Source organism: Longicatena caecimuris (genome assembly GCF_004341945.1).
Lineage (GTDB): Bacteria > Bacillota_I > Bacilli_A > Erysipelotrichales > Erysipelotrichaceae > Longicatena > Longicatena caecimuris.
In genome coordinates, this window is record NZ_SMBP01000017.1 from 1 (window position 1) to 57,671 (window position 57,671).

Sequence of the window (57,671 nt, forward strand, 5' to 3'; positions counted from 1 at the left end):
ATATGAAACTTGCAAGTCGCTCTTGGGTTCGTCGATAACTACGCCCCGAGGGATTTTCACCCTAGATATGTGGCATGCCCGCCACACATGAAAAATAGGATACTAAGTGATATCCTATTTTTTATATGTAATTTTTGTTGTGGGTAAAATATATATCTTGGTAATACGTTGCTTTTCTTTATAATAGTAATAAAGCAATAACAGCATGCCGCAAACCGTACCAAGAAACATAAGATAAGTTTTCTGTGCAATACCATAAACAACGCTAAATAGTATAAAAAATATAACAAATACATGCTGTTTCAAAGTAACTTCCCATGCCGCACAAGCTCTCCAGTAATGTACTGTATGCGTGTTTCTTCTATGAAAGATAAATTGCATTCCTATATCCAACAAGGATAAATATCGATTTGCTAAGAGTTCACCTTGTGTTACATGATAACCATTCAGCAACTTTTTTAATACCATTTCTCTTTGTAGTTTCCTTAACAGTAACCGCTCTCCCATCAATAACAAGATGCCATAAACAATCACACAGGTACCAATTATACCGTAAGCATATTGCACAAGAAGAGCTGACCATTCACCTAGATTGTATATACAAATAAGAAGAAACAAAGGCATGCAAGTTTTCCATACATTTATGATTGCCACACCACCTGCGATACATAAAAAGCCATTACTGGTAACATAACAGCTGATATGAAAGCCTAAAAAATAAAGGAAGGCAATACTAAACAGAATCAAGAAAAATGTCTTAGACAGGGTACCGGTGAAAAGATAAAAGATTATGAGAGAAGGAAGCAAGCATACGCATTGCAGGAAAAGCAGCATCAGCTCTTTTTGCAAGATACGTTTTCTAACAATCTTTCTGCAAGGCAAGATACTTTCCCATGTACTAATCGTTTCTTCTTGATAAGCAATATCATATAACAAATAAATACAGAGAAATGACGGCAATATGGCAATAGACAAACGCATGGCTGTTTGTGACAATAAAGTAGGCATGATCGGTAGCAGCTGTGCGATTCCCATGGATGTGCCGGTTTCGGTATAAATAAGCTGTTTATAAGCAATGCTTACAATGATGATGAAGATTAAATATTTCCATTTTGATGTACGTAATAATCTTGTTAATTCCAACATCATCATAAGTAATTCTCCAACGTGCGCTGATAATACGCTGTAATTTCTTTTTGATCTTTGGTATCTATTTGTATTTGTCCATCCACTAAGTGAATCAAACGTGTAATAAGGGAACGTGTCGCCTCTAAGGTATGTGATGTTATAACAAAAAGGCGTTCTTTACTTTGTTGCTTGATTAAGTCGATAGCTGCTGCACTACTTTGCGCATCTATAGCAACAAAGGGTTCATCCATAAAAATGATCGGTGCCTTGCTTAATAAGATAATGGCAATTGCTACTTTTTGTTTTTGCCCTGAGCTGCATTTCATTAAACGCTGTTCTAAATAATCAATATGCAAAGCATTTAACACTTCCATTACCGCATCCATCTTGAATGATATATCCTCACCGTTATAACAGCGGTAAAAATAACGCAAATTTTCCTTTACGGTAAGTTGTGGGAAAAGTGGACTTTCGAAAGGTAAATAAGCAATTGGCATGGTTCTTTCCAACGTTCCGCGATATGGAATCAAAAAGCCACAGAGAACATTTAATAATGTACTTTTTCCACTACCATTCGTTCCTGCTAATAAAATACATCCGTTTTTTTCTTCAATTGTAATATTGATATCCTGTAGGGTATCCTCTTCATCGTAAGCAAAATATAAGTGATTTGTTTGTATACTACTTGTCATAAAAAATTCTCCTTGCGAAAAGGATACGTCACTTTGCAAGGAATGTCAACTCATACTGAATAAATCGTAAATCACCCACAAAAAAAGCAGATGTTTTAGCCATAATATCCGCTAATCTCACATCCACCTTTTTGAAATATCTGTTTTTCAATAATTTTATGATGATGATAAATAATCACTTTCGCAATACTATTTAAGCTCTCTTTTACCGTCTTACACATGATTCCACTTACAGGTGCTTTCAAGGAATAAACATCACGATACAGCAAATGAATATCCAATTCATAAGAACCTTGTTTCATATGAAGAAAGGCATGAACACCTTCTTTTTTACGCATCATTTCCATATGGGTAACTTTCGCACCCAAATAGGTCGCAAAACGCTTCTGTTTTCCTTGCAACATCAAGACACAAATGATTCCTTGGAATTCTAACTGTTTTATAGGAATATCTGCAATGGATAGAAAAAAACAACTTTCCTTTTTCCTGCAGGAATTTGATTGATACCAAAGATAACGTTTCGGAAAGGACGTTCCCCTATCCTTTTCTATATAGCCAATACCCTTAGCATCAAACGCTTTCCCCTGAATTAAAAGCTTTCCGTCACAGCGATGATGCAGACTGATGATTGCATGCGTGCATTCCATCTCCATATAAGAAAATGGTCCCATGATGGTTGGCATGTAGATATTGCCATGCAGATGATGCTGTTGGTGGAACTGAACATCCATGTGCAGTTGTTTCTCTTCATCATGAAAGTGAAGATAATGGCGAGTAAATTCATTTTCTTTAAACTTTATTTTATGCTCTTCAATATGAATATCTTCATCAGGAAATACTAGATAATCGGAGATATTGCGATACGTATCTAAAACTTGAATAAAGCCATTTCGTATTCCCTTCTCATAATGAATGCCGACAATGACACCTACGCTGACTTCAGATGTCTGAATTTTATAATACCAGCCTTCGAAATATGGTTTTTTACCATTTGTTTCATGATAGGCAAATTCCTGTTCCAATGTTTCTTTTCGCAAAATGCATACACCTCTATAGCAGTATATGCATATTTCTTAGCTTCTATGTGTATATATGAAAAAAACTCTGATTTGTTAACTCATCAGAGTCTTTATCGTTTATGGTTAAACAAATGTCAATCCTTGATTGCCGTTATAATTTTAAAAACATATAGTTACTTCCCTTATTCCTTTGCTTTTTGTACTTTCAATTTCTTACCTTTAATCGTACCTTGCTGTAAAGCTTTTAACACCTGCTTACCTTTCCCATTTAAAATATCCACATAAGATTGATTATCTTGAATCTGAATCACTCCAATATCCTCAGCACTTACCCCCTGAATCTCACAAATTGCCCCAACGATGTCTCCTGCACGAATCTTTTTTGTCTTACCGCCATTCAGATACAACTTCATAGTATCTTTATGCACTTCTTTTCCCTTATCTTCTCGTAAGGCAAATGGTTTTGTCAAAGGCTCGATAGTTTCTTTCGTAACATCTTGATTACTGATTTCACCTCGTTTGCGTATTTCTAAAGGGTACCCCAAATATTCTTCAAGTTCAGCTTTGCGCTCTCCATCATATTCATTGATAAAAGTTATGGCAACACCACTGGCACTTTGGCGACCGGTTCTTCCGATACGATGCAAATAGGTCTCTTTTTGATTCGGCATATCATAATTGATAATATGGGAAATATCCAGTACATCAATACCTCTGGCCGCTACATCCGTTGCGACAAGAATGCGAATCTTTCCTTTTTTAAAATCGCGAATATTCCCTATACGATCCTCCTGCAACATACCGCCATGAAGCTTATCCACACACATATCCAATGCATAAAGTTCATCACAAATGGTCTTAACACCCTCTTGCGTACGAGCAAAAATGATACAAGATGCTGGTTGTTCCTTGCATAACAGTTGTTTAAGAAATGACAACTTTTGTTTCTCTTTCACTTCATATGCATAGTGTGTGATTGCCGCGTTTACTGTGGTTTCTTCCGATAACGTAATCAGCTTTGGCTCTTTCATAAACCCTTCCGCCAGTTCTTGTATCGGTTGCGGCATCGTTGCGGAAAATAGACAAGTTATTTTATTCCCTGGGAAATAGTTAAATATGCTTTGAACACTTTCTATAAAACCCATATTCAACATTTCATCCGCTTCATCAATTATGACATAGCGTATATGACCAGTCTTCAAAGTTTCTCTTTCTAAATGATCCAATATTCTACCCGGTGTTCCCACCACTACATGTGCACGCTGTTTCAAATCCTGTATTTGAAACTTATAAGGTTGTTTCCCAAAGATGGCAACCGTTTTGATACGACGATAAGCACCAATATTATCAAAGTCCTCTTTGATCTGCAGCGCCAATTCTCTTGTTGGCGTCAGGATAATTGCCTGCGGTTCCCTTTCCTCCCATATCAGCTCTTGCACGATAGGAATGGCAAAGGAAGCTGTCTTTCCACTACCTGTTCGTGAACGGACAATGACATCTCTTCCTTTTAAGATTTCCGGTATCACCTGTTCCTGTATCGGTAATACTTGTTCATAATGTAGTTTTTCTAATGCTTTTAAGATATCTGTATGTAATGCGAATTCTTTAAATTGCATAATTTCACCTTTTTCTTTCTTTTCTCATTATACAGGAATACGCAATGAAAAGAAAAGGGAATCTAACAAAAGTGTAAGTCATTCGTAAGCTGAATCCAACGACAGTTACGAAATAATGAGATAAACTTTAGATGTAAGATACATTAGGAGGAAAACCATTATGAGAAAAGCTTTAAACATTATCGGAACTGCACTATGTGTAGTATTCTTCGGCTACAGCGAAGAGAAATTGTGTAAGTAAGATAACCTTCCCTATGAATACAAAAAAAGAATACGAGTTCCCTGCATCACCAACAGTTGTCGTATTCTTTCCTTCTTACTTCTATAGAATCTATTTCATCCTTATTTCGCAAAAGCTTTTTTACGCACTAGCAGGTAGCAAATAAGATGTGCACTGATGGTAAGCATCCAAGAAATAGGATAGGACACATATAAAGAAAACTGCGTATGCTCTACCTGAAAGATGGTAAAGATCCAAATGATTCGGAATAGACAAGCCCCAGCTAACGATACCAACATCGGCATGATTGAATATCCTATTCCTCGTAAACTTCCCACAAAAACATCCATAATACCACATAAGAAATAACTGGCACTTACCACGCTCAATCGTGCTATTCCATATTGTATGACTTCTTCACTGGAAGAATAGATACTTAATAATGGATGTCCCAGTAAAAATGCTCCTATTCCCATAAACAAACCGACAAAGGTAACAATGCCTAAACATTGCAACAGAATCTTATCAATACGGTGGTATTGCTTAGCCCCATAATTCTGACTGGTAAAGCTAAGTGATGTCTGATATACGGCATTCATGGAAGTATACACAAAGCCTTCGATATTGCTGGCAGCAGTGTTTCCTGCCATAACCACAGAGCCAAATGAGTTAATAGAAGATTGTATCAGCACATTGGAGATATTAAAGATAACTCCCTGTAAGCCGGCAGGAAGTCCTACCCGTAACATACCAAACAGCTTATCTTTATGGAAAGATAATTCCTTTAGCCGTAAATGCAAAACACCTTCTGATTTTTCTAAGCTTAGTAATATTAAACCAGCAGATATTGCCTGTGCAATAATTGTCGCAAGCGCAACACCGGCAACTCCCATATGTAAAACGATGACAAAAAACAAATTAAAAATAACATTAACGACACCAGCAACTGTTAAGAAATAAAGCGGACGTTTGGTATCCCCTAAAGCTCGTAATAAAGCAGCTCCGAAATTATATACCATAAACGCCGGCATACCGATAAAGTAGATACGCATGTATAGCACAGAAAGCGATAAGACATCTTGTGGCGTTCCCATCATTTCCAGCAGAGGTCGTGCTAATAAAACTCCTGCTATGATCATAATCACACCACCCACAATAGCCGTTACCATTGCTGTATGGACCGTTTCTGATGCATTCTTATAATCTTGCGCGCCATAATAGCGGCCTAGTAAAACATTCGCTCCAACGGAAACACCAATAAACAGGTTGACTAACAGGTTAATCAGCGAACTGGTAGAACCAACCGCTGCTAAAGCATGGCTTCCGGTAAATCTTCCCACGACGATAATATCGGCTGCATTAAAGAGCAGTTGTAAAATACCTGATAAAATTAGTGGTATTGCGAAAACAATCAGTCGTGAGAAGAGTGGGCCATGACACATATCAATTTCATAACTTCTTCTCAATTCATTCATCCCTTTTCTAAATTCTTCATTATTATAGCAAGTTATCTTTCGCTTGAACATAGTAGAATTTCTGAATTTTTTGTAATTTAAAAGCGTACAGAAAGGAATGCGGGAGATTATAAATAAATATGGAAGAACATTGAGGAGAAATTATAAAAAAATTGCCGCTCTGTGAACTTGTTATGGAAAATCGTTTAATAAAACCCCTTTGTATAAATTCTTCCGTTGTTATCTAAACCCAATAGTTGAAAATTCTCTTACCTGCCTGTATAATCCTAATAGATGTAAAGGAGAATATATATATGTTAAAAGTTTATGTTGCCGGTTCCTTGTTTAATGAGGCAGAAGTCGCACAGCGTAAAAAAGAAGGGGAAATCTTAAGAGCAACTTTTCCACAGTTGGATATCTTTAATCCGATTGACCAACCATTTAATGAGAATAAGCAGTCGCTTCCAACACCTGAAGAAATTTATGATGGTGACACAAAAGCTGTCGAAGACTGTGATATCTTTATTGCAGATCTAACAAATGAAGATGCTGGTGTTATGGTAGAATTAGGAATTGCCATAAAATCACATACAAAAATCATCATTGGGATTAACAGTGATATCCGTTTGCAGTCAGCGAATCGCTATGATATCCCTACTTACGGCATGAATCATTATGTTCTTGGGGCAATTTTGAAGCATGGCTATTTTGTGAGAAGTTTTGATGAAGCTGTCGAAACCTTAAAAACGGCACTTGAGAATATTATATAGATTATGGTTTTCCAATCATAAAATTGTTTCTAAATGATAATTTTTCTTTAGCTGTAAAGCTATTGATTGATCATCGTCTTTTATGCTTTTATGTTTTTTTCTTTATTAATAGGCGAGATGTTCCTTCACTTTTCTAAACTGTTATGAAATTCATATGCATCCTAGCATTTACAAGTTTTGTGATGAAAACGATAGTATTGTAAAGCAACTTGCTTATTACTTAATTTTTGAGATTAATTTTAGACCAAAAGCCGTTTTTCTACTAACGGTTTTTTTTGCCTGTGTCCATTTACTTTTTCGTTATCAACATAAAGCTTTACATTGCTTCATATACCTTCTAAGCTTCAGCTTATACTCCATTTTGATATTCTTACAGTTTATAAATAGAAGTTCATTACGTTCCAATAATATAGACGTTTTAATTTGCCGTTTCTTGACCTTATCTTTCCATTGCTGAAAGTTTTGTTAATACAACGAAATTTGTTTTCACCTCATGCTTGTTTCTCGTCCAACAAGACGAAATTTGTTTTCATCTCACGCTTGTTTTTCGTCCAGCAAGACGGAATTTGTTATTCCTCAGAGCTTGTTTTACTCGGCACATAAGTTTTTTTAATATACTTCTGTTCCCATATTTCATCGTGATAAGAACCATATTCTATTATCTTACAATCATTATAAAGATCATCTGCAATTTCCATTATCACATTTACAAGTTCAAGATTTCTTATATACTTCTGAGGAATGCTTTTGTAACCAAGATAAGCACCCATGATATTACCAGTTACTGAACCGGTTGAGTCACTGTCACCGCTGTGGTTGACCGATGCAATTATCGCTTTATCAAAATCATCAGAATATTTTAGCGAACAATAAATCGCAATTGCAAGTGTTTCCTCAGCTACCCAACCCTGTCCAAGTTCTCTTATAGCTTCTAAATCATCTAAATTCTTATTTGCCAATGCAACTGCTCTATCTATCAACAAAATTAGATCTTTCAGATGTGTCTTGTCGGCAAATAAACGCAACAGAGCCTTCTTTGTATCCATCACTGCTTCCAGCAGAGAAATGTCCTCATTATGAGAAATCAAGTGAAGGATGTGCACCAAAGCAGCTGCAGGAATATAGCCAAGTTCGTGTCCATGCGTTAAAGCTGCTGTTTCTGCCCCAATCATAGCAATCTCATCACTTGTATACTTCTTTCCATCAAAATATAGCCCAATAGGAGCAACACGCATAATTCCTCCACTACCCTTACTCTGATTTATTGGTTCATCTATTGTTCCATTTGCTCCATTTTCAATCGCTGATATACAAGTGTTTCCAGGAGCACGGCGATTAAATAATTCCGCCACATTAACAAGCCACGAATAGGATAAATGTTCTTTTAACGGATAACATTCCAACTGTGTTTTAAGCCAATCCTTATAACAGGAAGCAATATAACTCGGATAAGCTTGCATGATTCCACGAGTCATACCTCTTGTTGTCCCAAGTAATAAACCATTAGCGGTAAAAAGTGTCATTTGTGTGTCATCAGAAATATGAGCAATACCATTTATAAGGTCATATTCTGTAATACCGTTTTCACCGTATTTTTTAAATATAAAATCTTCCTGATAGAACTCGACAGCATAGCCTAACGCGTCTCCGGATGCACCACCAACAAGGCAGCCTCTGTATTTATCTATATTCTTCATTTTGCTAAGCCCCTTTCTGACATATCATCACTTCATTGTTTTGTTTATAAAGATATGAATTCATCCATCCTCTTATTAACCTTTTTGATAATCACACAAGTAAGATAAACGTCTGAACTTACATCGTGTACCTTCCTATTTTTATGCTGTGATATGTAAAGGATGGTGTTTTATTATCAATATGTCCATAGTCATCCATAAAACAAATATGTAAACAAATTTTTATTATACTCACGATTATGTAAAACTACCACATATCATCTGCTAAAGTAGACCATTGCAATTGAAAGTGAAAACCATTTTGGGTAGTATTTCCATTCAAATCCTCTTCATTAATCGCACAGAATGGTTTTGTTTCTTTTCCATATGTTAAATACACTTCAAGCAGGCTTTGATCAGTAACAGTATTAAAAGGAACCTCTGTATAAATATATACTGTCTTTTCTTCATTTGGTTGTATAATACCATCTTTAGCATTTCCTTCAACATGATAATTTGATACTGGATAATAGTTCTCATCCACCATAAAAACAGAGCCCTCTTTACAATTCAAAAAATTTTTTATATTAATACTGGAATTACTTTGATTGTTCACTTTCGCAATTACACCTAATAATTCGCCATCGTTACTAGGGAAAAGATTTTTACCATTTTCTATTCTGAGATGTCCCCCATGTTCAGTTGCTGTAATATTTATGGTAACATCTTTCATTATTTCAATATTTTTTGCTGTGCTAACTTTTTGAAAAGTAATATAATTTCCCAATTCATTTTTATTTCCCTCAGAGTTATCATTAGCGCAACCTCCAGTAAAACATAAAATAAATGCACAAATCGAAATTAGAATACGCTTTTTCATATATATCCGCCTTTCATGTACCTGTGTTATCCACGTTTCAGATACTCCAAAACCACACCCTATATTAAATAGTGATAGTTTCTATAAATTAATTTTCTTCATCGATAACATCACCAAACTTCTTTATATTCAGCCCTGTATCAAGAACAATTGCTTTCTCCCCGACTCCAAATTCAATAAGTAAATCACCATTCCATTTCATTGTTATCAAAGGCTGCATACCACATTCTAAGTAATGATTAAATAGATTGTTTACTTTCATCCTTTGTATAATTTTAGGCTTAATTACATGAATAAAATGATCTCTTGACATTGCTTTCCAATGAAAAATTTTTTTGAAATCTTCATAACATTTTTGACATATCGTCGCATGCGGTTCATCAAGCAGACTATAACCTGCATGCCACGTATCCGGTAAATCACTTATCTCATCGGTACAAAAATCACAATGGTCATGATCATTTAATTGACTTTTTTCTGAATAATTACGCCAATACAATGTTTTACCGTTCAGATATGATTCTTGTCCTTGCAATCTCCAATCATCTTCAAGTAATTGGTTGTTTATGCTTTGCTTCAAATGTTCCATAAAGACCACTTCCCATTCTTACCACTACTACTTTATAATCTCAATGATTTAAGATAATCTACTCCAGGTTAAATATTGAACAAAGCTTTCTATAGCATCCTAATGTCAAAGTTAAAATTATGCATTTCAAGCTGAGAAATAACGCCAGTTCCATTTCCCATTATAACTCCTCTAGGTGAAATACCCTCATCCATATCTGGCAATTCAATCACCTTATGAAAAAATTTTAAAATCTTTGACTGTACCAGTCTATCATTTATATTTTTTGATAAAAGATAGAGCATAAGTTTTGAATAAACATAACACGAATCTGTATCATCACCATGATATTTTAACACTAATTGATGATACTCAGATAATAATTCAGGAAAATAATCAAGAAAAAACATATTAAGATCACAATAATCAATTGGTGGAGTATCTATATACCTATATATTTGGTAATCATTCATTTGGAAAACATTTTCAGAATACATTATATGCATATTCTTTACATATTTTTGTACAAACTCTATTTCTACCCTAGTTCTTGTTAGCAAACTATTATGAAAATATTTGATAATGGATTCTGTTCTCCAATTTCTAAAGATTACCACGCAGAATCTTAGCCATGGTCGCCGGCGCGTTTTCCATCATTGCCTATCAATGGATCATGGGAAGGAAAAAAATAAAAAACAATGCGCAAGATATTCTTTGCGATATGATCCATCATATCAAGGAACAAATACAGCTCACTTTATCAGATGATATGCCCAATGACAACTTGAATCATATGCATCATAAGCTCCATGCTTTAAGTAAGATTATTTATGATCGCCGTAAAAAGGTACTTTGCGTATCGGATGCAAGTTTTTCTTTGATTGATGCAGGCCGTGGCTTAGAGCATTTGAATGTATTGATACAGGAATTGGATACACCTTTACATGATCATGAGCGACTTCTCTTACAACAGATTGATACACAGCTTTCTTCATTTGATGCCTTTATTCAAGGAAGTATCACTGAACTACCAAAGCTGGATGTTTGTGATTTTGATGATGACAAAAAGAATCACCTGTTTTATCACATTCTATTATATATTCGTGATCGCTTATTGCATATGAGTGATCCAGGCAGTCAAAAGCATTGGCAAAGATCCTCGCTTTCCTTAAAAAACAGGCTGATCACTGCCTGCAATTTTAGTTCTGTGCGTTTTGTTTATGCTTTGCGTATTGCTCTTGTATTATCTTTGGCAACGCTGTTTGTACTATGGTTTTCATTACCACATGGGAAATGGCTTCTATTTACACTGGCTTCTGTTTCTCTTCCTTATGCTGATGATGTACCTGTCAAAATGAAGAAGCGTATCTTGGCAACCTTGCTAGGCGATCTTGCCTCCGTTCTCATATACAGTTTGTTTGCTTCACCAATCAGCCGCATGGCTGCGATGATGTTATCCGGTTACGCTTCTTTCTATTTTCATGACTATGCCGCAACCTTCACCTGTTCTACAATCGGTGCGCTTGGCGGTGCTGTATTTATGTCAGCCTTTGGTTTTCAAGCAAACTTCGATATGTTTATAATTCGATTAGGTTATATACTTGCCGGTGCAATACTTGCCTATATTGCTAACTGTATTATCTTCCCTTACACTCGTTTACAGGCAACCAAAGCACTTTGGCGTCGATATGAAGATGTCACTAATCTGTTAATTAGCATTTCAAAAGAAAAAGAACCTGATAGCTGTATCATCCAGGCGCATATGCTGGAAGAAAAACTATCAAAAAATGCAGCTTTAGAAAATTGGGAAAATTTCCCTGAATATATGCGACAATGCCGCATAAAGGTATATCAGGCGCATCGTACACATATCGTTGATCGTAAAGATGCAGCTATCTTTAGACCGGAATTTTTAGTGTGATGCTTTAAAAGAAGCCGAATATTATCGCTATCATATAGTAAGAAGTGTATTGGCAACACGAATCTGGTTTTCTCGTATCAAATTTAATCCTATGCAGGATATAGCAAAGATAGCGGTTTTTCAATGATGAAATAGAAAAAGAGTATGTAACCACCTAATGGATAAGATTACACACTCTTCATCATTTTATAATTTACAGTACTAAGCTTTCCATAGCATTCACAGTCATGTTTTGTTTAAACGCAATGGGTTCACCACCTGGGTTCTGTGTAACAATCAGCATAACACTTACATCAAAACCTTTTACCTTCAAAGTGTCGAAATCAACATCAACAATTGGTTGACCCATTTTTATTTTCTCCCCTTGTTTCGCTAATACTGTGAATCCTTCACCATTTAATTCAACCGTATCAATACCGATATGTATCAATAATCCCATACCATTTTTCATCTTCACGGCATATGCATGTCCTGTTGGATACATCACTTCTAAAACACCATCAGCTGGAGATAACAGTGTATCTTTTCCTTTTAATGGTTCTAAAGCGATTGTTTGCCCCATCATCTGCTGTGCAAAAACATCATCTTGCACCGTTTCGATTGGAAACAATTTACCGTTCAATGGTGAAACGATTTCTTTACTCTCTTTTTCTTCCCTTTTCTTTCTGAAAAACATATTGATTCCTCACTTTTCATATCTTATATATCTTGACATAAGTAATTATATTAAGAATTCATTTAAATTTAAAGTTATTTTTTAATCGCTTAAATCTTCTCCATTGCTTTGGATAACTTTTTTGAACCAATAAAAACTATCCTTTTTATATCTTTTCAAAGTACCTTTACCACGATCATCCATATCGACATAAATAAAACCGTAACGTTTTTTCATTTCTCCCGTAGATGCAGAAACAATATCAATGCATCCCCACATTGTATAGGCAAGAATATCTACACCATCTTCCACCGCTTTTGCCATTGCCTGAATATGCTGTCTTAAGTAATCAATACGATAGCTATCATGAACGGTATCGTTTTCAAGCTTGTCATTAGCGCCTAAACCATTTTCCACTACCATCAAAGGCACTTTATAACGATTATATGTTTCATTTAGGTAATAGCGAAGTCCTTCCGGATCAATTTGCCAGCCCCATTCGGAAGCCTTTAAATATGGATTTTTGGCAGTTGAGAAAATACTTTTGTTTTTCTCTAAAATTTCTTTATCCGCAGTACCGCAGCCGGACATATAATAAGAGAATGCATAATAATCTACCACACCTTCTTTAAGGATAGCATCATCCTCAGGCAATGTATGAATAGTTGCCTGTAAATCTTTTAAGTAAGACTTAGTAAAAGGTGCATATTCACCTCTAACCATGACATCACCACAATAATAGTTGGTTCTTTGTTGCACTTCCCACGCCTTCATGACATCTTCCGGTTTGCAAGTGTATGGATAAACGACATTGCTGGCAATCATACAACCAAATTTAAAATTCGGGTTTATCTTGCGCCCTTCAATTACCGTTTTTGCAGAAGCGATAAATTGATGATGCATGCCATTTACAATAAGATTTGCATCATTAGGTGTGATTTTATCTCCTTTGCCAAAGAATAGTTTTTCTTCTTTTGGCATCATACCTAGTGACATGGTAACACCGCCACCCATCAAAGGTGTGTTGATTTCATTAAAGGTTAACCAATAGGTTACCAAATCTTTATATTCCTCCATAATCGTTTTGGTATATGTAACAAAGCAATCAATCGTTCTTCGATCTTCCCATCCATTCCACTTCTTTGTTAAATGATAAGGAAATTCATAATGTGACATTGTAACTAACGGTTCAATACCATACTTTCTACATAGTTCTAAAACTGAGCGGTAATGATCTAAACCTTTTTGATTAGGCTTTTGATCATCTCCATTTGGAAAAATACGTGTCCAATTGATAGACAAACGATACATCTTAAATCCCATCTCTGCAAAGAGTTTTATATCTTCTTCATATTGATTATAATGATTAACTGCAAAATGAGATGGATAAATCGATCCTTCTTCTATTTCTTTTGTAAATCTTCGTGGGGAATCAACTTTACCGACCGTAAAATGATCGGCACAGGATTCTCCTTTACCATCCTGTTTCCACGCACCTTCACATTGGTTTGATGCCGTAGCCCCTCCCCAATAAAAATCTTCTCTAAATACACTCTTTTTCATATAAGTCTCCTTTACTTCACATCAAAGCCTAATTCTTTTAGCTTAACATCATAAGCCTCCATATTTTCACCAAAGGTTAAATATACACGATGACGGTATGGTATTTTTCCTTCATACCATGTACCAAAAATTTGTGACTGCCCATGCTTTTCCACACGTGGTTTTGGTGTAAATCCTTTGCATCCCCATTTCCCTTCGAAATGAAATTCTTTTCCACAGAATCTAAAGATTGCATCTTTAAATACACATGTACCATCATTAACATATGGTAAATGCTCCCATTCTGCTTCCATTGTGACATGATCGGTTAAAATCGGCTCTTCTCCATCAATATAATAGTAAGCAAAAATCTTTCCTGAAAATTCAAGACTTATCAGCGCCTGTTCTCTGCGTCCATCTTCACGAATTCCCATCATATTCATATAAACATAGCCGAAGTTGTTCGTTATGCCATCAAAGCCATTGATTTCTGTCGGAATAAATAGGCGATCATGTTCACCTAATCCAAAGATTGGTTTACCTTCATATACTCCACTAACCGTAGCAGGACGTATAATCGTTGCGACATGATTGTACATAGATTGATGTTCAAAAATCGTCTTAGGCCATCCTTCTCCTTTTATGGAAAATACATTTCCTTCCTTTGCGGTAAAATAATCTTCATTAAACTTTAACTGTGAGAATGGTTCTTTTGATTCAAAGCCATACATGCCATCCTCAAATTCGTGATATTCACTTATTTTTGTTCCTGCTTGCGCAATTTCTTCTTCATGATATACCCCTTTTTGTACATCAAGGTATGTATCACCTAATTCTACGATATCGCCAAAGCGATATTGATTTTTAATCATATCCGTATGGCGAATATAAAGCATTGGTTTTTGAGTAACATCTCCATTTGGAAATACCATAGCGATAATATCCGCCAAAGATAAGATAGAATGCCCATCATAATCGTTATCGAATACTTCCGGTCTTTTAGTTGCTAAGTCTTTGTTGTTTACATCTTTTATAGTTGCATATAAAGGCTGATCCTTGTGATTTATAAATTCTACTTTTGTCATTTTCTACACCTCATTTATTGTTCATCAAATTTTGCAAAAAAGTTTACACCTAAAGCCGCCATCAAACAGCAACCCAATGCAATAATGGTTCCTGCCACAACATTAAATGTTGATCCAACACTGAAATACGGTACTACGGATAAAATGTTAACAGATGCCATCAATGCACATTTAATATTAAATACAGCTAGCAGTAATCCTCCGATAGCGTTGCATATAACCAATACCAGGATGGATGTTTTAGATTTTAAACAAACTCCATAGAGCGATGGTTCGGTAATACCCGCTACAAAGCCAGATACAAAATATCCCATCGGAATATCTTTATTCTTTTTGAATTTAAACGCTGCGCCCAATGCCATACCATAAATAATAAAGGAAGTAATTACTCCAGCCGGTAAAACAAATGCTTCAAAACCAATTGGAGCAGCAGCTGTAACAGCCGCAACATAGGTAGTCACATGCAATCCAAATAAAATCATAAACGGATTTAATGCCGTATAGATCGTTAAAGCAATAATTCGAATTGGTGCTGCTGCGTTTGCACAATACATAAAGAAATCACTCAACAACTGACTCAAATAAGAACCTAATGGTGCACAGAATACAAACATCACAATAGCCATGATCATGACATTTAGTATTGGTACGATTAATGAAGCTATCATGGTCGGTGTATATTTTGTGAGGAACTTATTTACATATTTAAAGATCCATACACCAATCAGTACCGGTAAAAACTGTTGTGAATAATTGGATACAGGAACATTGATACCAAAGAAACTAATAGACTCTCTCACACCGACAAGAGCCATAAAACTCGGTGTAATAATCATTGCCCCTAAGAAGATACCCCACATAGGATTTACCTTTAACTGCTTTGCCGCTGTATAGCCAATATACAGTGGGAAGAAATAGAATAATGCTTCAAAAAAGAAGTTACAGGTAATAAAGAAATCAGATTTATTTGATATTACATTGAACATATCAGGTCCTAGTAAGGTTACTACCGTTTTCCAAATAGATGCACCAATCAATATAGGGATGATAGGAGCGACAGAGTTCATGATATAGGTAATTACGACATCAAATAACCACTTAAAAGAAAATTTACGTTTTTCTTTCACATCATCCAAATTTTCTTTAATTTCATCCTTTTTATCCAATTCTGCCATATTGCATAATTCATCATAAACCAAGGATACATTTGGTCCAATGATGACCTGAAAACTGGTTCCAGCTTTTTTAATACCAAGAACACCATTTACTTTTTTTAATTCTTCTTCATTTACTTTTGTTTGATCTTGCAATTCAAATCTTAGACGGGTAGCGCAATGAAATACAGAAATAATGTTTTCTTTACCGCCTATCTTTTGAAGCACATCTTGTGCTAGTGTTTTATTTTTATCCATATAAATTTTATTTTAATTAGAACATTTTCTAATATTTTCTCCTTTCCTAAAATCATTCATCTATATCCTTTTCTCTTATCTTATTTTTTAAATATTCTATAAGCCGGCCGTAACTATATAGAATTTCTTTTTATCCTCTCCTTTCCTTTATTTTTATATTTAACCATTCATTTTTTCGTAAATATCTGTACGAGATGAATCATTAAATATAATTTTTCTTCATCATTCAATTTATAATTCATACAAGCATCAATATAATTGCTGATTTTTTGAACAACTTGCCAAACTTGTGGATATTTATCCGTTAACGTATCTAAAATGCCATTTTCATTTTGTACATCCAATACAACATGCAATTGTATGTTTTCGATTAAAAATCGTAGGTGCATCACAAAGCGGTTATAATGATAATCATTTGTATTACCAAATGCTATATTGAAATCACTTGCCACTATGTCACAAATATCTTCAATATAACCAGTCATTTGATATGTCTTATGCATATCATTTGATTTCTCTGCATTTACGATATGCAATGTAATAAAATTGGCTTCATCTTCATCTATTTTATATGGCATTTTTTCATTCAACAACTTCACTGCATGGACTGCTATTTTATATTCATCGGGATATACTCTCGGTAAATCCCATAAAATAGAATTATCAAATGATATATTTTGTTGCAGGCGATCCACTAAATTATTGACATGGTCCAATAATGTTACATATAACGCATCACTTAATTCTGTTTTGGACTTTTCTTTAATCATCGAAGTTACATCAATGCAGGCATCTATCAATTGTTTATCAATCTCTGTAAACATTTGGTTGAATCTTCTGATCAAAGAGATGTCTTCTAAGACAAATCGTTTTTCTATTTTGGTTTCATCTACTTCATCACCGGGTCTTTTTTTATAACCGATAGATAAACCTTTTAACATAATTTCTTGATTTTCAGAAGTACGTATTGACACCATATTGTTGTTGATCACTTTATAGATTTGCATGATATAACCTCCTTTTGCGTACAAAAAAAGCAAGACGGATACAACAAAATATATGTTGTAAACAGGTCTTGCTTAACTTAATAATCACATCACCATCATTACATTTATAAATTACCATAAAAATTTTTATAATGCAATAGCTAATTTAATTTTTCTGTAAGCGCTTATTATTTTTTAGCTATTATATTGGTATTTTTTGTTTTAATTTCTAATTATTGTAAATTATTCAGTGATTAGCATGATCTTTCATACGGCTTATGTATATCTATATAATACTTTTATAACAGTCATTATACTCATACATCTATGTTTCACCACCTTTTTTCACAGGTATTCCCTTTCATACTTTTCATCAAAAAAATCATATAATGATAGCTTGATTAAATTTGTTATTTCCTCTGTATTAAGTGTTTTATCTGCCATACTCATTTTTCTATTATTGTATCTTTTACCATTTGGCAACCTAAGATTTTATTATTTTCTATGGAAACCAGATTAATAATTCTTATATAATCTTTATTTCATACCCATATTCATGTAACACAAAACCATCATCGAATATTTCATCATAAACACCATCTGCTTTTATAAACCCGTTTTTTATATAAAGTTGGATAGCCGGTTTGTTTATATCTACCACAAAAAGCCTAAGATATTCAGCTCCTAATGTTTTGGCCATTTCCTTTGCTTTATTAAGCATTAAACTAGCTATTCCTTTTTTTAAACACTTGACATTTACACCTAATCGATCCACATATAGAGCCTTTGCGTAATGATCACTCCAAGTTATTGTATTTTCTTTTGAGATTGCATCATGCAAAACAAAAGCCGATACGATCATACCATTCTTATTAAGTAAAACATAAAGCTGTTTATTTTTTATATCTTCCTCAAAGAATTCACAAGGATAAATATCGTCCCAAATTTGTATATCCTGTTTATTCATATTTTCAATGATTTGCTTATACATATCTTTTATCTCTGCTAAGTCTTGTAGAACGGCTAATCTAAACTCCATTTTATCATCTCCGTAAAAATCCATATACCTCATTCTAGCATACTAGCATTTGTAATACCATAAGGTAGCAAAATTATAAACTTAATGCACCTATTAGATATTATAGTTATTTATATTCTCATGAGGATATGCTTTTTTGTTGTTTACACCTAGAGAAATGATTATAAAAACTACTGTAGATATATGGTTTATCGAGATATCAGCATATCCTAGCGTTCAAAACTTTATTAATGATTTATCAAATACTTCAGAAATATCTTCTTTGTTCCAGCAACTATCGGACAAGCCGATGTCTGATTATAAAATTTGAAATTATGTGGGCTGTGCAATTCCAACTGGGACTCAAGCACATTCAAAATTGATATTTTTTAATAACATTCTGGAATTTTTAATACCACATCACTAGAAATTAAACTTTAATTTCAGATAGAAAAATGACCAATTTTGTATTACCATAACTCGCCACTTTCACAATTTTTACAGAAAGTCTATCTTTTATTTACGTCTATCTTGTGGGTAAATTTTACCTGTTTGCTGTTGTATGCGATTATGAGAAATCAATGAAGATATAACGGTAGTTAACCGAAATCATAAACTAACTGGTGTTTTCAATTTGCTACATTGGTTTCAAATTTTTATTAAGTCTATCTACCATCCAATCGATTCTCTTTTTTCTACCTTTATCCGTCTTAGCATCAAAATAGGCTTTCGCATAAGTTTTCTTAACTGATGGAGACATTGATTGAAAATTTTTATAAGCAAGATCATATTCTTTTAGAATATTAGATACTTCTAAGATATGCTTTTCTGTTATTTCAAGAGCTTTTGGTGCATTCCATTGTCCATTATTTTTAGCTTCTTCCATTTTATTTCTGCCATATTCAGTCATAAGACCTCTTTCTTCAAGGCTTTCTGCTAATGCTTTATTTTTTTCCGACCACTTACTTTTTTGCCTACGCATTGAAAAATATTTTTTATAAGTTTTATCATCAAGCCTTTGCATTTGTCCATCAATCCACCCAAAACATAATGCTTCTTCAAGTGCTTCATTTGCCTTTATTGTTTTTGGTTCTCCTGATTTTCTAAATAAAATCCAAACGCCCTCGTTTGATAAGCAATTATAAGATAACCATTTTCTAAATTCATCTCTATTAGCAAATTCTAATACGTCTTTCATCACATATTCTCCTCATTTTCAAGAATTCAAATTTCCCTATATGCCTCATTATAACACGATGATATTTTTAATACCACATCACCAGAAATTAGCACTATTTTTACCAAACATTTATAAAATCCATCATTTTTAAACGTAAAACAGGACAGCTAATATCAACTATCCTATTCTGAATGTATCTACGTACAACGGCAAAAGAAGTCCAGACATTTTAGAGGAAGCCGTATTGCCATGTAAGAAAATAAGCGGTTCTCCCTGCCCGTATTCTTCATCATAAATAGATTTACCCTGATACTTAAAATCTGCCATTATATCACCTTTTTTTAAGGGTTCGCTAATAAGATAAACGGAATTTATTTTGCCAACAACTTTAAAAATCTCTTATCATTCATCTGTTCATTAGTTAAATATTTACCGTTATAGAACAGAGCATACGTTGTAATCGGCGTAGGTGCACTTTGTGCTTGTTCTTTGCTTTGCAAATGAATAGCTTTAAACTGTACGCCCTTTTCTTTTGCGACTTCTTCTACAATAGGGACATATTTTGCGTTAAATGGACATTGACAGGTATAGTATAAAACATATCCCATTTCATCAATGTGAGGGTGTTTCGCACACTCTTTGAATTTAGGTAAAGAAGCATTGCTGTCAAATGATAAACACCATAATTGAATACCATTATCTGCTTCATCACAAACGGTAAAACCTTTGTATTTTAAAAATTTAGGATCAGCTAAAAAGGGTTTTTTCTTTTTGGAAGATAGAATACATACCCCTTTTTTTCCTTTGATTTTACTATCTTCAATACACGCATTTAATAAGTCTGTTGAGTATCCGTGTCCCTTGAATGATCCAGCTACCCAAAGACAGTTAATATACATAAAATCATCTGCAACAATTGGGTTCCAAGCGTTTTCAGCAGGAATATACTCAATAAAACACTTCCCTCGTTCTACACTCTTTAGAAAAATTAGGCCTTCATCAAATCGTTCTTGTAACCAAGCCTTTTTTGATGATACCTGAATATCATTGTTATTTGAAATAGCACAGCATATATGCTCTTTGTCTATATTCTCATTAGTTACTCTAAGATATTCCATAAAAACACCTCATTTCTAATTTCCAATTTTCTTAGTTCTAAAAACGGCGATTTGCGCTTATGAATATATCTTATTTTTTATACGCATACTTGCTTCTATGTGCATAATCCAATGTCTTGAAAATGGCATTTGTATTAGCCCACGAATATCTTTACCGCACCAATAATCAATGAGCCAACTTGCATTTTCATCCTTACTTACAACATTCAATAATTTTAACTGTTTTTTTCTTTCTTCTGATATTTTCTTTTTCAATTCATCATAAGATAAACTATTGATTATCTTCTCAGTGCTATCCTTTACCTCAGAAATATATGAATAAAGTTCTTTCAAGTTAAGCTGTTTTGAAAAATCTGCAATCTGCTCTTTTACCAGTTCATTTCCTGTTGTAATTATAGGTGAATTGATACGTTCTTGATAGTTTCCCGCAAAAAAAACTTGTTCGCTCTCATTTATCAATGTATGAGCAACTATATCTTCAATTCGGAAAATATGCCAAATTGAATATGCAATCGTTTTACTATGATAACCGTCTGCGTTTATAAACGGAATTGCGTCAAAATCTTTTCTACTCAATTCCTTATGAAAGGATGTTAAGCATTCCATTAACTGATTTCGCAAATCAAATAGTGTAGCAATGCCTGCTTCATAGGTATCTTTCTTTTTGATTTGCGCTTGCGTTATTTTATTCAGTTCTGACCACACCTTATTCATAATCAATTATCCCTCTAAATTCAAATTTTTCTTTATCTGCATTATATCATGCTGTTATAAGCGTTGTCATTTCTTTTCTGCTATTGAAAAACCCACGCTCTGTAAAGGGTGCAATTTTACTTGTTCTTCATATGAGAAAATAGTCAATGGGCATTTTTGATTGAACTTCCCTTCAAATAATCCTTTATTAGTTATTGTGTTTCAATCTTAATTCATAAAAGTATTCTGGAAATTTATTAATATCTCCCTAAATATAACCTCTATATTGCTTTCTGTGATTTGATTTCTGCTCTTAATTCTTCATCGGGCGGTAAACACAATTTGTATTTGCTTGAAACAATTGCTCATTACCTCTTAATATTGAATAACGTGCAATATCTTCATCTGTCTCTCACCCTCTTTCCGCAAATTTGGAATATAAACGGAGTACCATTTATACCTTTTGGAAATGCGAAAAAGAGAGAAAGAAAAAGCTCGCACAAGACATGATACTTGTATGAGCCAAATAAATTGATTTTAATTTTTCTTATTTTGTTTGCTAATTAAAGATTTCCAAATAAAGCAATAAAAATCAAGGCGATTGTACCTATTGCTATGAAGCACAAAGACAATCCAGCTTTCCTTTTTCGAGAATCGAGTGATTCTTTTGTAGTTTCTGTCATATTAGCCGGAAATCTGTTTCTTCCCAATAAATATAATATAAGCCCACCACCGCCATTATTGCCACTTAGTGAGAATATTCCCCAAAATGTAGGGTGTTTCATTCCTCTGCTTTCTGCATCGAGAACTACTAACCTGAAAATCTGATACATTAAAGTAAAAGCACCGAGCAAAACCATAAAAACCATAATCGAAGCTACTACTATCATTTTACTTTCCTCCTTAGATTTTTCTAATTATCTGATAAAATAAATAGCAAGTACCAATGATACCGAGAGCAGAACCGCCCATAATCAAGTATTGATTGCTAATTATTAGCCCATTGAATAGTATAAAAGCAATTATCATCATCACATTTGCAATAATCGCTATTATCAATTTTTGATTGCTTTTTACGATATTGGTACTCTTTTCTAAATGCTCTATCATTTCCTCATCCCCCTTCAACAGTTTATCAAGGCTGATGTTGTATAAGGTGCTTAATTTAATTACACTAACAATATCCGGAAAAGATTTTTCAGTTTCCCAATTTGAAATTGTTTGACGTGTAACTTGAATTTCCTCAGCAACATTTTCTTGTGTCAAACCTGCTTGCAACCTTGCTTCTTTTAACTTTACACCTATTTTCATAACACCATTCCTTTCGCAGTTACTATCCCACTTCTATGCTTTGCTGTCTATCAAAAATGTTTGGAATACACAAAATATCTGTGTCAAAATTTTTTTACATGCATTATCTAGTGTCAAAAGACTGGATTAAGACTAAATATTGCTTATTACAAAATTATAAATTTTCAAAAACATCCCTTTAGTCCTCTTGAGTATCAAAGATAGAAAAGAAAAAGTCCTGTCGAGTGCCTGCCACTTCTTCAGAAGTGGTGCTTTGCACTCTTGATCGGGCTTTTTGTTTACTGTATCTTCTGCAAAGAGGAAAAAGACTACTCATCCGCATTATCTAAATCGTACTTTTTTAATACTTCCCGTAAAAACTCCATATCCTCTTTTGCGTTCGGATTTATCATTTTCACGACTTGATAAGGCATTTTATACTCTTTAATTCATATATTACACATGGCTTTTTTATTATGTCATCTAATTTAATACAAGACAAACAAACGTTATTCAAAGTTGAATACTTAACACAAACTGGATTTTTAGCGTTTATACTCTGCTTTACCTAATTGTATAGGTTCTGTATTCAATAACACCCATTTTACACATAATTCGCTTAATCTACTTAATTCATCATTCCAAGCATGATTTTGTTTGATTTTGTTGATGATATTTATAAATTCATTATTTTCACTTTCTGTCAATTGATTACCTTGACTTAAATACCCCAATAATGCTTGGACCATTTGTAGATACTCTTTATCCCAATTCATCTTACCATTATCAAGTATTTCCTGTGATAATTTACCTGAAATTCTAATCACTTCTCCTTGTAACGTTGAAGCATGTCCACATGATGGAACAAGTAGTTGCCATAGTTCTTCATGCTGATCTTCCCACTTTTTAGCTTTGACCTTAATTTTTGATTTTCCATCATATACGACTCTTTTGGGAATTGGCATCACATTAAAAATTTTATATAATTCTTTTAAACTGCTTTCTATTTCATCGATATAATCTTTATTTATACGATCTCTAAACCATTCAAAATCAGTTCCGATTCTTTCTACTTGTTTTTGCTCTTCGCCGCTTAACTTCGCACCTTTATCTATTAAATACTTTATCATTATAACTAAATCAGGGATATTCGCATTTTTTGCAACAGCCATTGCTTTTAGTAATGGTGTTTGATTCATATCATTTTTAGCATTTATATTCGCTCCTGCTTCAACTAAGGTTTTTAGATGATTGAGACGAAAGTATTGTGTAGCATAAAATAATGGTGTTTCATTTCTTGAATTGACAGCTTCTATATTGGCACCTAATCGAATTAAAAATTCAGGATTCCCGTTTGGATTTATCACTTGGTGGTGGAGCGGTGTATTATGATAAGTGTCTTTATAATCAATATCTGCCCCTTGTTCAACAAGCCATTTCATTATATTTTCAGAAAGTTTAAAAGAAAGGGCATTCGTTTTATCGTACCCACCATATGCATTGATATCGCATTTTTCAAATATTGCTTTTATTTCTTCTTCGTTTCCTCTTTCAAAAATTTCATCAAAATCTTTAACTAAAGTTTTTCTTTTTGTACCACTTTTAATTTTATTTGTTTTTTCTGCTGATTGCTTTTTCTTAACTACATCTTTTTCTGAATTTTTCTTTTTAAACCTATCAAACAACCCCATACAAAACCTCCTCATCAACTTCTAATTTACCTATTTGCCTTGTTATTGGTATTGTTGTATCTTCTTTCATACTTTCTTACATTATAGACTTATTACCTTTAAAAAGTCTATTCTTGAAATATCTTTTTATTTGAGTTACACTAGACAATCCAAAAAAAGCATGACATCGCGTCATACTTCAGATTCGCTTTACAAACTGGAAATTATCGGATATTCAAATTATCTACATTTTTCTATACAAATGCGTTAAGTGTTGTAATTCCAATTTTGCTTGCTAAATATTCCATCATTAGAAATTATTAGCTTTTTCTTCTCAAAATCTCTTCCACCTAAATTTTTAATCGCAGTCTCTAACATTTTATTACTTTCCTTATATAAAAACGGTGATATGTACTTATAAACATTGTCGTTATTGCTAATCTCTGGCAATGCTGCAACATCGTTCATGTCCATTTTTCTTATAATTACTTTATCGTTTTCTATATATGGAAATACATCAAATAATTCTGTCATCATAAACTCCTCAAAATCAAATATGTCTTTCATTGCCTTTATTATGACATCTTATAACGGGAATTATGAAAGTATTTTATAAACCGCGTTTAATGTTTTTTCTTCATCTGCCCCATTGTCTGTGTATAATTGTACTTCATACTTTATATCTTTATGTTGCAAGCATAAATCAAGAAAGTATAAGAAAATTCCAATATCAATTTGATTATAGAAAGACACTTTATCAGCAGGCATTATTCCTCGCTTACCTTGCTTTTTATACCTATAAACATTTAAAAGGGTATCAGTATGTTCTACTAACCAGGGCTGTGTATTGCAAGCACTGGGGGCAAATCTAACAATATCAGATATTCCCCCAAGTGGTTCTCCCAACCAAATTTCATCCATAGACTTTCGTTTGCTCTTGAACATATCTTTGCGGAATTTTCTTTCATCATCTACTTTTGATATTGCAATCATTATGATAAAATCAAGACCATCATATGACGGTTCATTCGTCTTTCCAATTCCAAACCATAGTGTTCCAATGTTTTGTGAAACAAGGTATAAATCTAATTGCTCGCCTAAATACCCAATATTCTGCAAATAATTATCTCTCTTTTCACTGTATAGCAAAATGCAGAACTGTTGACCACGTTTACAAGTAGTTTCATTCGCAGGAACAATTTTAATTGCTGTTTTTATATCGGGACATAGCGGGATAAGTGTCTTATATATTTCTTTGATATTCTCAATGTCATTTGCAGATATAGAATCATTTCCAATATTTCTAAATAAATGAAACGATTTCCTTTTAAAAATTATACTGTATAATTCTTTGTTTAAGTTCATAACCTTGTCCTCACAAATTCTTATTTCGTACTATATAAGTGTAGATGATAGCTATATCTTATTTTAGCATATTATCATTTTTTACACCACATCACAAGAAATCAAACTCATTTTCAAAAAAATGACCAACTATCATTACGATAACTGGTCATTCTCACGACTTTTTCACGACTTTTTACGGAAAATCTACGTCTTTTATATGCTTCTATCTATCATGTATATTTTATCTGTATGCAGTTGTATGTAATTATGAGTAATGCAACAAGGAAATAACAGAAGTTAGTCATTAGTGCGCAAAATTATAACTTTATTTACACGTGAAAATCGTTACTGGAATAATAGTATTATTTATTGATCTCTAAATAAATATAACCTCGCAAGATACTTATTACTTTTCATTATTTTGTAATTCAAATATTGTTTTCTGTGATTCAATTTCTGCTCTTAATTCTTCATCGGATGGTAAATACAACTTGTATTTGCTTGCAAATAATTGTTCATTACCTTTCAATATTGAATAACGTGCAATATCTTCATCTGTTTCTGAACATAATATAATGCCAATGGTTGGATTATCACTTTCTGTTCGTTTTAATTCATCATACATTCTTACATACATATCCATTTGCCCTACATCTTGATGCGTTACTTTTTCTGTTTTCAAATCGACTAACACAAAACATTTTAAATAATAATTATAGAAGACCAAATCAATAAAATAATCTTGTTTTTCCGTATGGATATGTTGTTGCCGTGCAACAAAAGCATATCCTTTTCCTAGTTCCATTAAGAATTTTTGCAAGTTACTAATAATACTTGTTTCTAGCTCTGTTTCTGTAAATGAAGTATCAGTTGGTAAAGATAAAAATTCCGCAATCACTGGATTCTTAATAAATTCTAACTTGTCATATTGATATTTTGTTGTTAATTGTTTCATCTCTTCAACTACTGGATCCTTTACTTGCGATTTAAGTAAACGGTAATAGTATTGTGATGCAATATTACGTTGTAAGGTTCTAACATTCCAAGCTTGTTGAGCAGTTTCTTTTTCATACCAGTTACGTGCTTTTTCATCTTTTACTTGTATTAAAGTACGATAATGAGTCCAACTAAGTAATGGAACAGATTTTCCACTCACTGAGTGGAAAATGTTTGGATACATTTTATAAAAAGAATAAAAACTATAAAGATTTGTTTTTGTGTATCCTTTACCATACTCATTTGTAAGTTCTTTTGATAATTTTCTAATAAGTGTTGTCCCATATTCAGCACGATCTTCACCTTTTAGTTCTTCTTCTGCTATTCTATAACCTATCAACCAATTTCTATAAACTAAAGCAGTATTGATCGCTTGGTATGCCTGTTTCTGAGATAATTCAATTATATTTTTTAAATCTGGTACAATATCTTCTGTCTTTTCTGCTTTAATAAGTTGATTAATATCCATTAAATTATTATCCATTTTTCTCATCAACCTTTCTTTAGTTATTTACTTACTCCGAATACATCTCTCAATAGAGTATATCAACACGCTTGTGTTTTAGTTTTATATTAAAAGACACTTTTTCACATGTGTATTCACTCATACTTTTCATTCCTAAAAAATTCGAATTTACCTATATTTCTTATTATAGCACGATGACATTTTTAATACCACAGCACTAGAAATTAATCTTAATTTCAAATAAAAATGACCAATTATACATAATGATAACTGGCCATTCTCACGACTTTTTTACGACTTTTCACGGAAAAATCGTGTTTTTATGCAAAAAATCTTCGCTTTTTATATGCATTTATATGCTACCTGTATGATGCTAAAAACCCTTTCGTTATCGACTTTTTAGCGTTGTATGCTATGTGTATGGTAGTTGTACGAACTCTTACTTATTCTTCATATGCGGGAACAACAACACCTCACGGATCGTTGTCTGCCCAGTCAGCAACATCACAAAACGGTCAATACCCAAACCAACACCGCCTGTAGGAGGCAAACCATATTCCAACGCCTCTACATAATCCGTATCCATTTCATTCGCTTCATCATCCCCAAGATCACGCAGCTTTAACTGATTTTCAAAACGCTCTCTTTGATCAATTGGATCATTCAACTCAGAGAAAGCATTCGCATATTCATGTCCATCAATGAACAATTCATAACGATCCGCAAAACGTGGATCCTGTGCATTCTTTTTCGCTAATGGAGAAATTGATGTTGGATGTCCATAGATGTAAGTAGGTTGAATCAATGTTTCTTCAACATATTTCTCAAAGAATAAGTTGATGATGTGACCAACACTGTTATGCTTCTTTTCTACTTCAATCTCATGTTCCTTCGCAATCTCACAAGCTTCCTCAAAGCTCATTTCTTTCCAGAAATCTACACCACAAGCTTCTTTGATTGCATCTACCATATGCAAACGTTTGAAAGGTGCTTTTAAAGAAATAGCTTTTTCATTATAAGTAATCTCGGTTGTGCCTAATACCTCATTTGCGACATAATCAAATAAACCTTCAATCAAATCCATCATACCATTTAAATCAGAGTAAGCAACATAAGCCTCCACTGTTGTAAATTCCGGATTATGTGTTGCGTCCATTCCTTCATTACGGAATAAACGGCCAATTTCATATACACCCTCTAAACCACCGACGATCAATCGCTTTAATGGTAATTCTGTTGCGATACGCAAATAGAAAGGCATATCTAAAGTATTGTGATGTGTAATGAATGGTCTTGCGGCTGCTCCACCTAAAATTGGCTGCAATACCGGTGTTTCCACTTCCATCAACCCTTTACCATCTAAGTAACGCTGAATCGCACGGATGATTCTTGGACGTGTTACGGCAATGCGCTTGCTTTCCTCATTCATAATCAAGTCAACATAACGTCTTCTGAATCGTTCTTCCTTATCCTGAAGACCGTGGAACTTTTCAGGTAATGGACGTAATGCTTTTGTTAGATGAGTATACACTTCAGCCTTAACTGAAAGCTCACCATGATTGGTTTTCATGACTTTACCCTCAATACCAACAATATCACCTAAATCTGATTTCTTGAATACTTCGTAAGCTTCTTCACCAATAACATCTTTACGCACATAAATCTGAATCTGTCCATCGACATCTTGAATGTGCATAAAACCGGCTTTTCCTTGTCTACGCTTCGTCATGATACGACCGGCAACTTTTACCGTCACATTCTTTTCTTCTAACTCTTCCTTTGTACAGCCTTCATATTCTGCACGAATCTGTCCGCTTTTGTGTGTTCTTTCATACGCTTGTCCAAATGGCTCAATACCCATTTCTTTGAGTTCTTCCATTTTTTGTCGACGAATTTTTTCCTGTTCCGTTAACTTTTCCATTTTTTACGCTCCTTATCCATTAAAAAAACTCTCTTCCGCATAGGGACGAGAGTTAACATCGTGGTACCACCCTAATTTATCAGCCGGTTTCCCTAACTGACCTTAGTGACTTTCTTTAAGTCCATCTTTAACGCAGATGCAACGTCCTGTTGGAAGGCTCCAAGTCTTTATTTCAGCTATTGTCTCACTATCCCTTTCCAGCTTAGCGGGACTCTCTGTCAGTTACTCAATAACCTACTCTCTCTTCATCGCCTATTACGTTTATGATTATATAGAGAATGCATTTGTTTGTCAAATGATTTTCGATGAAAAACGCCTAAACAATACCAATCCAAAGCATTTGCAATACGTAATGTGGATGATATTAAATAGACGATATATATAATCTATCTTTGGAGATAACGTTTCAATTCCATATACCGTTCTTTCGATATTGGTAATTCTGTGGCAGAATATTTCAATTTCGCCCGATATCTTTGAATACTGTCAATTTGCATACAATTTACCAGATAGCTTTTATGAATACGATGGAACACCTCCGGTAATTTCTTTTCAAAATCAGCTAACAATCCCCAAACTTCAAAGCTTTCATTTTTTGTATACACTATAGTACATTGTCCCGCTGCTTTTAAATATAAAATCTCAGAAGGCAATAAATAACGATAATGTTTTTCTCTATCTCGGAAAGAAAGGCGTTTTAGATTGGTATTCATCAATGCCAATTGTTTTAAATAAGCAAAGAATTCTGTATCCTCCGTAAATGGTTCTTCTATTAAACCCGCTTGACTTAAAGGAATATCCTGTGCATGTGAGCTATGGATGTGTACAAGTGATAGTTCCCCTTTTATCAGTTTCCAGATAAACGTGCAACGAACATGTGCATAGATACTGTTATCATCCTCTAATGCCGCCATGATCTTATAGCGACCATAAACAACCCAAACACCGCGTTCATGAAACAAAAGATGATATTCTTCATCGGATACTATGGCAGCTGGTTCATGCAATTCTTTCTCCGTTATTCGTTTGAATTCATCAGATCCTTTGGACCATTGAAAATCATTAGGCCCGATATACATAAAGTCATCACTCATTAGATGCGTAGTTTTTATGATATCTCTATCATAAAAGCCGCGAACGACTTCCTGTGTTTTTTGAATGATCGTTTCTTCTTTATACATTGTTCTTGGCATACGCATCCTCCTTCAAATTATAATGTCATTATAACAGGTACGTCACAAAACAACAAGCAATTCCAAGGGAAAATTTCTTAATTATTATGTGATAATTATATGATATAAAGTTGAAAGATCAAATAAAAAGAACTCCTTTTTTGGTGTATTCCAAATTTTAGAGTTCTTACTATTAAACAACTTTTCCTTATAATCGAAGTGCCCCCTACATATGGAAACACTTCGCCTAAAACAGCTATCGTTGGGATGGCACATAACTATCTATATATTCTTGATATACTTTTTCATATGCACATAAAATTTCTTCCATCTGCGCATATGTATCCATCTTTGTCAAACTGTCTTTTAACTGATGACTTTTTGGTAAACCTTTAACATACCATGCGGCATGTCCACGCATTTCCCGCATCCCCACATGTTCACCCTTTAAATCACAGAGGCGTTTTGCATGAAGTCTTGCCATGGTAAATTTTTCATTCACACTGACCGGTGGCAGCTTTTCTCCGGTAGCCAAATATGTCGCAATTTCTTTGATCAGCCATGGATCACCTAATACACCACGACCTACCATGATCGCATCACAACCAGTCGTATCCAACATCCGCTTGGCATCTTCACTGCTGCGTATATCACCATTTCCCATAACCGGAATAGAAACAGCTTGTTTGACAGCTTTGATATATTGCCAATCAGCTTTGCCTTCATACATTTGTTTCCGTGTTCTGCCATGCACAGCCAAAGCAGACACACCAACAGATGCTAACCCTTTTGCTAGTTCGACACAATTGATGCTATCCATATCCCAGCCTATACGCATCTTAACAGTAACCGGTTTTTTTACACTATCGACAACTGCTTTCGTCATTGTAACCGCATGATCAATATCCTTCATTAAGGCACTGCCGGCATTGGATTTGATTATTTTATTCACCGGACATCCCATATTGATATCTATGATATCACAATCACTTTTCTCATCCAGTAACTTAGCGGCATAGACCATCGTTTCAATATCATGTCCAAAGATTTGCATGGTCAAAGGATGTTCTTCTTTTTCAACTGCTGTCATATGCAATGTTTTTTCATTTTCATAATATAACGCCTTATCACTTACCATTTCCGTATAAATCAATCCTGCGCCAAATTGTTTGCAAATCACACGGAAAGCCGGATTACTGATACCAGCCATAGGTGCAATAACAACTTGATTGGGTATGGTGATATCGCGTATCTTCCACGATTTATCTTGCATAACGTTCTATGAATCCTTCCAAATCACGCAGCTCCTGTTCATTGAAATAATATTTTTCATTACAGAAATTGCAGGTAATCTCACAACCATGATCTTCTTCAATCAGTTTCTTACGCTCTTCTTTTGACAATGTTACTAATACCCGTTTCATAGTCGCTCGATCACAATGACAGCGAAATGCTATTTCCTGACTAGATAAGATTGTTGCATCATCAAACAATGAAGTAAGAATGTCCTCTAAACTTTCCCCTTCATTGATCAATTTTGAAATAGGTTCCATATGCGCTATGATGTTTTCTACTTTTACAATATCTTCTTCCTCTGCATCTGGCATCATTTGAATGATCATGCCGCCGGCAGCCTGAATAGCATTATCTGGATTTACAAGTACGCCTACAGATACTGCGGATGGTGTCTGTTCACTGGCCGTAAAATAATATGCAAAGTCATCACCGATTTCTCCACTTTGTAAAGCGACAGTGCCACTCCAGTTTTCTTTCATATTCAAATCTTTGATAACTTCTAAATAACCTTCTTTTCCTACCGCTGTACCTACAGCAAGTTTTCCTGTATCGTTATATTGCAACATGATATGTGGATCGGATACAAAGCCGCGGACATGTCCATCACTGTATGCATCAACTAAAATGGTGCCAATAGGACCGCCGCCATTTATGCGAATGGTCAATTGTTCTTTATCACTCTTCAGCATACTTCCCATCATGGAACCAACGCTTAGCGTACGCCCTAAAGCCGCAGCACTGGTTGGCCATAAATCAAATCGCTTGCGAGCCTCCTCAACTAAAGCGGTAGAGGAACATATATAAATTCGCACATGTTCATTACATGCTAATGCTTTTATTAAATAGTCTTTCATTTTCCTTCACTCCTTGAATTTGCACCTGTAGTATACCATAATCATTAACAAAAAGAAAAGGAAGTGATAACACTTCGCTTATTGCATAACACTTTCTTTCATGAAGATCTTCCAAATGCTACCGTCTGTAATAGTTTCCTTATCTAAAATATAGTTCATATTCAATATGTTTTGTCTTTAGATCAACATACGCTCTTTTTTCTTAAGGTCTCGGTAAAAGAATATAAAGAGAAAAGGTCCCATCAATGACCAGGCAATTGGCTCCGCAAAACATACACCGGTATAGCCGCTAAAAGGTATCAAAGCAAAGGTTGCAATAATCTTAACGCCCATTTCAATACAGCTGGATACAATCGGACTTCGCCCATTGCCAAGCCCCTGCAAACCATTACGATAAATAAATAAGATCGCAAGGATGAAATAAAATACACTGCTGATTCTGGTATAATAAGCCGCTAGTGAAACAACCTGTGTCTGTTGCTTATTGACAAGGAAGCCAATAAAGAAATCAATGCATGTAAAGGATAATAAGATGACGATACCTACCCAACCAAAGCTTATCCATATACTTTTTTTCATACCTTCTCGGATTCGATGATACTGTTTAGCACCTAAGTTTTGTGAAACAAAGGTTGTAACAGCAATGGCAATGGAAATCAGTGGCTGCATAAACATCTCCACAATTTTGCGTGCTGCCACATGTGCCGCAATGGTCATTTCTCCCAGACTGTTCACTGCACTCTGTAAGACTACTGAACCGATGGATACAATGGAATTCATAAGCCCCATGGAAATCCCCATAGACATTTGTTTCAGAAAAACTTCTCTTTCTACATGACATTCTTCTTTTTTCAAGAAAAACATTGGATATTTCTTTCTCATATACAGGAAGCATAATACTACACTTAACAACTGTGCCAGTACGGTGGCATAGCCAGCTCCATTGATGCCTAAATGCAATTGAGCAATAAAAAGATAATCCAAGGCGATGTTGGTTAAAGAGGCAATGATGAGAAAATATAATGGTGTCTTACTATCACCAATTGAGCGTAACATACTTGCCATCATATTATATGCCATAGTAATAAACAATCCCATAAATATGATAGTTAAATACCCATCTGCCATCGAAAGAATACTTTTCGGTGTCTGAAGTAAGGAAAGAATTGGTGTCTTTAAAAGCATCGCGGCAAGCACGATAATTACCACACTGGACATACATAACAATATACATCCATAAGTTGCCATTTTCATGCCTTCCTGATCCCTAGCTCCGTAATACTGTGCTATCAATATTGATACTCCCATAGATACACCACTTACCAGACCAATGACCAAACCGGATAAGGAAGCAGTAGCTCCCATAGCAGCTAAGGCACGTACCCCTAAAATCTGTCCTACCATCATCGTATCTGCCATAGTATAAAATTGCTGAAAGATATTTCCCAAAAGGACCGGAACAGCAAAACTCAACAACAATTTCATAACATTCCCTTGTGTCATATTCTTCATAGCATCACCTCGCATTTACGCATTATTCTAACATAAATTAACTTGCGAAACAATGACTTTTATACGCATCCCCTTGATCATATACAGATAGGGATATGTGTTAAAAGGAAGCGTATCAAAAAGGGGTAATCATTTTCTGCCAACAATAGCATCACGGTTTTCATCGCTGTACTATCTAAAAAACAACCTTGTTTATTCGCCAAGAGAAGCATCGTATCACCAAAAGCGTGCGTTCCGATTGCCAGATGCCCATAAGCAACGATACCAAAGCTTACTTCAAAGCCAATGGAAATAACCCCGATACTATACATGCCAATAGCTAAAGTACCAACACTGATATAGCCTATAGCTAGCGCTCCTAAAGCATACACTCCGATTGCCAACACACCTAAACAAAAAAGGAAGCCAAAGCTTAATAGGCCAAAAGATAAAATACCAAAGCTCATCATGCCAAGCGATATCACCCCCACAGCTGTATTACCAATGGCAATGATGCCTTTCGCTATTCGTCGTTTTCCATTTCTGTTCCTTCCCAAACCAAGTTGTACAGCAAGCAAAGGAATCCCAAATACTTTGCAGGAAGAAGTATATTCACAACCTTTAAAAAAAGTACTTTTATCCTTACGCTGCTTAATTGGCATGCTATTCTCATTTATTTCCTCTGGGATGTGCAAAAGCTTAATCAACTTTGCCATTTGCTCTTCATTTGCTTTACCTAATCCAAGTTCCCATCTTCTGATGGTCCATGGTGTTACATTACATAATAAAGCAAGTTCTTCATAACTCAGTTTTTGTGCAATACGATAAGCCCTTAATCTTTTCTTAAATGCCATCCATTTCCCTCCTTTTCTATCAAGGAAACACATAACTCCTATTTCATTAAATAAAGCACTACGATTTACACGCTTATTTCATATCTGTTTTAAAGAGTATCATTTAAGTTTTACAACCTATGGCTATTGATAGTAACTATAAAATAAACCTTATTCATTTATTATGATACTAGCATAAATGATCGATTAGGAACAGCCTTTTGCGATCCTTATCCTATCCTCTTATTTGTTTTCACCCTTATGAATAAGGAAAGGAAGCCAATGATTTGGCTTCCCATTGTTATTCTTCACTGTCGTGTTTCGTTAATTCTTTTAACGCTTCTTCAAAACTCTTCTGCGCTTTTTGTTTTTCTTCTTCTCGCTTCAAAGAAGTTTCATTATCTTCTGCTTCCTGCGTTGGATTTTCAGCTTCCGCCTGAGCTTGCGCAGAACGTTCTTCTTCTCTTTCTGCTTCTATACGGGCTTGTTCTTTCCGCTGTTCCTGTTCCGGAGAAGTCAATTTACCATAAGTCATTAAATTATTAATCTGCTCACTTGTAATGGTTTCTTCTTCAATCAGATTTTCCGCAATCAATGTTAACAGATCTTTATTGTCCTCAATCAGTTTCTTTGCCTGATCATAACACTCATTAATGATCTTCCGGATTTCCTTATCAATTTCATAAGCAATCTCTCCGGAATAATTACTTCCGCTGCCATAATCTCTTCCTAAGAAAACATTTCCTGTACCATCATCATATTGAATAGGTCCAAGGGAAGACATACCCCAACTTCTTACCATTGCTTTCGCAATCTTTGTCGCCTTTTGAATATCATTGCTAGCGCCGGCAGAAATTTCATTAAACATGACTTCTTCGGCCACACGACCACCCATTAATCCAGTAATCTGGCTCATAAAATCAGCTTTTGTCGGGAACAATTTTTCTTCCTTCGGTGTCATGAGGTTATAGCCACCGGCTTCTCCACGTGGAATAATCGTTACTTTTTCTACCTTATCGGCATCCTCAAGTTTCAGACCAATTACCGCATGCCCTGCCTCATGATAAGCTACCAGACGTTTCTCTTTCTCCGTATACTTCTTTGATTTCTTCGCCGGACCCATCATTACACGGTCGATAGCTTCATCTAAATCTTCCATCGTAATCATCTTACGTTTATCACGAACGGCCAAAATGGCACCTTCATTTAACACGTTTTCCAAATCCGCACCAGAGAATCCCGGAGTACGTTTCGCCAAAGACTCTAAAGAAATATCCTTTGCCAATTTCTTATTGCGGGCATGTACCTTTAAGATTTCATAACGGCCTTTCTTATCCGGAAGATTAACCGTAATCTGGCGGTCAAAACGTCCGCTTCGTAATAAGGCAGGATCTAAGACATCCGGGCGATTCGTTGCGGCAATAATAACGATACCTTTATTTTCACCCATACCATCCATCTCTACCAACAGCTGGTTTAAGGTTTGTTCACGTTCATCGTTTCCACCGCCCATACCGGCTCCACGCTGGCGTCCAACCGCATCAATTTCATCAATAAAGACGATACATGGTGCGTGTTGTTGAGCTTTTTTAAACATGTCACGCACACGGCTAGCACCGGTACCGACAAACATTTCCACAAAGTCAGATCCACTGATCGAGAAGAAAGGCACATCTGCTTCTCCGGCCACCGCTTTCGCCAACAAAGTCTTACCAGTACCCGGAGGGCCAACCATCAGCATCCCCTTAGGAATACGAGCACCCATATCGGTAAAGCGTTTTGGGTCTTTCAAGTAATCAATGATTTCCTTCACTTCTTCTTTTTCTTCATCACATCCGGCAACATCCTTAAAACGCACTTTAATGCTGCTTTCTATCTTCGCCCTGGATTTACTAAATTCAAAGGCCTTGTTATTGCCTCCTGCATTCATACGAGAGAACAGGAAGATTGCTGCTCCACCAAGAATCAAGAAAGGCAATACGCTTTTAAGGAAAACTTCTAATACACTTTCCTTATTTGCATCTAATACATTCACTTTTGTCTTCTTATTCTTTTCAAATAATTCACTCAGCCATTTTACATTGTCATCCGTGCGTGGCACACTGACTGTAAAACTCTTCGTGCTATCGCCATTCTGATAGGTTCCTCTGACTCCGATGACGGTAGTACCCATAGACATATTGACTTCTTTAAATGATAAATTTTCAGCTTGCGCCGCAAATTCATTATAATTGAACTCTTTTGTGTTACTACCATTTCCAAATGTAATCAGAAGGACCATAATAGAAATAACAAGAATATAAGGCAACAGACTTATTACCTTTTTATTGTTCATATGATACGCCTCCTTTTTGCTTATTCATAGATTTCGCGTTTTAAAACTCCAATGTATGGCAGATTGCGATACTTCTGGTCATAGTCTAAACCATATCCAATAACAAATTCATTTGGAATGGCAAATCCTACATATTCTGCCTCTATATCAACAACACGACGATCCGGTTTGTCAAGCAATGATACAACCTTCACATCCTTGGCACCCTTATTCATCAATGTACGTTTTACTTCCTTTAATGTTCTGCCGGTATCGACGATATCTTCAACTAACAGAATGGATAATCCTTGTACGGAACAATCCAAATCCTTATCTATACGAATATCTCCTACAGACTTTGTCCCCTGATAACTGGATACATCCATAAAATCTATTTGAATATCTAAATCAATATGCTTAATAATTTCCGCCATGAAGGGAACGCTTCCTTTTAATAAGCCTACGACATAAGGAACCTCATTCAAAGCTTTATAATCACTCGTAATCTTTGCGCCGAGTTCTGCACATTTATGAATGATTTCATCCTGTGAAACCAATACCTTTTCTACAACTTCATGCATCGTTATTCCTCCTAATACAGCTATAAACTATTTTACCACAAATATGCTTGGATTGTTAGAGAAATGTGCAATATCACAACCGATTTGCGGTACTAAAATCACATTTCCCTGTGCGTTGACAACAACCGGCCAACATTTTCTTTCCCAAGAAGGAATTTTGCGGTCAATAAACCAACGATGCACCTTTTTTCTACCCAACCGCAATATGATAGCATCGCCTTCTTGTACATTACGAATCGTAATAGGAAAATCCTGCGGATATAAGGTTAGCGCCTCACAGCTCTTTCCTGTTAAGCTGGTATGAAAATAAGGTGTATGCAAACATGCTACTTCATGCAGTACATAGGCATAGGATGGCATATCTTTCACATGAATATGCACAATGCCATATTCCTTACTCATACAATAGCGTTTTCCGATATCACTTGTCCAATTATTTGCCTTAAAAAGCAGGCCTGCCAATTGATCTAACAGCTTTTCTGATACATGTTCTTTGCATTCTTGATAAATCCATGTACGTAAAACTTGTTTACGAAAATTTTCATCAAGCTCGCATAAAGCTGCCGCATCATACTGCCAAACTGCTAAAAAAGCCTTTGTCTTCTCTAATACCTGTTGTACTTTGTTATTCTTCTCTGCTATTTCAGCCGCCAGCTCTTCCTTTTCCTTACGGCTCATATGATCAATATAAGAATGACGAATCCGATTCCTTGTATAATCATCTGTAAAATTACTTTCATCAAAGCCATACGGAACTTGATGTTCAATACAATATGCTAATAATTCCTGTTTGGTATAGGATAATAGTGGACGCAGAACCTTACAATCATATAATACCGTTTCTTCTTGAATCCCATAATACACACCCTTAGAACCTCTTTCCATCTGCATCAGATACGTTTCTAAGTGATCATCTAAATGATGTGCCAACAAGATGGCATCACCATGATATTTTTCAAGTAATTCGTGATAGAAATGATAACGTTCTGCTCTGGCAAATGCCTGAAAGTTTCCCTTGCATGGTTTCTTCTGCCTTTTTACATAACATGGAATTTCATACCTTTGGCAATAATTAACCACCAGCTCTTCATCACGGAATGCACTTTCGCGTTTCTGATAATTCATATGTGCCACAAGAAAAGACAGACCATAAGATCTGCACATATCTAATAATGCCATAGAATCCGGACCGCCGCTGACACCAATGACATATACGTGTTGTTGCGAAAGATTGGCTAAACTTTTCATATGCGTATTATATACTAAAGCCTATGAAAATCAAGGTTTTTCATTGATTTCACATGAACTTCACATCGGTATACAGAAAAATGTCGTTTAAAAAAAGACTGCGTACATACAGTCTTACCTACTTACACAATGCAAAGCGTATATCATGATCATGCCCCTATCTGTGCGTTTGCCTTACATACTTTTATAGCGATTAAGGTGGAATCGTCTTTTCTTCGTTGACGTGATAAAGTATCGCTAAAGGCGGCAACATCTTCTTTTAAATCTTCTTTTTTACGCTGTGAAAGCCATGCACTTACCTCACTGCGGGTAATGCCATCAGAGATCATTAAGAATTCATCACCTTCTTGCAAGGCTACTTCGAAGCAATCTGGTTCTATAGCCGATATGATTCCTACCGGCAAAGCATTGCCATTGATTTCATGCAGATGCTCATCACGTAATAAGAATGTTGGACATGCGGCTGATTTCGAAATATATGCCATCCCGCTGGAGCGATTGATGCAGATTACATCCAAGGTCGCATAGGTGTCACTTTGAATCAATTTGTTGATACAGCGAATGGCACTATCCTGTGGTATGCCACTGATGATCATACGCTGAAATAAACTGGTAATCAAACGAGAACTGCGTGCTGCATTTTCACCATTTCCCATACCATCACTGATCATACAAATCATACTTTGGCGAAAACGGAAGATTGAGTAACTATCGCCATTTCCGGTATAAGAATTACGGATACTATCACCATATGCCTCAATATCAAAAGGTAAGGCATCTGTAAATAAGATGGAAAACCCTCGGACAAAACGTTTCTTTTGGACTTCTAAGACTTGCAGCTTACGATGTAACAAAGTTTCCAATAATGGCTGCAAGGTCATATGAATTTCCCCTCGCCGTAAATTGCCGACTTCCAGATGTAATTGCAAACTGCCATCACTGCTTTCCTCTATATGTAAAGTTTCTACGCTGAATTGATAACCCTCTAAGGCTTTTTGTAATTGTTCATAGCGTTTCCCTTCTAACGGTATCTTCTGAATCTCTTCTGCATTATATTGCAATGCATTTGCCATATTTAATAGTAATTCAGCCCCCGTCTGATGAATGCCCTCATAATACTCTGCCAGTGATTGAAAGATACCGGCATAATTTTGCATCTGTCTACGCAATAGATTATCATTCCCCCTATAAGGAAGCATTGTTTCCTTTGTTTCCAAGTATAACAAGGGAATATACTCCACACGCAGGATGAGTACAGATAAGATTGCAACACCAAGATAAGCATAAGTAAACATTGTCGAAGGAAGGAAAAAATAACTTAGGATAAGGATAAAACAACACAAAGCTTTTTTATCTTTAAAGATCATGCAGATTCCTAATACTAAGAATAGCGCCTCTTCATGAATGGGTAATAAAAATAAAATTCCTAAAAGTGCTGCAGCACTTTCCCGTGTACAGATAATAGTGATTAACAAATACGCAAAAAGAAGTATTGGTGTGTAATATAATGGCATACTGGCAGCTAACACCAGGGCGATACTCATAAGCATTGCGCCATACATGCTTTCAGTAAGGGCATAGCGTTTCTGTGTCCAGCCATATTGTGAACATGTTTGATACATCAGAATACCGCCAATCATTGGTTCAATCATAGCTTTCGGGGTTATGTTAAATTGCCGTATCGCATAAGGAATCAATACCAAACCTATCACAAAGGGAATCCATTGATAAAGATTACGATTCAAGATTTTCACTATGTACAACAAAACAAAAAACAACGAAAATCCTAATGCATAAAAATATGCCGTGAGAATATCTTTCTGTAATGCCAATAACAGTATGAAAAACACGCTGATACAGGCCTCTTTATTACTACGTAAATAAGAATATGCTACAAATAAAAAAATGATGAGCGGAGATACCACCGTGTCGCTGATACCTATGTAAATCGCTAAAATACCACAAACAATATCACTGGGACGCAAAAGCGCTTTCCCCCTTGTTTTCTTAATGACTGCCTTTTCCAACCGAAACCACCTCTTTCATGACACGATTATAAAAGTGTTTTCTCAAGGATTCTGTCAGTTTTTGTCTTATCTTTACATAATCACCACAAGATATACTGAACATGTGAAACCATCTGTCATTTCTTGTTGTTTTCTGATAAAATAATCTTGTTTTGAAAGGGGATCTATATGATAAATCGTCGTGTTTTTTTATCTACGATGCTGACCATCGGTCTGCCCATCATCATTCAACAGATCATATCGTTAAGTTTGAATATGATTGATACCTTCATGATCGGGAGTGTCGGTGTTGCCGAATTAGCTGCTGTGGGAGCTGCTAATAAAGTTTATTTTATCTTTTCTACTATCTGTTTTGGTATTTATAGCGGTGCTAGTATTTTTGTGTCGCAATATTGGGGGATTCATGATGTGAAAAACATCCGAAAGGTCATCGCTATTCAAATGCGGATTGGTTTTATCCTATCCGTATTCACCTGTATCACTGCTTTTTTATTTGCCCCTGGCATCTTAAGACTCTTCGTAAGAGATGCACACGCCATTCAAATAGGCGCACAATATCTACGGATTACCTGCTTCACCTATATTATGACTGCCTTTTCTTTTTTAATGAGTTTTAACTCGCGTGCCATTCATAACCTGCGCATACCAACTATTGCAACGATTATTGCCATAACGATTAATACCATTCTTAATTATGGTTTAATATATGGTAATTTCTATATGCCTCAATTAGGTGCCCAGGGAGCGGCGATAGCTACCCTCATTGCCCGCTTAATTGAAATGGTCTTTATCCTAACTTACGTATACACCAGTAAGGAGCATCCTTTAGCCGCAGATTTATTTACGATTACACATTTGGATCATGAATTATTAAAACGTGTTGTGAAAACGGCTCTGCCGGTAGCGGCAAGTGAAAGTGCTTGGAGCGTAGGTACAACGGTCTGCTTCATGGCTTATGGATTATTGGGCACCAGTGCTGTGGCAGTTGTACAAGTGGCGAGTGTTATTAATGATTTATTCCAATGCGTATTCTTTGGTTTAGGCAATGCCTGTGCTGTCATGATCGGAAATGAATTAGGACGCCAACGTAGTGATCTTGCCTATACCTATGGAAAAATCTTTATTCTGATGAATCTGGGATTCTGTCTGACCATGAGTATTCTGCTATATGCCAGTCGTGCTATGATCGTAGATATTTATAACTATGATGAAGCTACGAGTCGTTTATTAGATGCGACCATCATCGCCTTTGCGCTTTATAATACCCCGAAGATGATGTCCTATGTGCATATCTGCGGTATTCTTCGAGCAGGTGGCGATACCCGCTTTTGTATGGCATGTGATGTCATCGGCATTTGGTGTATTGCGATACCGCTGGCATTCCTAGGCGCAGCCGTATGGAAACTTCCACTTCCTTTGGTCGTAGCATTATCCTTTAGTGATGAAATTGTCAAAGCGCTCATCACTTTATGGCGTTTCCATTCAAAAAAATGGATTCATATCTTAATACAGACCAGCGAATCCCTGATGTGATCCCAAAAGTTAGTCCTAACATCTAACGATGAAATGTTTTAACACCTAGCATCCCTAAGGATGCTTTTTAATCTAAGCATTGTTTCACACGTTCTTTTATTTCACGAAACAGATTACTATTTTTATCTAAATGTGATTTCACATCTATAATACGTGCCGTATTGATCCACTTAGCATCATTGATAAATAAAACCGATTCCTTATTCATGCCCCGAATCTTGCCAAGCCGCATCAAATGACGTTTACCTTTTGGATTGTCTTTCCCATAAGCCTGTACATAAGCACTGTGATTCCCACTCATCGGCACAACAAACGCTTTGTTGTGAAATAAAGTCATGATGATACCAAAATGTTGAAATCCGATTTCATAAATATAAGCTTCGCCAAAATCAATATAACAAATATCACCAACACGAATATCCACTCCCAATTCATTACAATTCGTGATATTACGTCGTTCGCGTAAATTCATATCACTAATCAGTTTAGGTATCGCATCCTTCACTTCCAAACTGCGATAATCCTGACTTTTTTCTTCTATGTAATGTTGCCAAAGCTCTTCCCAATATGCTTTCTCTACAATCTTTCCTTTCTTCTCATCCTTATCTAAAATTTCTTGCAATTCCTTTAGTTCCACATCTATCACCTCATAAAACTATACGACAGAGGAACCGGTGTTTTTGTAAAAGTGAAAAGATTTATGTATTTTCCTGAATAAAAATGAAAGCTTTTTATAATTCCAATATTTCATAGGTGTTTATTTACCAAGCATTTTGAAAGATATTAAATCGGAAAGTTTTCTTTATATAAACTTTTTCTCTTCCTATAACCATACGAAAAAAGACGCCCATATACATCGACGTCTCACATTTATATTTAATTACTTCTTTTACTAAATTTATGGCAGATTATTAGGAATCGTTTTTTAACGCCTCTTATCACCGATAACAAAGGATGAAATTGTTTCGATATCATGCCACTGCCTTCAATGAACAATTCAACAATCAAGGCAATGATGAAGAGAACAACAAAGCCAGCCGTTTTATTCACCAAATAGATATATGCGGTAAAACCAAACAAAGCTGTAACCACATACAAAATTAGCACTGTATTTCGTTGCCCGAAACGCTGCATCAACAAATGATGCACATGTTTTTTATCCGCATCTGAGAATTTATGCCCGGACAATTTTCTTCGTAAGATTGCACCTAAGGTATCCACAATCGGTACCGCCAATAATAAAATCGGTAAGGCCAATGTCATGATCGTAGAACTCTTAAAGCCTAATAAAGAAATCGCTGATATGATAAAGCCTAAGAATAACGCACCGCAATCTCCCATAAAGATGCTTGCCGGATGTGAATTATAAATGAGGAACCCCATCGTTGCACCCGCCAAGATCAACGACATCGTTTGAATATCCATACGTCCTTCAATAGCAGAAAGACATGCAACCACAATCAAAATAATCGTACTGATACCACCGGCTAAGCCATCCAATCCATCAATCAGATTGACCGCATTGGTAATCCCGATGATCCAGACAAAAGTTACTAAGAAAGAGATGATTCCCATATCAATCGTAATACCTAAAGGTAAACGAATGACATCTAAACTCACCTTTCCTACCATCATCAGTACAATGGCAGCAGCTATTTCAAATAATAATTTCAATTTCGGCGATAAGTTTACCATATCATCAATCAATCCGCCGATAAACATAATACTTCCGCCAATCAAGATCCCATTGATGGTCATATCGGTTTTCATAAACACCGCCATACACACAACAAAAGATACATAGATGGCAACTCCGCCAATACGGGCAATTTTGCCACTATGTACCGTTCGTTCATTTTCTAAGGCATAAATTTCTAATCGCGTTGCCACAACTTTTAAGAAAGGTGTCAGAAAAGCCGATAGTAACAACGGAATCAATAGATATTTCAGGTAATCCATAGATTCACCTCGCTTATCTTATGTGTTTTAGCGTACCAGATGCAAATTCTCCAATAAGATTCCGGTTCCTTCTGCAACACAGCGCAATGCATTTTCCGCAACATATACTGGAATATGTAATTCATTACGCAATAATTCATCAATACCATGCAACAATGCACCACCACCGGTTAATACGATACCTCTGGTAACAATATCGCTAGCCAATTCCGGAGGTGTCTGTTCCAATACCGTTTTACAAGCACGTACAACATCCTGCAGGCTTTCTGCCATACTACCCTGAATTTCCTCAGAGCATAAGGAAATCGTTGTTGGTAAGCCGGTAACCAAGTCACGTCCGCTGACTTCCATTGTTTCATGTAAGCTGCCTTTCCAAGCAGTACCGATATTTTTCTTCACTTCTTCGGCTGTACGATCACCGATCAACAGTTTCTTTTCTTCTTTTACAAATTTAATGATATCACGATCAAAGGTATCTCCAGCAATCTTCAAAGATGTACTGGATACGATTTCCCCTAAAGAAATAACCGCAACATCGGTAGTACCACCACCGATATCCAATACCATACAGCCACTTGGCTTACCGATATCCAAACCGGCACCAACCGCTGCTACTTTTGGTTCTTCTTCAATAAATACTTTTTTTGCCCCTGCGCGATAAGCGGCATCACGAATGGCATTTCTTTCCACACTTGTAATATTGCTTGGACAACAAATCAGAATCGTAGGACGTTTGAACATTCCCTTGATTGCCAATTTCTTAAAGAAGAAATTCAGCATAATTTCGGTTACTTCAAAGTCCGCGATAACGCCATCCTTTAAAGGACGGATTGCCAATACTCTGCCTGGTGTTCTTCCAAGCATATCCTTTGCTTCCTGGCCTGCAGCCAGACATTTTTTTGTTTCTGCATCTATTGCCACGACGCTAGGTTCGTCAATAACGATACCCTCGCCTTTTACATACATTAATAAGTTCGCTGTTCCTAAGTCGATTCCTACTTCTTTCGAAAACATAGTTATTCCTCCGTTCTTCAAGCAAATATCATTATAACATAAAATTCCGATTAAAAAAGGCAAATTCTGCAAACTTCAGACATCCTTAAGATTTAACCGCTTTCTTATTTTACGGATATGAAAATAGTACCCTTTAGGTACTATTTTATCTCGCTCAAAGTCTTGTCAAAGACGGTTTTCGGATCTATGATCGTACCATTTTTTTCAACGACCATATGCAAATGCTTTCCTAACTCTTTATTGTAAATATTCGTACCCGCTTTAGCAATGGCATCACCCTGATTCACTTTATCACCTTGTTTTAATGCCACATCATCCAGGCTTTGATAGGTGATGGAAAGATCCTTGCTCTTGATGGTAACACTCTTTCCAAACAAGGCATCTTCTTTCACCTCACTGACATCACCGGCAAAAACAGCTAAAACATCAAAGGCTTCATCGTTACATGCATAATCAATTCCCTGATTGGCACGATAGACACCTTCAAATTTCGTCATGCTGTCAACTTCATGATCCTTACCATCAAAGTATTCTAACACCGTTTTCGCTTCTACATTGAATGGATGGATGCCTTTCTGCGTGGTATCCGGCAATGACAATACCGGAACACTTTCCTTGAACACTGCCGTGTCCTCTTTATCCTTGCGGCTTGTGTATTCATAGCTGATAAACGCTACGGCAATCACCAGCACACAGCTTAATGCAACAATCAGTCTTCGTTTTGATGTGTTTTTTTCTTTCGTATAGCTATACATTTCATCACCTCTAGTGATGATTATTCCCTTATGAAATTCCTTTATACATCCTTTTTTTCAATCTTTACATCAGTGTAATAATGATGTAGGATTTCCTGATAGCTCTTACCTTCCAACGCCATCCCCTGAGCACCATACTGTGACATTCCTAAACCATGCCCATATCCTTTTGTCGTGATGCGATAAGCATCCCCGGTTTTTTTAATGGTGAAACAAGAAGAGCGAAGATTTAACTTCTCTCTTATACTGCGTCCGCTAAATGTTATACCATCGATTTTTATACTTTTTACATAACCGCTGGCATATCGAAGCGGCTCACTGATTTCGCTGACAGGATTTTGAAAACCCAATTTCGTATGAAAGGTATTGCTATCGATCGTTACCGTCTTTTCATATCCCTTTTCCTTTTTATCCCAATGGGAATCGACACTACGCAAGTAGGGCGTTTTACTTTCCCAATACTCCTCCGCATTTGCCGTTTTCCCACAAGAGCCGCTAAAAAACACTGCGGATATCGGTTTTCCCTGATACGTCAAAATTTCTCCAGATGTCTCTTTCACGGCCTGTTTGATACGTTTAGAATACTTCGCATAGGATGCCCCCCATATTTGCTTTAATTGTTTATCATCATGATAAACTTGTGTCTGTGTCGTATCATCTACTTCTAAGCCTCGCCGTATCACAAAGGTCCTCGCCGCAACACATTGCGCTTTTAATGCTTCCATTTCAAAAGATGCTGACATTTCAGAGGCTATGACACCACGTAAATAATCATCCATAGCCAAATGCAGCTCACTGCCATCTTGTCTGACGACATGTACTTTCTTTTTAGATTCTTTCTGCTTTTCAGCTGTAAAAGATTTCTCTTCCTGTGTCTGCCATTTAAGCGATGACTGCTTTCCATCTCCAATATGTAACCATAAGTAAAAGATAACAATGATGCTGAGAACAAGCGCGACTGCCTTGCATGTTTCCTTCAAAGCCTCACACCTCCCCTATCATGGTATGATGACAAAGCCGGTTCTATGCTTCATCATCCTGAAGAACTTTCTTACGATAATCACTTGGTGATACATGATAGTATTTTTTAAACACCTTATTAAAATATAGCTGATCTTCCATACCGACAGCATTTGCCACATCCTTAATCTTATAAGCGGGTTCTTGTAACAATTCTTTGGCCTTCTTCATTCTTTTTTCATTAATATAATAATTCAGATTGATACCCGTCTCACTTTTGAATAATCTACTCAGCGTACTTTCATTCATATCTAATGTTTCTGCCAGCATTTTCAAATTCAGTTTCTGATGATAATTCTTTTCCACAAAATCCATCACTTCCGTTATTTCACGGCGATATTTACTACTGCTAGAATCTTTCATCCACTCCTCAATCTTCACAAAGCCTTCTTTTAACACTTCTGACAATTTATCCAGTGTTTCACATTTCCGTATGTTTGCGGTGATTGCGCCAAACGGCATGTTCTGTCGGGCTCCTTTTTCAATCTCTTTTCCTTCTAAGTTATTAATAATAAAAATCGTATATTCTAAGACTTGTCTTGGTACGATATGATTTTCACGCATATACAATAATGTCTTATCAATTAATACATTCGCCTGATGAAAATTTTTCTTCTGCACCGCCTCCAGCAATTCCACATGGTATTGTAAATCATTCATTTGCAGGCTATGAAACAGATCCCCTTCTTCACTGTGTATCAACACACCTTCCCCTTTATAAAAGCGCTGTTCATGAGCCTGTACCACCTGCATATATACTTCATCATAGGTCTTTAAGGTGCGCTGTATATCAGATAAGGTAATCGATAAATGGACATCCAGATATTGTTCAATATTTCGCATAATGGAATTACATATCGTTATAATACGCAACTTCTCCGCACTGTGGAAAAGAATGACACCAGAGTGATTACTAATAAAAATCACCTGATGTTTTACATATAACGAGATACTTTCGCGTATCAAATCACGCAGATTACTCTGTAAACGCGCATGTTCTTTAAATTTCCCTTCATAAAGCATATTAATATTATCAACACGAAAATAAGCCAATTGATAAAAATCCTCATATTCCCGAAAAATCGGTTGTGCTAAAGCTCGCTGATATTCCTTCATATCAATGATATGCTCATTTTTACTTAATACCATGCATTGTTGTAATTCTTTAATTCCCTGTTTTTCTTCTTCATTTTGTGATGAACCACCTTCTTCACAGTTTTCTTTCACCTGGGTGATGATCCTGGTCAATTCTTCTTTTTCCAATGTAATCTTTAACAGATAATCAAAAGCGCCTGCCTTCATCGCATCACGGACTAGCTCAAAGTCGGAATAATTGCTTAATACGATGACTTGTGTATTTCGACTTTCTTTTTTTATTTTTGTTATGAGTTCTATGCCATCCATTTCCGGCATTTTCAAATCGGTAATAACAATTTCAGGGTGTACCTCTTGAAAGATGCGATAAGCTTCCTTGCCATCCTTGACCGTCGCAATCACCTCACAGTGTAAGGCCTGCCAGTCAATCATATTTTTTAACGTGATTCGGATCAATCTTTCATCATCTGCTATCAATACCTTGTACATCTGTAATTCCCCCTTTCCTATATGGAAGCAACAGTGTCACAATGGTTCCTTTATTCACTTCACTCTGAATATTCATCGAATATTTATCTCCATACATCAAGCGTATGCGCTCTTGTATATTCATAATACCGATGCCACTTAATTTCTTATTGGTATAGGATTGTTCCACCTCTTGAAATCCTTTTCCATTATCTCCTATCTCTATTTTCAAACAACCTTTTTCAGCCTGCGCACGAATCGTCAAAATCTGATGTTCGCGATCTTCTTCAAATGCATGCAGAATACTGTTTTCAACAATCGGCTGTAACAGAAATTTCAAAATACGGCAATGGCGTACATCTTCATCAATATTATAAACCGTTTCAAACAAATCACCATAGCGAAGCTTTTGAATGATGATATAATTTTTCACATTTTCTATTTCTTCTTCCACATCAACATATTCATTACTGTCTACGATCGTATTACGTAATAACTTTGATAGCGCACTAATGCCTTCACTAACGGGATTGTCTTCATTTAAAATCGCCAAATAATGAAGTGTATTTAACGTATTGAATAAGAAATGCGGATTTATTTGTGCCTGTAACAACTGAAGTTGCGTTTCTCTTTTTTGTTCCTGTTCCAGTGCAACCGTCTTTACTAATTCCTGTACACGATTCAACAAGTCATTAAAGTTTTCACTTAATTCATGTACCTCATCTTTCCCATTATCCTCCACCTGACTACTAATAAGATTCGTTTCATCAAGCTTACGCATGGATACCAAAATATTATGAATCGGATCATAAATACTGTGATATACAATAGTCGATAAGATAGCTTCTAATATCAAGATGGCCACTCCATAAAGAAATAGCATATTCCGCGTACTATGAATTTCTTGTAAGACATATTCCGAGCTTACCAGATTGACAACCTTCCAATCCATGCCCTCGATTTGTTTACTTTCATGGTAATAAGACTTACCATTCACATTGACCATGTCTTGACTTATCTGAATATTTTTTCCTTTCGGAAACGCTGCCTGACCAAATAAATAATGATTATCCTTATCAATAATGATCATCATATTTGAAATACTGGAAGCATTGGTAAATGATGGACTGAATGCTCCCTCTTTAAAACCACCACAAACATAGCCAATGGTTTCATTATGGTAAACGATACGTTTTGTTAAGAATATTCCATTATGTTCTTTTTTATATGCCCAACTAATATCCAAGGTAGATGGTAATGACAAATTTCCTTGTTCCTTTTCACCGGCATCATCATAAATGACTTCCTGTTTCTCATTAAAGAGCACCAGACGATTTCGTCCGTTTAAATTCATATTCATCTTTGCATAGGCAACGAAATTTTTGCGTACAGAGCTTTCACCATCACTCAGCAACATGTCATATACGATTCCTTGTGCACAGAATTCCGTCATCTGATCTTCAAGACGCTCCATATTCAGATGAAAGAGTTCTTCTACCATCTCAACAGAATGTTGTGATGATTCCTGATTCTTTGATATGATCATTTGCATACTGAAATTATAGTATAATAAAAAACAGATAATCATTACCACCAATGGCAATGCGATAAAACCAAATAAAAGGCGGGAGCGTATGCTCACATTACGTAACAATTTGCGTCGCTGTTTCATATCATGCACCATCATCTATAGACCATTGAACAAAGATATATTCAATAAAAATTGTGCTACCAGATAGCCTAAAGCCAACGCTAACAACAATAGCAGACATTGCACTTTTCCTGGTTTGTGCACATCACAAAAACGGTCAAATTTGACACTGCTTAATGCCCAGAAACTTGCCGCAAAACAAAAAAGATATACAGTAAAAGTGATTAGGAAATAACGCATAAGCACCCTCCTTACATTTCTTATATTATATCATACTTCTCCATCAAAAAAAGGGAGGCGTTAAACCTCCTCTTGTGTATACGCACGTTCTTTGTGGAAGTAAATACTGGAGCTTGATAATATCAGAAGAAACAACAAGCCCGTTTGTACCCAATACACTGTATAATCCAACATGCCATGAATCAAGACAGTTAGGATACAGGCAACGATCAAGGAACATAAACGCAAATCAATGCGTCTTACAAATAAACGATATATTTCTTTCAGATTACTGCCAAAATAGACTCCCATGATCAATACGCCAATCACTCCATGACTTAAGATAGGATCTAAAATCACATTATGAGCATGTTGTGTAGGATGTCCACCATATTGTTTATAAATATGGAAATAAGTCAATGGACCTTCCCCCAGCAAAGGATGCGCCTCTATTCCTTTAACGGCTGTTGTCCAAATTTTAGCTCGCTTAAGAAAATCCGTAAAGATAGAAGCTCTTTGAAATACCTCCGGCTTTAATAATATTGCTATCCCACCTGTTCCAATTGCACTCATGGTCGCGGTGAAATAACCAAAACGCTTATTCATCAAAAACATGAAAGGTATCGTCACAACAAATGGTACCCAGGCCGTACGACAGCCTGTCAGATATAAAGCAAATAGATTTGCCAAAATCGTTACGATATAAAAAATAATACGGCGTTTTGTTTTAACCTGCATCATCTTATATACGCAGATAAGCACCAGAAATTCAATCATCATTGCATAGTAATTGGCATTAAAAAAGGTTGAATTCACACGATTTTTAGGACTGTCTTCAATAACCAGCATCATAAAATCATAGTTCAGACGATGTACGATACGCATATATTCCATCAAGGCCCAAGCTACACAGAATAATGATATGATGCAGCAGGCATCCATTAACAATTCAAATAAACGTTTATTAATCACCGTACGGAAGTAAAAAATAAAGAGAAAGATCACTAAGATACCGATTCCACAAACAGCTCCCAGCCAGTTTTGATGGAATGCTGCCACCAAAGAGGCTAACAAGCAAAAGGCAATTGCGAATTTTGATCTTGGTACTGATTGAATGATCGTTTTCATACGTCCCTGAATAGTTAAATAAAGCAATACACCGATAATCGCGATGATCGAACAATAGAAAGGTAAAAATATCGTACAGACAACAAACATGATCAGATATTCATCAAATGAAAAGTTGTCTAGCTTGCGATGTAAAAAGGCAGCAATTTTGTCCATGTTTGTTTCCTCCGTTCCTAAAAGTAGCTTTATTATAGCATTCCACATCGAAAATAACAATTTACCAAAGTAATCTTACAAATTTGATAGAAAGAAAAAACACGCCTTTGCAAACAACAGATAGAATTACAAAAGAGCCATCCAGAAGATGGCTCCATCAGTGAAAGGGAAGAAAACTCAGAATTTATAAGGCTTATTGATTGTCTCCATATATTCATACATCGTAATATCCGGATTCTTCAACGCCTCCAGAAGATGATAGGGATCCTCAATGATAACCCCACAAGTCTTCATATATTGGAGAATATTTACTATGTCTTCATGATGAAGATTGGCAAAAATAGGTAAGCCTCCCGTACTTGATGGCAACAGGAAGCCATTTTCCATGGAATTCATGGTAAACAACTTCACATCTTTATTTTTCAATAGGAAATATAGCTGCATGGTGTAACGACTATATCCCCAGGTGCCCCATTTGCGCTCAAAGGTAAACTTAACTCTATCAATTTCATGCCAATACAATCGTTCATAAAAATCACTAATCTCTTTTGATAACAAGATCTGTAATACCAATGATAATTTTTTAAAATGACCGTATGGAGGAAGATAAGCCAGATATGTTTCATGATATTCCATACATTTGCTGGAATCTATCGCAAAGGGGAGCCATAAGCATTCGACGAACATTAGAAAGACGATCATACAAATGGTAATGTTGGATTGGGATAAACCAAGTGTATCCTTTAACAGTCCCTGCATTGCAACACCAAACAACAATCCGATAACCGCAATAACAGCTGCACTGGCTAGAATCTTTCCACGTGAGACATTTCCTTTCTTCTGCTTCATAACAATACCTCCCATAGGTTTTCTTTACCCGCTTATACAATACGTCATCTTTTACTTTCTGTGTCATACTTTTGCATAAGTGGCTGCTTTTATGACACATGTGGTAAAGCAAGATGTATTTTGGTAATAAATAATTGATGTTCTTGATCAAAGCAACAATGCAGATCTCCTTGATATTTCTGTGCCACATCTTGCATATTACGCAATCCAAAACCGTGATAAAAGGTATCCTCTTTCGTTGACAGCATGCGTTCACCAACTTGATGTACACTTTCACAGCTGTTTTTCATTTTTATAAAAACATACCCTTTCTCTTTGCGTATCTTTAACTGTATGACACGTTGTTTACATTTTACACAGCTTTCAATAGCATTTTCCACCATATTGCAAAAAATAGCGCTCATATCCACAGGATCAAACTGATCTTCTGCAAATGGTTCTACATCTAGTATCAATTGAATATCCTGCTCCATGATATCTTTTTGATAATTGCGCAAAACCCGATCCAGCAAAGGACAACCGGTAGGAATAAAACTTACCACCTCAGAATAAGTCATCATGATTTTTTTCGTCAATGTATCATTCTCTTCTATTGTTTTATTATTTAAGAGCTTCATCTGTTTACGTAAATCATGTATCTGACGTAATATTTCATCATTATCCTTTTGTAATCGTTCATACTGAATGACATTTTCTTTTGCTAAATGTCTGCGATTTGTTATTGATAACATCGTTTCATACTGCTGCTTTTGCACATACGCAAAACGATTTAACAACGTGATCATAAGAAATAGCAAAAACGGTAACATATGCTCTATATGCATCATATTGGATTTCTTAAGCCAGACAAACTGTATCATGATACCTAACAACACTCCATATGCCATTAATAAAAACCATCCGCCTTCGCTTTGCTTGCGAAGTATCAAAAAAAGCAACGCATGAAGGATTCCCTCGACAAGCAGAAAACACATGCATTTTGCATACCAATCATGGAGAAAAACATCCATCATGAATACCACCAGCAAGGAGAGGATAAAACTTACCAGAAAACTGCAGAAACATTTTACAAAGGCTGTTTCTTTCTCATAAATGAAACCAGCAAAGATACACAATGCCCATAAACCATATAAATACCAATCCATTGGTAACACCAAGCTGCTTAGACAAGCTCCCATAACCAGGATGCTCATAAACTGCCTGATTTTCATCTTCATTGCGGAAAACTGAAACCATGTCTCATAATATAAAAAGGTCATATAAAGCATGCTGCCTGTGCAAAGAAATACCGTGAAATAATTCATAGACTCATCTCCTGAAACTGTAACCAGCTTTCTTGTACTTGCTGCACTCTTCTTCTAGCCAAGGGTAAAGTCTCATGATTGCTTATTTCAATACAGTCTTTATGAATCTGCATAATATGGCTCAATTGTACAAACAATCCCTTATGACATTCAACAAAATGCACATGTAATTGCTTTGCCCAATAACTAACCCCTTCCTTACTTTCATATACTCCTTGAGGCGTATGGAAACAAGTCGTTCTTCCAATACTTTCAAAATATAAAATTTCTTTCATTTTCACCATGGTTGTCTCTTGGTGCATAGTTAAAGTCAGTGTTTGTGAGGTATCTCTTGTCTGTAAAATTTCATCCAATTCACTATACAACAAAGTCTCATGAATTGGCTTTAACAAATACCGGGATGCTTGTATCTTATAACCCTCTAAAGAATATTTTAGATAGCTGGTAATTACTACGATAATCATATCCGGTAAACGTTTACGTAATTCCATCGCAATTTCAATCCCATTTTCTTCTTGTATCTCAATATCTAAAAACAGCATATGATATATCTTCGTACTATCTAGAAGCTCTTTTCCATTTGTATAACGATCAATTCTGGCTTCCATATGACGTTTGTCAAAATATGCCCGCAATAAATCTTCATTTCTTTTCCCATCCTGATATTCGTCATCCAATACACAAATTTGCAACATCTTATCACCCTCACTAATAGTTTCATTATACACACAATATGATAAAAAGGATGTATGAAACACAAAATCGGTTCTTTTTCTGACATCACCGGTAAAAAAGACGTAAAAATCATAAAAAAAGGAAACCCTAAGACCCTACATCAGGTTTTACGATTTCCTACGTTTTTTGCCCACCACTTACAAGCGAGACTATTCTAACTCTTTTAGCTGATTATCAATTTTTTTGATTTCTTCTTCTAAAGTCGCAATTTCATTCTTTTGTTCTGTGATTGTCTGCTCAGCCTTGCTCTTCTTGCTTTCTGCGGTTTCTTTTTTCTCATTATAAATACCGGTAAGTGAAGATGCTTCTCCAGTAAGACGATTATATTCTGTCATAGCTGCATTTTTTCTTTCTAATGCCGCATCTAAACTTTCTTTTAACTGAGCTTTTACTGTTTCATCTTTTTCCGCATTATAATTCCCTAAAATACGTTCATATTCATCGTTGGCTGCCTTATACTCACCATTTTCATAAGTACTTACTTTTTTCTGCGCCTCTTTAGCCTTTGCCAACTCATTTTTTTCTAAAGATGCTAAAGTTTCAGTTGCATCCTTCTTATCCTTTTCGGCAAGTTCCAACTTATCGTTGGCATCTGCTTTCCGCTGTACATAGGTTTCTCTTTGTTTCTTTAAAGCTGCAATCTTGGCTGAGGAATCAGTAACATCGTCTTTGTTATTGGTATCATCCTTATTTGCATCCGTATTTGTCGGATCCTTGGTTGGGGTTGTTGGTTCTTCTGTTTGCTCCGGTGCCTTTTTATTATCATTACCGCCAAGGAAAGTATCCATTGCATATTGTACGGCAAAAAAGCATGCAACGATGATTAAAATCCCAACAATACCAAGAATGACATAGGTAATGATTTTATTTATCTTCGTATTTTTTTCTTCATCATCGCCTTCATCTTCTTCCACTTCTTCTTTTTTAGATGTGGTTTTCTTAATTGATTTCTTTACAGGTAATGGTTCTTCAGCCTCATCTAACACATGTACATCCGATAATGGCTGAACGATCGTTTTCCCCAATTTTTCCTCGTCTTCTGCTTCTTCATCATAATCAGAGATTGGCATCTGCTGAGTCATCGTTACATCTTGTGGCTCTTCAGCTGCAGTTAGGCTTTTTTTGCCATTCATGATTACCAATGTCTGATCATTTGTATCATCCACAAAGCCTACTCTTGTTTTCGCCAGTTCTTCTTCATCTACGCGAATATCAGGGATAGCTTTCTTCTCTGTACTTGCTTTTTTATCTTCAAAGATAGGGGAATGAAATTTCTCTCCCGTTAATGGATTAATCGCATTTTCCTCTTGGTTTCGTGGTGATGCTGAAGCAGTTGTCTGTGCTTCTTTTTGGCGTTTCATCTCTTCTATCTTTCGGCGTAATTCACTATCTTTACTATAATCGTTAATAATACCTGTCAAATCTACATCATCATGTTCGTTTTTTCTATTGTTCTGCATACGATCCCTCCGTTACAATTAGCGGTTTCATTTAATGAAAGAGCGTCCAATCGGACACTCAAGAAGAATTTTCACACTCAAAGGAGGAGAGAAAAATTCTTATATAAATCTATGCATCATGATTTCATTGGCTAGATGAAAACACATAAATTTACGTTATTATTATAACACTGAATTTTTCAATCTGTCATTCCATTTCTTAATTTTATCTTACACTATTCAGGAGCACCGTTTCTTACCATTTTAATTTCCGTGAAAGGAAATAAAACATAAACATCCTTACCAACGATAGCAGATTTTTTAAAAGGCCCGACTGCTCTAGAATCATAAGATACCACACGGTTATCTCCCATCAAAAAGTATTCATCTTTTCCTAAGGTTATTTTATTAAAATCCTCCGTAAATGGTTTCCCCTGTGATCGAATATGATTTGCATACTCTGTATTTAGATAAGGCTCTTCTAATGGCTTGTCATTTACATAAACCACATCATCTTTCGCATATACCGTATCATTTGGCATACCAATCACACGCTTTACCCAGTTTTCATCAGTTTCTTCATTATAGACAACCACCACATCCTGGCGTTTAATGCCTTGGGTCTTTGCCAAAAAGATATTCATGACACCGATTTCTGAATCGCTAAGCGTTGGATACATACTATCTCCATCAACCTGCACTGGATTGATGACAAAGTGTGATAACAGCATTACGACGATAAAGCAGATGATGAAGGTTCTGGCTAAATCAAACAATTCATACTTCCATCCGCTTTTCTTAGGCTTTTTCTTCTTGCTCTTTTTCATTGAAGAACTATCTTCTTGTTGTTCATCATCTATAATCATAGCTTCTACATTTGGTTTTGTATTTTCTATTGTTTCTGTTTCTGATTTCTTTTCTTCCATAAAGGTTTGCTCCTTTTCGACTATGTACATTATTATAACACTACTTATCTAAAACAAAATGGGAAATTGTCGAAAAGCAAAACGTTCTGTATTTCATATCGCAGAAATAGCAGATAATGTGTAATATCTTCATATAGGTCTATTAGATTATAGAAATGTCTTTGGACTAATTAAATATGGAGTTGAAAATCAATCTTTCCTAATTTCCATTCATTTAAATTTTACTGTCTTGTTAAAGGTATGCCTGCGGTCGTACAAGAGTTTTCTTTATTTTGCGACGG

52 protein-coding genes and 1 pseudogene are annotated in these 57,671 nt (G+C 35.6%); 3 read left to right on the forward strand and 50 right to left on the reverse strand.

Annotated features, from left to right (window positions below; all coding sequences use genetic code 11):
- Positions 1-114 precede the first annotated feature (114 nt).
- The 5 genes from EDD61_RS09845 to EDD61_RS09865 all read right to left on the reverse strand — a co-directional run bounded on the left by EDD61_RS09845 (position 115) and on the right by EDD61_RS09865 (position 6,201).
- Positions 115-1,152, reverse strand: a complete 1,038-nt coding sequence (locus EDD61_RS09845) for a hypothetical protein (protein WP_132225210.1) — start codon at positions 1,150-1,152, stop codon at positions 115-117.
- The gene (locus EDD61_RS09850) at positions 1,149-1,820 is read right to left on the reverse strand and encodes an ATP-binding cassette domain-containing protein (RefSeq protein WP_132225212.1); all 672 of its coding nucleotides are present in this window, start codon (positions 1,818-1,820) and stop codon (positions 1,149-1,151) included. The genes EDD61_RS09845 and EDD61_RS09850 overlap by 4 nt, the downstream gene beginning before the upstream one ends.
- 95 nt (positions 1,821-1,915) lie before the next feature.
- Positions 1,916-2,857, reverse strand: coding sequence for a hypothetical protein (locus EDD61_RS09855; protein ID WP_132225214.1), 942 nt, complete (start codon positions 2,855-2,857; stop codon positions 1,916-1,918).
- A gap of 164 nt (positions 2,858-3,021) precedes the next feature.
- Positions 3,022-4,455, reverse strand: coding sequence for a DEAD/DEAH box helicase (locus EDD61_RS09860; protein ID WP_132225216.1), 1,434 nt, complete (start codon positions 4,453-4,455; stop codon positions 3,022-3,024).
- Between the two features lie 342 nt (positions 4,456-4,797).
- A complete protein-coding gene (locus EDD61_RS09865) occupies positions 4,798-6,201 on the reverse strand; it encodes an MATE family efflux transporter (RefSeq protein ID WP_132225218.1) in 1,404 nt (467 codons plus the stop codon).
- 242 nt (positions 6,202-6,443) lie between these two features.
- Between EDD61_RS09865 and EDD61_RS09870 the strand changes: the two genes are divergently transcribed.
- Positions 6,444-6,899: a nucleoside 2-deoxyribosyltransferase gene (locus tag EDD61_RS09870; RefSeq protein ID WP_008691045.1), complete on the forward strand. Its 456-nt coding sequence runs from the start codon at positions 6,444-6,446 to the stop codon at positions 6,897-6,899.
- Between the two features lie 569 nt (positions 6,900-7,468).
- Here EDD61_RS09870 and EDD61_RS09875 read toward each other — a convergent pair.
- The 4 genes from EDD61_RS09875 to EDD61_RS09890 form a co-directional block, all read right to left on the reverse strand.
- The gene (locus EDD61_RS09875) at positions 7,469-8,596 is read right to left on the reverse strand and encodes an ADP-ribosylglycohydrolase family protein (RefSeq protein WP_132225220.1); all 1,128 of its coding nucleotides are present in this window, start codon (positions 8,594-8,596) and stop codon (positions 7,469-7,471) included.
- A 247-nt stretch (positions 8,597-8,843) separates the two neighbouring features.
- On the reverse strand, positions 8,844-9,455 hold the full coding sequence (locus EDD61_RS09880) for a hypothetical protein (protein WP_008691043.1): 612 nt from the start codon (positions 9,453-9,455) through the stop codon (positions 8,844-8,846).
- Positions 9,456-9,543: 88 nt separating this feature from the next.
- Positions 9,544-10,044 (reverse strand): hypothetical protein, encoded by a 501-nt coding sequence (locus tag EDD61_RS09885; protein ID WP_132225222.1) that lies wholly within the window; start codon positions 10,042-10,044, stop codon positions 9,544-9,546.
- An 89-nt stretch (positions 10,045-10,133) separates the two neighbouring features.
- A complete protein-coding gene (locus tag EDD61_RS09890; RefSeq protein WP_243642715.1) occupies positions 10,134-10,520 on the reverse strand; it encodes a hypothetical protein in 387 nt (128 codons plus the stop codon).
- 134 nt (positions 10,521-10,654) lie between these two features.
- Between EDD61_RS09890 and EDD61_RS09895 the strand changes: the two genes are divergently transcribed.
- Entirely contained in the window at positions 10,655-11,944 is a 1,290-nt protein-coding gene (locus EDD61_RS09895) for an FUSC family protein (protein ID WP_243642716.1), read from the forward strand.
- A 193-nt stretch (positions 11,945-12,137) separates the two neighbouring features.
- On the opposite strand, the gene EDD61_RS09900 is transcribed toward EDD61_RS09895, so the two are convergent.
- The 27 genes and pseudogenes from EDD61_RS09900 to EDD61_RS10025 all read right to left on the reverse strand — a co-directional run bounded on the left by EDD61_RS09900 (position 12,138) and on the right by EDD61_RS10025 (position 41,139).
- Positions 12,138-12,620 (reverse strand): PTS sugar transporter subunit IIA, encoded by a 483-nt coding sequence (locus EDD61_RS09900; RefSeq protein WP_132225224.1) that lies wholly within the window; start codon positions 12,618-12,620, stop codon positions 12,138-12,140.
- A gap of 81 nt (positions 12,621-12,701) precedes the next feature.
- Entirely contained in the window at positions 12,702-14,162 is a 1,461-nt protein-coding gene (locus tag EDD61_RS09905; protein WP_008691029.1) for a glycoside hydrolase family 1 protein, read from the reverse strand.
- An 11-nt stretch (positions 14,163-14,173) separates the two neighbouring features.
- The gene (locus EDD61_RS09910) at positions 14,174-15,226 is read right to left on the reverse strand and encodes a hypothetical protein (protein ID WP_008691028.1); all 1,053 of its coding nucleotides are present in this window, start codon (positions 15,224-15,226) and stop codon (positions 14,174-14,176) included.
- Positions 15,227-15,240: 14 nt separating this feature from the next.
- A complete protein-coding gene (locus EDD61_RS09915; RefSeq protein ID WP_008691027.1) occupies positions 15,241-16,638 on the reverse strand; it encodes a PTS transporter subunit EIIC in 1,398 nt (465 codons plus the stop codon).
- A 167-nt stretch (positions 16,639-16,805) separates the two neighbouring features.
- Positions 16,806-17,645 carry a PRD domain-containing protein gene (locus EDD61_RS09920; RefSeq protein ID WP_008977828.1) on the reverse strand — a complete coding sequence of 280 codons (840 nt, stop codon included), beginning with the start codon at positions 17,643-17,645 and terminating at the stop codon, positions 16,806-16,808.
- 505 nt (positions 17,646-18,150) lie between these two features.
- The gene (locus tag EDD61_RS09925) at positions 18,151-18,687 is read right to left on the reverse strand and encodes a GNAT family N-acetyltransferase (protein ID WP_243642717.1); all 537 of its coding nucleotides are present in this window, start codon (positions 18,685-18,687) and stop codon (positions 18,151-18,153) included.
- A 592-nt stretch (positions 18,688-19,279) separates the two neighbouring features.
- Positions 19,280-19,840, reverse strand: coding sequence for a YdeI/OmpD-associated family protein (locus EDD61_RS09930; RefSeq protein WP_132225226.1), 561 nt, complete (start codon positions 19,838-19,840; stop codon positions 19,280-19,282).
- Between the two features lie 159 nt (positions 19,841-19,999).
- Positions 20,000-20,149 (reverse strand): hypothetical protein, encoded by a 150-nt coding sequence (locus EDD61_RS09935; protein ID WP_008977831.1) that lies wholly within the window; start codon positions 20,147-20,149, stop codon positions 20,000-20,002.
- Positions 20,150-20,193: 44 nt separating this feature from the next.
- Positions 20,194-20,940 carry an N-acetyltransferase gene (locus EDD61_RS09940; RefSeq protein WP_008977832.1) on the reverse strand — a complete coding sequence of 249 codons (747 nt, stop codon included), beginning with the start codon at positions 20,938-20,940 and terminating at the stop codon, positions 20,194-20,196.
- Between the two features lie 57 nt (positions 20,941-20,997).
- The gene (locus tag EDD61_RS09945) at positions 20,998-21,654 is read right to left on the reverse strand and encodes a phage head-tail adapter protein (protein WP_132225228.1); all 657 of its coding nucleotides are present in this window, start codon (positions 21,652-21,654) and stop codon (positions 20,998-21,000) included.
- A gap of 542 nt (positions 21,655-22,196) precedes the next feature.
- Positions 22,197-22,523 (reverse strand): hypothetical protein, encoded by a 327-nt coding sequence (locus tag EDD61_RS09950; RefSeq protein WP_132225230.1) that lies wholly within the window; start codon positions 22,521-22,523, stop codon positions 22,197-22,199.
- A gap of 13 nt (positions 22,524-22,536) precedes the next feature.
- The gene (locus EDD61_RS09955; RefSeq protein ID WP_008691017.1) at positions 22,537-22,944 is read right to left on the reverse strand and encodes a helix-turn-helix transcriptional regulator; all 408 of its coding nucleotides are present in this window, start codon (positions 22,942-22,944) and stop codon (positions 22,537-22,539) included.
- 308 nt (positions 22,945-23,252) lie between these two features.
- Positions 23,253-23,366, reverse strand: a pseudogene (locus EDD61_RS13975) (helix-turn-helix domain-containing protein); the annotation flags it as partial.
- 102 nt (positions 23,367-23,468) lie between these two features.
- Positions 23,469-24,614, reverse strand: coding sequence for an ankyrin repeat domain-containing protein (locus tag EDD61_RS09960; protein WP_008691015.1), 1,146 nt, complete (start codon positions 24,612-24,614; stop codon positions 23,469-23,471).
- 246 nt (positions 24,615-24,860) lie between these two features.
- The gene (locus EDD61_RS09965) at positions 24,861-25,127 is read right to left on the reverse strand and encodes a hypothetical protein (protein ID WP_008691014.1); all 267 of its coding nucleotides are present in this window, start codon (positions 25,125-25,127) and stop codon (positions 24,861-24,863) included.
- A 63-nt stretch (positions 25,128-25,190) separates the two neighbouring features.
- Positions 25,191-25,958, reverse strand: a complete 768-nt coding sequence (locus EDD61_RS09970; RefSeq protein WP_008691013.1) for a nitroreductase family protein — start codon at positions 25,956-25,958, stop codon at positions 25,191-25,193.
- Positions 25,959-26,346: 388 nt separating this feature from the next.
- Positions 26,347-27,420, reverse strand: coding sequence for a PDDEXK nuclease domain-containing protein (locus EDD61_RS09975; protein ID WP_132225232.1), 1,074 nt, complete (start codon positions 27,418-27,420; stop codon positions 26,347-26,349).
- Positions 27,421-27,841: 421 nt separating this feature from the next.
- Positions 27,842-29,323 carry a lysine--tRNA ligase gene (lysS, locus tag EDD61_RS09980; protein ID WP_008977843.1) on the reverse strand — a complete coding sequence of 494 codons (1,482 nt, stop codon included), beginning with the start codon at positions 29,321-29,323 and terminating at the stop codon, positions 27,842-27,844.
- Between the two features lie 386 nt (positions 29,324-29,709).
- Positions 29,710-30,516: a LytTR family transcriptional regulator gene (locus EDD61_RS09985; protein ID WP_008691000.1), complete on the reverse strand. Its 807-nt coding sequence runs from the start codon at positions 30,514-30,516 to the stop codon at positions 29,710-29,712.
- Between the two features lie 235 nt (positions 30,517-30,751).
- Entirely contained in the window at positions 30,752-31,768 is a 1,017-nt protein-coding gene (gene dusB, locus EDD61_RS09990) for a tRNA dihydrouridine synthase DusB (RefSeq protein ID WP_008977844.1), read from the reverse strand.
- The gene (gene hslO, locus EDD61_RS09995) at positions 31,758-32,645 is read right to left on the reverse strand and encodes an Hsp33 family molecular chaperone HslO (protein ID WP_008690998.1); all 888 of its coding nucleotides are present in this window, start codon (positions 32,643-32,645) and stop codon (positions 31,758-31,760) included. The genes dusB and hslO overlap by 11 nt, the downstream gene beginning before the upstream one ends.
- A gap of 177 nt (positions 32,646-32,822) precedes the next feature.
- Entirely contained in the window at positions 32,823-34,157 is a 1,335-nt protein-coding gene (locus EDD61_RS10000; protein WP_132225234.1) for an MATE family efflux transporter, read from the reverse strand.
- 77 nt (positions 34,158-34,234) lie between these two features.
- Complete coding sequence (locus EDD61_RS10005; RefSeq protein WP_132225236.1) at positions 34,235-34,990, reverse strand: helix-turn-helix transcriptional regulator; 756 nt, start codon at positions 34,988-34,990, stop codon at positions 34,235-34,237.
- A 280-nt stretch (positions 34,991-35,270) separates the two neighbouring features.
- Positions 35,271-37,304, reverse strand: a complete 2,034-nt coding sequence (gene ftsH / locus EDD61_RS10010) for an ATP-dependent zinc metalloprotease FtsH (RefSeq protein ID WP_008977847.1) — start codon at positions 37,302-37,304, stop codon at positions 35,271-35,273.
- Between the two features lie 20 nt (positions 37,305-37,324).
- On the reverse strand, positions 37,325-37,864 hold the full coding sequence (gene hpt / locus EDD61_RS10015) for a hypoxanthine phosphoribosyltransferase (RefSeq protein ID WP_008690987.1): 540 nt from the start codon (positions 37,862-37,864) through the stop codon (positions 37,325-37,327).
- 27 nt (positions 37,865-37,891) lie between these two features.
- Positions 37,892-39,112 (reverse strand): tRNA lysidine(34) synthetase TilS, encoded by a 1,221-nt coding sequence (tilS, locus tag EDD61_RS10020; RefSeq protein ID WP_132225238.1) that lies wholly within the window; start codon positions 39,110-39,112, stop codon positions 37,892-37,894.
- Positions 39,113-39,261: 149 nt separating this feature from the next.
- On the reverse strand, positions 39,262-41,139 hold the full coding sequence (locus tag EDD61_RS10025) for a SpoIIE family protein phosphatase (protein ID WP_132225240.1): 1,878 nt from the start codon (positions 41,137-41,139) through the stop codon (positions 39,262-39,264).
- A gap of 168 nt (positions 41,140-41,307) precedes the next feature.
- On the opposite strand from EDD61_RS10025, the gene EDD61_RS10030 reads away from it, so the two are divergent.
- Positions 41,308-42,672 carry an MATE family efflux transporter gene (locus EDD61_RS10030; protein ID WP_008690984.1) on the forward strand — a complete coding sequence of 455 codons (1,365 nt, stop codon included), beginning with the start codon at positions 41,308-41,310 and terminating at the stop codon, positions 42,670-42,672.
- Between the two features lie 67 nt (positions 42,673-42,739).
- Here the strand turns inward: EDD61_RS10030 and EDD61_RS10035 are convergent, their stop codons facing one another.
- The 14 genes from EDD61_RS10035 to lepB all read right to left on the reverse strand — a co-directional run bounded on the left by EDD61_RS10035 (position 42,740) and on the right by lepB (position 57,390).
- A complete protein-coding gene (locus EDD61_RS10035; protein ID WP_008690983.1) occupies positions 42,740-43,309 on the reverse strand; it encodes a hypothetical protein in 570 nt (189 codons plus the stop codon).
- A 239-nt stretch (positions 43,310-43,548) separates the two neighbouring features.
- The gene (locus EDD61_RS10040; RefSeq protein ID WP_008690981.1) at positions 43,549-44,631 is read right to left on the reverse strand and encodes an MraY family glycosyltransferase; all 1,083 of its coding nucleotides are present in this window, start codon (positions 44,629-44,631) and stop codon (positions 43,549-43,551) included.
- 27 nt (positions 44,632-44,658) lie between these two features.
- Positions 44,659-45,645, reverse strand: a complete 987-nt coding sequence (gene mreB / locus EDD61_RS10045; protein ID WP_008690978.1) for a rod shape-determining protein — start codon at positions 45,643-45,645, stop codon at positions 44,659-44,661.
- Positions 45,646-45,785: 140 nt separating this feature from the next.
- Positions 45,786-46,400, reverse strand: a complete 615-nt coding sequence (locus EDD61_RS10050; RefSeq protein ID WP_008690977.1) for a M23 family metallopeptidase — start codon at positions 46,398-46,400, stop codon at positions 45,786-45,788.
- Positions 46,401-46,441: 41 nt separating this feature from the next.
- Positions 46,442-47,380: a stage II sporulation protein D gene (spoIID, locus tag EDD61_RS10055; RefSeq protein ID WP_008690976.1), complete on the reverse strand. Its 939-nt coding sequence runs from the start codon at positions 47,378-47,380 to the stop codon at positions 46,442-46,444.
- 43 nt (positions 47,381-47,423) lie between these two features.
- Positions 47,424-49,004, reverse strand: coding sequence for a response regulator transcription factor (locus EDD61_RS10060; protein WP_132225242.1), 1,581 nt, complete (start codon positions 49,002-49,004; stop codon positions 47,424-47,426).
- Positions 48,979-50,655: a sensor histidine kinase gene (locus EDD61_RS10065; RefSeq protein ID WP_226896800.1), complete on the reverse strand. Its 1,677-nt coding sequence runs from the start codon at positions 50,653-50,655 to the stop codon at positions 48,979-48,981. Before EDD61_RS10065 ends, EDD61_RS10060 begins: the two co-directional genes overlap by 26 nt.
- A 15-nt stretch (positions 50,656-50,670) precedes the next feature.
- On the reverse strand, positions 50,671-50,874 hold the full coding sequence (locus EDD61_RS10070) for a DUF1146 domain-containing protein (RefSeq protein WP_008690970.1): 204 nt from the start codon (positions 50,872-50,874) through the stop codon (positions 50,671-50,673).
- Positions 50,875-50,934: 60 nt separating this feature from the next.
- Positions 50,935-52,137, reverse strand: a complete 1,203-nt coding sequence (locus EDD61_RS10075) for an O-antigen ligase family protein (protein WP_008690969.1) — start codon at positions 52,135-52,137, stop codon at positions 50,935-50,937.
- Between the two features lie 177 nt (positions 52,138-52,314).
- Positions 52,315-52,986, reverse strand: a complete 672-nt coding sequence (locus EDD61_RS10080; protein WP_008690967.1) for a hypothetical protein — start codon at positions 52,984-52,986, stop codon at positions 52,315-52,317.
- An 89-nt stretch (positions 52,987-53,075) separates the two neighbouring features.
- Positions 53,076-54,290 carry an ATP-binding protein gene (locus tag EDD61_RS10085; RefSeq protein ID WP_132225244.1) on the reverse strand — a complete coding sequence of 405 codons (1,215 nt, stop codon included), beginning with the start codon at positions 54,288-54,290 and terminating at the stop codon, positions 53,076-53,078.
- The gene (locus tag EDD61_RS10090) at positions 54,287-54,985 is read right to left on the reverse strand and encodes a LytR/AlgR family response regulator transcription factor (RefSeq protein WP_132225246.1); all 699 of its coding nucleotides are present in this window, start codon (positions 54,983-54,985) and stop codon (positions 54,287-54,289) included. The genes EDD61_RS10085 and EDD61_RS10090 overlap by 4 nt, the downstream gene beginning before the upstream one ends.
- Before the next feature lie 189 nt (positions 54,986-55,174).
- Positions 55,175-56,485, reverse strand: coding sequence for a hypothetical protein (locus EDD61_RS10095; RefSeq protein WP_132225248.1), 1,311 nt, complete (start codon positions 56,483-56,485; stop codon positions 55,175-55,177).
- A 215-nt stretch (positions 56,486-56,700) separates the two neighbouring features.
- Entirely contained in the window at positions 56,701-57,390 is a 690-nt protein-coding gene (lepB, locus tag EDD61_RS10100) for a signal peptidase I (RefSeq protein ID WP_008690962.1), read from the reverse strand.
- Between the last annotated feature and the right edge of the window lie 281 nt (positions 57,391-57,671).

Coding starts and splice junctions, on each gene's coding strand:
- mreB (WP_008690978.1), bottom strand. CDS start 45,645: ATGTTTTCGAAAGAAGTAGGAATCGACTTAGGAACAGCGAACTTATTA.
- EDD61_RS09900 (WP_132225224.1), bottom strand. CDS start 12,620: ATGTTTTTCAGAAAGAAAAGGGAAGAAAAAGAGAGTAAAGAAATCGTT.
- EDD61_RS10005 (WP_132225236.1), bottom strand. CDS start 34,990: ATGGCATTTAAGAAAAGATTAAGGGCTTATCGTATTGCACAAAAACTG.
- EDD61_RS09975 (WP_132225232.1), bottom strand. CDS start 27,420: ATGGATAATAATTTAATGGATATTAATCAACTTATTAAAGCAGAAAAG.
- EDD61_RS09895 (WP_243642716.1), top strand. CDS start 10,655: ATGGTCGCCGGCGCGTTTTCCATCATTGCCTATCAATGGATCATGGGA.
- hpt (WP_008690987.1), bottom strand. CDS start 37,864: ATGCATGAAGTTGTAGAAAAGGTATTGGTTTCACAGGATGAAATCATT.
- EDD61_RS10065 (WP_226896800.1), bottom strand. CDS start 50,655: ATGAAACAGCGACGCAAATTGTTACGTAATGTGAGCATACGCTCCCGC.
- lysS (WP_008977843.1), bottom strand. CDS start 29,323: ATGGAAAAGTTAACGGAACAGGAAAAAATTCGTCGACAAAAAATGGAA.
- EDD61_RS10000 (WP_132225234.1), bottom strand. CDS start 34,157: ATGAAGAATATGACACAAGGGAATGTTATGAAATTGTTGTTGAGTTTT.
- EDD61_RS10040 (WP_008690981.1), bottom strand. CDS start 44,631: ATGGATTACCTGAAATATCTATTGATTCCGTTGTTACTATCGGCTTTT.
- EDD61_RS09860 (WP_132225216.1), bottom strand. CDS start 4,455: ATGCAATTTAAAGAATTCGCATTACATACAGATATCTTAAAAGCATTA.
- EDD61_RS09945 (WP_132225228.1), bottom strand. CDS start 21,654: ATGAATAAGGTGTGGTCAGAACTGAATAAAATAACGCAAGCGCAAATC.
- EDD61_RS09905 (WP_008691029.1), bottom strand. CDS start 14,162: ATGAAAAAGAGTGTATTTAGAGAAGATTTTTATTGGGGAGGGGCTACG.
- EDD61_RS09940 (WP_008977832.1), bottom strand. CDS start 20,940: ATGGAATATCTTAGAGTAACTAATGAGAATATAGACAAAGAGCATATA.
- EDD61_RS09970 (WP_008691013.1), bottom strand. CDS start 25,958: ATGAACTTAAACAAAGAATTATACAGTATAATTTTTAAAAGGAAATCG.
- EDD61_RS09965 (WP_008691014.1), bottom strand. CDS start 25,127: ATGACAGAATTATTTGATGTATTTCCATATATAGAAAACGATAAAGTA.
- EDD61_RS09890 (WP_243642715.1), bottom strand. CDS start 10,520: ATGTATTCTGAAAATGTTTTCCAAATGAATGATTACCAAATATATAGG.
- EDD61_RS09950 (WP_132225230.1), bottom strand. CDS start 22,523: ATGATAGTAGTAGCTTCGATTATGGTTTTTATGGTTTTGCTCGGTGCT.
- dusB (WP_008977844.1), bottom strand. CDS start 31,768: ATGCAAGATAAATCGTGGAAGATACGCGATATCACCATACCCAATCAA.
- EDD61_RS09885 (WP_132225222.1), bottom strand. CDS start 10,044: ATGGAACATTTGAAGCAAAGCATAAACAACCAATTACTTGAAGATGAT.
- EDD61_RS09920 (WP_008977828.1), bottom strand. CDS start 17,645: ATGCAAATCTATAAAGTGATCAACAACAATATGGTGTCAATACGTACT.
- EDD61_RS09955 (WP_008691017.1), bottom strand. CDS start 22,944: ATGAAAATAGGTGTAAAGTTAAAAGAAGCAAGGTTGCAAGCAGGTTTG.
- ftsH (WP_008977847.1), bottom strand. CDS start 37,304: ATGAACAATAAAAAGGTAATAAGTCTGTTGCCTTATATTCTTGTTATT.
- EDD61_RS09935 (WP_008977831.1), bottom strand. CDS start 20,149: ATGGCAGATTTTAAGTATCAGGGTAAATCTATTTATGATGAAGAATAC.
- hslO (WP_008690998.1), bottom strand. CDS start 32,645: ATGAAAGACTATTTAATAAAAGCATTAGCATGTAATGAACATGTGCGA.
- EDD61_RS10060 (WP_132225242.1), bottom strand. CDS start 49,004: ATGTACAAGGTATTGATAGCAGATGATGAAAGATTGATCCGAATCACG.
- EDD61_RS09910 (WP_008691028.1), bottom strand. CDS start 15,226: ATGACAAAAGTAGAATTTATAAATCACAAGGATCAGCCTTTATATGCA.
- tilS (WP_132225238.1), bottom strand. CDS start 39,112: ATGAAAAGTTTAGCCAATCTTTCGCAACAACACGTATATGTCATTGGT.
- EDD61_RS10070 (WP_008690970.1), bottom strand. CDS start 50,874: ATGCGTTATTTCCTAATCACTTTTACTGTATATCTTTTTTGTTTTGCG.
- EDD61_RS10075 (WP_008690969.1), bottom strand. CDS start 52,137: ATGGACAAAATTGCTGCCTTTTTACATCGCAAGCTAGACAACTTTTCA.
- EDD61_RS10080 (WP_008690967.1), bottom strand. CDS start 52,986: ATGAAGCAGAAGAAAGGAAATGTCTCACGTGGAAAGATTCTAGCCAGT.
- EDD61_RS09880 (WP_008691043.1), bottom strand. CDS start 9,455: ATGAAAAAGCGTATTCTAATTTCGATTTGTGCATTTATTTTATGTTTT.
- EDD61_RS09930 (WP_132225226.1), bottom strand. CDS start 19,840: ATGAAAGACGTATTAGAATTTGCTAATAGAGATGAATTTAGAAAATGG.
- EDD61_RS09960 (WP_008691015.1), bottom strand. CDS start 24,614: ATGGGGTTGTTTGATAGGTTTAAAAAGAAAAATTCAGAAAAAGATGTA.
- EDD61_RS10095 (WP_132225248.1), bottom strand. CDS start 56,485: ATGCAGAACAATAGAAAAAACGAACATGATGATGTAGATTTGACAGGT.
- EDD61_RS10030 (WP_008690984.1), top strand. CDS start 41,308: ATGATAAATCGTCGTGTTTTTTTATCTACGATGCTGACCATCGGTCTG.
- EDD61_RS09845 (WP_132225210.1), bottom strand. CDS start 1,152: ATGATGATGTTGGAATTAACAAGATTATTACGTACATCAAAATGGAAA.
- EDD61_RS09985 (WP_008691000.1), bottom strand. CDS start 30,516: ATGCCAAGAACAATGTATAAAGAAGAAACGATCATTCAAAAAACACAG.
- EDD61_RS09875 (WP_132225220.1), bottom strand. CDS start 8,596: ATGAAGAATATAGATAAATACAGAGGCTGCCTTGTTGGTGGTGCATCC.
- EDD61_RS10050 (WP_008690977.1), bottom strand. CDS start 46,400: ATGTATAGCTATACGAAAGAAAAAAACACATCAAAACGAAGACTGATT.
- EDD61_RS10090 (WP_132225246.1), bottom strand. CDS start 54,985: ATGTTGCAAATTTGTGTATTGGATGACGAATATCAGGATGGGAAAAGA.
- EDD61_RS09915 (WP_008691027.1), bottom strand. CDS start 16,638: ATGGATAAAAATAAAACACTAGCACAAGATGTGCTTCAAAAGATAGGC.
- lepB (WP_008690962.1), bottom strand. CDS start 57,390: ATGGAAGAAAAGAAATCAGAAACAGAAACAATAGAAAATACAAAACCA.
- EDD61_RS09870 (WP_008691045.1), top strand. CDS start 6,444: ATGTTAAAAGTTTATGTTGCCGGTTCCTTGTTTAATGAGGCAGAAGTC.
- EDD61_RS09925 (WP_243642717.1), bottom strand. CDS start 18,687: ATGGATTTTTACGGAGATGATAAAATGGAGTTTAGATTAGCCGTTCTA.
- EDD61_RS09865 (WP_132225218.1), bottom strand. CDS start 6,201: ATGTTCAAGCGAAAGATAACTTGCTATAATAATGAAGAATTTAGAAAA.
- EDD61_RS10085 (WP_132225244.1), bottom strand. CDS start 54,290: ATGAATTATTTCACGGTATTTCTTTGCACAGGCAGCATGCTTTATATG.
- EDD61_RS09850 (WP_132225212.1), bottom strand. CDS start 1,820: ATGACAAGTAGTATACAAACAAATCACTTATATTTTGCTTACGATGAA.